The organism is Ruegeria sp. HKCCD6604, assembly GCF_013110635.1.
Taxonomy (GTDB): domain Bacteria; phylum Pseudomonadota; class Alphaproteobacteria; order Rhodobacterales; family Rhodobacteraceae; genus Ruegeria.
Map to the genome: position 1 here is coordinate 1,307,840 of NZ_WVQW01000001.1, position 57,278 is coordinate 1,365,117.

The 57,278-nt window shown below is 58.8% G+C and carries 52 protein-coding genes and 1 tRNA gene (2 of these 53 running past the window's edge); 27 read left to right on the forward strand and 26 right to left on the reverse strand.

Annotated features, from left to right (window positions below):
- The 5 genes from GS614_RS06510 to GS614_RS06530 form a co-directional block, all read left to right on the forward strand.
- A protein-coding gene (locus GS614_RS06510; RefSeq protein ID WP_171725768.1) for a DUF5906 domain-containing protein crosses the window boundary here: on the forward strand, positions 1–2,376 show its 3' portion. Its footprint begins 129 nt before the window's first position; the window shows 2,376 of its 2,505 coding nt (coding positions 130–2,505); the start codon falls outside the window, past its left edge; the stop codon is at positions 2,374–2,376.
- Between the two features lie 600 nt (positions 2,377–2,976).
- On the forward strand, positions 2,977–3,423 hold the full coding sequence (locus GS614_RS06515) for a hypothetical protein (protein ID WP_171725769.1): 447 nt from the start codon (positions 2,977–2,979) through the stop codon (positions 3,421–3,423).
- A 256-nt stretch (positions 3,424–3,679) separates the two neighbouring features.
- Positions 3,680–4,204, forward strand: coding sequence for a hypothetical protein (locus GS614_RS06520; RefSeq protein WP_171725770.1), 525 nt, complete (start codon positions 3,680–3,682; stop codon positions 4,202–4,204).
- A 283-nt stretch (positions 4,205–4,487) separates the two neighbouring features.
- Positions 4,488–4,721 (forward strand): hypothetical protein, encoded by a 234-nt coding sequence (locus GS614_RS06525; protein WP_171725771.1) that lies wholly within the window; start codon positions 4,488–4,490, stop codon positions 4,719–4,721.
- Positions 4,722–4,801: 80 nt separating this feature from the next.
- Positions 4,802–5,692 (forward strand): hypothetical protein, encoded by an 891-nt coding sequence (locus GS614_RS06530; RefSeq protein WP_171725772.1) that lies wholly within the window; start codon positions 4,802–4,804, stop codon positions 5,690–5,692.
- 376 nt (positions 5,693–6,068) lie between these two features.
- Here the strand turns inward: GS614_RS06530 and GS614_RS06535 are convergent, their stop codons facing one another.
- From GS614_RS06535 to GS614_RS06550, 4 genes are read right to left on the reverse strand one after another with little or no spacing between them, the layout of a single operon-like run.
- The gene (locus tag GS614_RS06535) at positions 6,069–6,377 is read right to left on the reverse strand and encodes a hypothetical protein (protein ID WP_171725773.1); all 309 of its coding nucleotides are present in this window, start codon (positions 6,375–6,377) and stop codon (positions 6,069–6,071) included.
- 1 nt (position 6,378) lies between these two features.
- Positions 6,379–7,770, reverse strand: coding sequence for a phage major capsid protein (locus tag GS614_RS06540; protein ID WP_171725774.1), 1,392 nt, complete (start codon positions 7,768–7,770; stop codon positions 6,379–6,381).
- Entirely contained in the window at positions 7,763–8,074 is a 312-nt protein-coding gene (locus GS614_RS06545; protein WP_171725775.1) for a hypothetical protein, read from the reverse strand. The genes GS614_RS06540 and GS614_RS06545 overlap by 8 nt, the downstream gene beginning before the upstream one ends.
- Positions 8,071–9,405 (reverse strand): phage portal protein, encoded by a 1,335-nt coding sequence (locus tag GS614_RS06550; protein ID WP_171725776.1) that lies wholly within the window; start codon positions 9,403–9,405, stop codon positions 8,071–8,073. Before GS614_RS06550 ends, GS614_RS06545 begins: the two co-directional genes overlap by 4 nt.
- Before the next feature lie 217 nt (positions 9,406–9,622).
- On the opposite strand from GS614_RS06550, the gene GS614_RS06555 reads away from it, so the two are divergent.
- The 5 genes from GS614_RS06555 to speB all read left to right on the forward strand — a co-directional run bounded on the left by GS614_RS06555 (position 9,623) and on the right by speB (position 14,231).
- Positions 9,623–9,901 carry a hypothetical protein gene (locus tag GS614_RS06555; protein ID WP_171725777.1) on the forward strand — a complete coding sequence of 93 codons (279 nt, stop codon included), beginning with the start codon at positions 9,623–9,625 and terminating at the stop codon, positions 9,899–9,901.
- Positions 9,902–10,420: 519 nt separating this feature from the next.
- Positions 10,421–10,651 (forward strand): hypothetical protein, encoded by a 231-nt coding sequence (locus GS614_RS06560; RefSeq protein WP_171725778.1) that lies wholly within the window; start codon positions 10,421–10,423, stop codon positions 10,649–10,651.
- A 239-nt stretch (positions 10,652–10,890) separates the two neighbouring features.
- On the forward strand, positions 10,891–12,114 hold the full coding sequence (locus tag GS614_RS06565) for a saccharopine dehydrogenase family protein (RefSeq protein ID WP_171725779.1): 1,224 nt from the start codon (positions 10,891–10,893) through the stop codon (positions 12,112–12,114).
- A 108-nt stretch (positions 12,115–12,222) separates the two neighbouring features.
- Entirely contained in the window at positions 12,223–13,392 is a 1,170-nt protein-coding gene (gene nspC / locus GS614_RS06570; RefSeq protein ID WP_171725780.1) for a carboxynorspermidine decarboxylase, read from the forward strand.
- The gene (gene speB, locus GS614_RS06575) at positions 13,389–14,231 is read left to right on the forward strand and encodes an agmatinase (protein WP_171725781.1); all 843 of its coding nucleotides are present in this window, start codon (positions 13,389–13,391) and stop codon (positions 14,229–14,231) included. Before nspC ends, speB begins: the two co-directional genes overlap by 4 nt.
- Before the next feature lie 39 nt (positions 14,232–14,270).
- Here the strand turns inward: speB and GS614_RS06580 are convergent, their stop codons facing one another.
- Positions 14,271–14,873, reverse strand: a complete 603-nt coding sequence (locus GS614_RS06580) for an HD domain-containing protein (protein WP_171363862.1) — start codon at positions 14,871–14,873, stop codon at positions 14,271–14,273.
- Between the two features lie 101 nt (positions 14,874–14,974).
- Here GS614_RS06580 and GS614_RS06585 point away from each other — a divergent pair, with 101 nt between their 5' ends.
- Positions 14,975–15,811, forward strand: a complete 837-nt coding sequence (locus GS614_RS06585) for a LysR family transcriptional regulator (RefSeq protein WP_171725782.1) — start codon at positions 14,975–14,977, stop codon at positions 15,809–15,811.
- Positions 15,812–15,814: 3 nt separating this feature from the next.
- Here the strand turns inward: GS614_RS06585 and lptF are convergent, their stop codons facing one another.
- On the reverse strand, positions 15,815–16,954 hold the full coding sequence (gene lptF / locus GS614_RS06590; protein ID WP_171725783.1) for an LPS export ABC transporter permease LptF: 1,140 nt from the start codon (positions 16,952–16,954) through the stop codon (positions 15,815–15,817).
- A gap of 218 nt (positions 16,955–17,172) precedes the next feature.
- Between lptF and GS614_RS06595 the strand changes: the two genes are divergently transcribed.
- Positions 17,173–18,099 (forward strand): alpha/beta fold hydrolase, encoded by a 927-nt coding sequence (locus tag GS614_RS06595; protein ID WP_152458902.1) that lies wholly within the window; start codon positions 17,173–17,175, stop codon positions 18,097–18,099.
- Positions 18,100–18,526: 427 nt separating this feature from the next.
- Here GS614_RS06595 and GS614_RS06600 read toward each other — a convergent pair.
- Positions 18,527–18,602: transfer RNA gene (locus GS614_RS06600), tRNA-Trp, on the reverse strand.
- Positions 18,603–18,743: 141 nt separating this feature from the next.
- Between GS614_RS06600 and GS614_RS06605 the strand changes: the two genes are divergently transcribed.
- Entirely contained in the window at positions 18,744–19,448 is a 705-nt protein-coding gene (locus GS614_RS06605) for a lysophospholipid acyltransferase family protein (protein ID WP_152458903.1), read from the forward strand.
- Here GS614_RS06605 and GS614_RS06610 read toward each other — a convergent pair.
- The 5 genes from GS614_RS06610 to GS614_RS06630 all read right to left on the reverse strand — a co-directional run bounded on the left by GS614_RS06610 (position 19,445) and on the right by GS614_RS06630 (position 26,618).
- Positions 19,445–19,690 (reverse strand): MoaD/ThiS family protein, encoded by a 246-nt coding sequence (locus GS614_RS06610; RefSeq protein ID WP_171725784.1) that lies wholly within the window; start codon positions 19,688–19,690, stop codon positions 19,445–19,447. The two genes, GS614_RS06605 and GS614_RS06610, sit on opposite strands and share 4 nt — an antisense overlap.
- Positions 19,683–21,938: a xanthine dehydrogenase family protein molybdopterin-binding subunit gene (locus tag GS614_RS06615; RefSeq protein WP_171725785.1), complete on the reverse strand. Its 2,256-nt coding sequence runs from the start codon at positions 21,936–21,938 to the stop codon at positions 19,683–19,685. Before GS614_RS06615 ends, GS614_RS06610 begins: the two co-directional genes overlap by 8 nt.
- The gene (locus tag GS614_RS06620; protein ID WP_152458906.1) at positions 21,938–22,417 is read right to left on the reverse strand and encodes a (2Fe-2S)-binding protein; all 480 of its coding nucleotides are present in this window, start codon (positions 22,415–22,417) and stop codon (positions 21,938–21,940) included. The genes GS614_RS06615 and GS614_RS06620 overlap by 1 nt, the downstream gene beginning before the upstream one ends.
- A complete protein-coding gene (locus GS614_RS06625) occupies positions 22,414–23,280 on the reverse strand; it encodes a xanthine dehydrogenase family protein subunit M (protein ID WP_171725786.1) in 867 nt (288 codons plus the stop codon). The genes GS614_RS06620 and GS614_RS06625 overlap by 4 nt, the downstream gene beginning before the upstream one ends.
- 125 nt (positions 23,281–23,405) lie before the next feature.
- Positions 23,406–26,618 (reverse strand): reductive dehalogenase, encoded by a 3,213-nt coding sequence (locus tag GS614_RS06630; protein ID WP_171725787.1) that lies wholly within the window; start codon positions 26,616–26,618, stop codon positions 23,406–23,408.
- A gap of 75 nt (positions 26,619–26,693) precedes the next feature.
- Here GS614_RS06630 and GS614_RS06635 point away from each other — a divergent pair, with 75 nt between their 5' ends.
- A complete protein-coding gene (locus tag GS614_RS06635) occupies positions 26,694–27,596 on the forward strand; it encodes a LysR family transcriptional regulator (RefSeq protein WP_171725788.1) in 903 nt (300 codons plus the stop codon).
- On the opposite strand, the gene GS614_RS06640 is transcribed toward GS614_RS06635, so the two are convergent.
- Complete coding sequence (locus tag GS614_RS06640) at positions 27,587–28,438, reverse strand: LysR substrate-binding domain-containing protein (protein ID WP_171725789.1); 852 nt, start codon at positions 28,436–28,438, stop codon at positions 27,587–27,589. The two genes, GS614_RS06635 and GS614_RS06640, sit on opposite strands and share 10 nt — an antisense overlap.
- 103 nt (positions 28,439–28,541) lie before the next feature.
- On the opposite strand from GS614_RS06640, the gene GS614_RS06645 reads away from it, so the two are divergent.
- The gene (locus GS614_RS06645) at positions 28,542–29,243 is read left to right on the forward strand and encodes an SDR family oxidoreductase (RefSeq protein WP_171329357.1); all 702 of its coding nucleotides are present in this window, start codon (positions 28,542–28,544) and stop codon (positions 29,241–29,243) included.
- Positions 29,244–29,245: 2 nt separating this feature from the next.
- On the opposite strand, the gene GS614_RS06650 is transcribed toward GS614_RS06645, so the two are convergent.
- The 3 genes from GS614_RS06650 to GS614_RS06660 form a co-directional block, all read right to left on the reverse strand.
- A complete protein-coding gene (locus tag GS614_RS06650) occupies positions 29,246–30,517 on the reverse strand; it encodes an FAD-dependent oxidoreductase (RefSeq protein WP_171725790.1) in 1,272 nt (423 codons plus the stop codon).
- Positions 30,518–30,708: 191 nt separating this feature from the next.
- Positions 30,709–31,866 carry an acyl-CoA dehydrogenase family protein gene (locus GS614_RS06655; protein WP_171363873.1) on the reverse strand — a complete coding sequence of 386 codons (1,158 nt, stop codon included), beginning with the start codon at positions 31,864–31,866 and terminating at the stop codon, positions 30,709–30,711.
- A 112-nt stretch (positions 31,867–31,978) separates the two neighbouring features.
- On the reverse strand, positions 31,979–32,569 hold the full coding sequence (locus GS614_RS06660) for a TetR/AcrR family transcriptional regulator (RefSeq protein ID WP_171725791.1): 591 nt from the start codon (positions 32,567–32,569) through the stop codon (positions 31,979–31,981).
- A 293-nt stretch (positions 32,570–32,862) separates the two neighbouring features.
- Between GS614_RS06660 and GS614_RS06665 the strand changes: the two genes are divergently transcribed.
- Both GS614_RS06665 and GS614_RS06670 read left to right on the forward strand, forming a co-directional pair.
- A complete protein-coding gene (locus GS614_RS06665; protein WP_171725792.1) occupies positions 32,863–33,327 on the forward strand; it encodes a nuclear transport factor 2 family protein in 465 nt (154 codons plus the stop codon).
- A 12-nt stretch (positions 33,328–33,339) separates the two neighbouring features.
- Entirely contained in the window at positions 33,340–33,960 is a 621-nt protein-coding gene (locus tag GS614_RS06670; protein ID WP_171118650.1) for a pyridoxamine 5'-phosphate oxidase family protein, read from the forward strand.
- Between the two features lie 388 nt (positions 33,961–34,348).
- On the opposite strand, the gene GS614_RS06675 is transcribed toward GS614_RS06670, so the two are convergent.
- On the reverse strand, positions 34,349–35,044 hold the full coding sequence (locus GS614_RS06675; RefSeq protein ID WP_171725793.1) for a THxN family PEP-CTERM protein: 696 nt from the start codon (positions 35,042–35,044) through the stop codon (positions 34,349–34,351).
- Between the two features lie 256 nt (positions 35,045–35,300).
- Positions 35,301–35,960 carry a TetR/AcrR family transcriptional regulator gene (locus tag GS614_RS06680; RefSeq protein ID WP_171363877.1) on the reverse strand — a complete coding sequence of 220 codons (660 nt, stop codon included), beginning with the start codon at positions 35,958–35,960 and terminating at the stop codon, positions 35,301–35,303.
- Between the two features lie 65 nt (positions 35,961–36,025).
- Between GS614_RS06680 and GS614_RS06685 the strand changes: the two genes are divergently transcribed.
- From GS614_RS06685 to GS614_RS06720, 8 genes are all read left to right on the forward strand, one after another.
- Entirely contained in the window at positions 36,026–37,342 is a 1,317-nt protein-coding gene (locus GS614_RS06685) for an NAD(P)/FAD-dependent oxidoreductase (protein WP_171725794.1), read from the forward strand.
- Positions 37,339–38,241, forward strand: a complete 903-nt coding sequence (locus GS614_RS06690; RefSeq protein WP_171725795.1) for a bile acid:sodium symporter family protein — start codon at positions 37,339–37,341, stop codon at positions 38,239–38,241. The genes GS614_RS06685 and GS614_RS06690 overlap by 4 nt, the downstream gene beginning before the upstream one ends.
- Positions 38,238–39,170, forward strand: coding sequence for an SDR family oxidoreductase (locus GS614_RS06695; RefSeq protein WP_171329342.1), 933 nt, complete (start codon positions 38,238–38,240; stop codon positions 39,168–39,170). The genes GS614_RS06690 and GS614_RS06695 overlap by 4 nt, the downstream gene beginning before the upstream one ends.
- On the forward strand, positions 39,167–39,931 hold the full coding sequence (locus GS614_RS06700; RefSeq protein ID WP_171168846.1) for an SDR family oxidoreductase: 765 nt from the start codon (positions 39,167–39,169) through the stop codon (positions 39,929–39,931). Before GS614_RS06695 ends, GS614_RS06700 begins: the two co-directional genes overlap by 4 nt.
- A gap of 78 nt (positions 39,932–40,009) precedes the next feature.
- Positions 40,010–42,478 (forward strand): heavy metal translocating P-type ATPase, encoded by a 2,469-nt coding sequence (locus GS614_RS06705; RefSeq protein ID WP_171725796.1) that lies wholly within the window; start codon positions 40,010–40,012, stop codon positions 42,476–42,478.
- Positions 42,475–42,864, forward strand: coding sequence for a Cu(I)-responsive transcriptional regulator (gene cueR, locus GS614_RS06710; RefSeq protein ID WP_171725797.1), 390 nt, complete (start codon positions 42,475–42,477; stop codon positions 42,862–42,864). Before GS614_RS06705 ends, cueR begins: the two co-directional genes overlap by 4 nt.
- 101 nt (positions 42,865–42,965) lie before the next feature.
- Positions 42,966–43,838 carry an NAD(P)-dependent oxidoreductase gene (locus GS614_RS06715; RefSeq protein ID WP_171725798.1) on the forward strand — a complete coding sequence of 291 codons (873 nt, stop codon included), beginning with the start codon at positions 42,966–42,968 and terminating at the stop codon, positions 43,836–43,838.
- A 103-nt stretch (positions 43,839–43,941) separates the two neighbouring features.
- A complete protein-coding gene (locus GS614_RS06720; protein WP_171725799.1) occupies positions 43,942–47,007 on the forward strand; it encodes an aminotransferase class III-fold pyridoxal phosphate-dependent enzyme in 3,066 nt (1,021 codons plus the stop codon).
- 50 nt (positions 47,008–47,057) lie between these two features.
- On the opposite strand, the gene GS614_RS06725 is transcribed toward GS614_RS06720, so the two are convergent.
- Both GS614_RS06725 and hemP read right to left on the reverse strand, forming a co-directional pair.
- Positions 47,058–47,534, reverse strand: coding sequence for a hypothetical protein (locus tag GS614_RS06725; RefSeq protein ID WP_171725800.1), 477 nt, complete (start codon positions 47,532–47,534; stop codon positions 47,058–47,060).
- Positions 47,531–47,698, reverse strand: coding sequence for a hemin uptake protein HemP (hemP, locus tag GS614_RS06730; protein WP_083445319.1), 168 nt, complete (start codon positions 47,696–47,698; stop codon positions 47,531–47,533). Before hemP ends, GS614_RS06725 begins: the two co-directional genes overlap by 4 nt.
- Before the next feature lie 206 nt (positions 47,699–47,904).
- Between hemP and gph the strand changes: the two genes are divergently transcribed.
- Positions 47,905–48,564, forward strand: coding sequence for a phosphoglycolate phosphatase (gph, locus tag GS614_RS06735; protein ID WP_171725801.1), 660 nt, complete (start codon positions 47,905–47,907; stop codon positions 48,562–48,564).
- Between the two features lie 754 nt (positions 48,565–49,318).
- Here gph and dld read toward each other — a convergent pair.
- The 4 genes from dld to GS614_RS06755 all read right to left on the reverse strand — a co-directional run bounded on the left by dld (position 49,319) and on the right by GS614_RS06755 (position 55,414).
- Positions 49,319–50,998, reverse strand: a complete 1,680-nt coding sequence (gene dld, locus GS614_RS06740) for a D-lactate dehydrogenase (RefSeq protein ID WP_171118674.1) — start codon at positions 50,996–50,998, stop codon at positions 49,319–49,321.
- Between the two features lie 18 nt (positions 50,999–51,016).
- Positions 51,017–52,168, reverse strand: a complete 1,152-nt coding sequence (locus tag GS614_RS06745) for an alpha-hydroxy acid oxidase (protein WP_171118676.1) — start codon at positions 52,166–52,168, stop codon at positions 51,017–51,019.
- Positions 52,169–52,180: 12 nt separating this feature from the next.
- The gene (locus GS614_RS06750) at positions 52,181–54,244 is read right to left on the reverse strand and encodes a TRAP transporter large permease subunit (RefSeq protein ID WP_171118679.1); all 2,064 of its coding nucleotides are present in this window, start codon (positions 54,242–54,244) and stop codon (positions 52,181–52,183) included.
- A 120-nt stretch (positions 54,245–54,364) separates the two neighbouring features.
- Entirely contained in the window at positions 54,365–55,414 is a 1,050-nt protein-coding gene (locus tag GS614_RS06755) for a TRAP transporter substrate-binding protein (protein ID WP_152458932.1), read from the reverse strand.
- Between the two features lie 334 nt (positions 55,415–55,748).
- Between GS614_RS06755 and GS614_RS06760 the strand changes: the two genes are divergently transcribed.
- Entirely contained in the window at positions 55,749–56,522 is a 774-nt protein-coding gene (locus GS614_RS06760) for a FadR/GntR family transcriptional regulator (protein ID WP_152458933.1), read from the forward strand.
- Between the two features lie 114 nt (positions 56,523–56,636).
- Here GS614_RS06760 and GS614_RS06765 read toward each other — a convergent pair whose 3' ends face one another.
- Both GS614_RS06765 and GS614_RS06770 read right to left on the reverse strand, forming a co-directional pair.
- Complete coding sequence (locus tag GS614_RS06765) at positions 56,637–57,149, reverse strand: hypothetical protein (RefSeq protein WP_253285294.1); 513 nt, start codon at positions 57,147–57,149, stop codon at positions 56,637–56,639.
- Between the two features lie 84 nt (positions 57,150–57,233).
- On the reverse strand, positions 57,234–57,278 hold the 3' end of the coding sequence (locus GS614_RS06770) for an Lrp/AsnC family transcriptional regulator (protein WP_152458934.1). Its footprint extends 438 nt past the window's final position; the window shows 45 of its 483 coding nt (coding positions 439–483); the start codon falls outside the window, past its right edge; the stop codon is at positions 57,234–57,236.

Genomic DNA, 57,278 nt, shown 5'->3' on the forward strand with positions numbered 1-57,278 from the left:
GCCGCTTACCCGTACACCGAGCCGGGAAACTCGCGGGTGGTGGGCTACCAGCTACGGTACAAGGACCGCGACGGCCAGAAACGGTTCGCTCCGTTTCGGGTGGTGGACGGCAAACAGACTTTCGACGTCGCGTTGCCGCACAAGGAGCTTATCTACGGGTGGGACCGGGTAAACTTCGCCGAAGGCAAGGTAATGGCCGCTGGATACAAGAAGGCCGAGTTCCCGCCGATTATCTGCGAAGGTGAGAAAGACGCCGATAGCCTGCGCACCCACCTGCCGCACGATATTATTCTAACCAACCTAAACGGAGCCAACGCAAACCTGCAAGCACCGTGGGCGATGCTGCTGCCGCTGTTTATAGAGAAGGAAGTAATACTCTGGTACGACCACGATCCGGCTGGCGATGCAGCAGGCAACCGGATGCTGGACTGGCTGGTGGAAAACGGTGTGCCGCTAAACAAGATATGGCGTGTGGAAATCCCCACAGAGGAAGAGCACTGGGCGCTGGTTAAGGACGCCACAGATTTCGTTGAAGATTGGCTTCCGCTTAAAGACGAAATGCCGCTGGCCGAACGCATAGATCTGTTTATAAACGGCTTCCGTCTCGGCGAACGATACGACCGAACCCCAGTAGACGACGAACCTGCCGTAGAATACGTGCGAGGGGCCGACGATATGCGGGCTGCTATTAATCGGGCGGGGGAAATGTCGCTTACCTGTAAGGCAAGCATCCGCGAACAGATTATTAACGAGATGGCCACCCGGTTCGGCATCGGCACCCGAGCGATAGGGTCGGACGTTAAGCAAGCCACAGACCGGATTAAACGCCAGCGCAACGAGGCCCGGCAACGTAACTCCGAACGCACCTTAGGCCAGCTGCGGCAAACCACGTCTATCTTGGTTCCCGGTGAATGGGATACAAACGCAGCGACTTTCCTGCGGGAAAACACCCAAGACGATTTCTTTCTCGTCCGCACCTACCAGCAGGAAGTTTACCACCACACCCACGCTGGCTGGTTGCCTATCGGCAAACCGGACTGGGTCGCTAAACTGCGTAAGTGGCTACAACAGGCCAAATGGGCACGGATTGCGAACGATGGCTCGCTGCTGCTGGACGATTGCCACCCCGAAAGCCTAGACGTGGAAAAGCTGGACTGGCAGTTGCGCGGCGAAACGATTGTAGATAGCGACGAGCAAATCCCGGTCTGGTCGGACGGGTCTATGCCCGAAGATTGGGCGGACCAGAAGGACCATATCGCGCTGCTTAACGACTGCGCTCTTAATATGGTTACGGGCGAAACCGTGCCCCGCAATCCCGGTCTGTTCTCGCCTTTCCAAGTAGACGCGGAGTGGGAACCCGACGCACCCGAGCCAACCGAGTTTCTTGCGTTCCTGCGGTCTGTGTTTACCGAAGATACCGAAGACCAGATAACGTTACTGCAAGAGGTAATGGGCTATGCGCTTTCCACAAATACATCGCTACAGAAAGCTGCCTATATCCGTGGCCCTGCGCGGTCTGGTAAAGGCACAATCGGCGGCATCCTGGGTCGGTTTCTGGCCAAGCGCACAACCAGCACCACTGCACGTAAACTGGCTGGCGGGTTCGGCGACCAGAACGTGCTGGATAAGCGGCTGGTGCTTATCGGCGATATGCGCATCGGCCGGAACACCCCGATGGAAGATTTGGCCGAGTTCCTGCTAACCGTTATCGGCGGCGACCACTCCAGTATTGCCCGCAAGTGGAAAGAAAACTGGGAAGGCATCCTAAAGGTGTTTTTCCTAATTCTGTCCAACCAGCGTTTTGTCGGGCGCGATACCAGCGGCGTGCTGGCCACCCGGTTCGTGTATCTCGTTACAAACCAGTCGTTCTTGGGCAAGGAAGATTTGGACCTCGAAGAACGGCTTTGGCAAAACGAGCGCAACGCGATATTCCGGTGGGCCGTGGAAGGCTATCGCCGGGTGGCTGCGCAGCGCGGCTTTACTTATTCCGAAACGCACAAGGCCGAACTGGCGCAGACAACGATGCGGATGCGTCCTGTTTCCACGTTCGTGGAACAATGCTGCGAGTTCGGGAACGACAAGAAGATTGTCGGGCAAACGCTGCTGGATGCCTACGAAATGTGGGCCGAAAACAACAGTGGGCCGGAACTGGATATTCGGACCTTTGGGCAAATCGTAACGCAGGAGTTCCCTGACACTGTAAGCAAGTCGGCAAGGCACCACGGAAAGGTTAAAAAGGTCCGTTACGGGATGGACCTAAAACCCGGCTGGACGGAAGCAGCACTGGGGTCGGTGGACGAAGATATAGAGCAGAACATCCATGAACAGGTCCAAACGAGCGAGGGTCCGAGGCAAAATAAGGACCTTCCGTTCTAAAACACCACGAAAACGAAACCGAGTAACGGACGTAACGGGGTCTACTTATCGCGTACGAGAAAACGTAAAATCCGAGACGATATGTATAATAAATTTCCGTAAAGGGAATATACGACTACCGATACGCCCGTTACTCCGTTACGCGACCGTTACGCTCTGGTTGTGCTTGCTCTTGCCGCGGGTAAGAAGCTCCGTCGCTATCCGACGAAGACCGACGGAACCAGAACGAAAGCGACGGCAACAGATTGTTGTGCCTTACAGCCAAGCCAACGCCTAAGCCCAGCGCAGTAAACCCCGCGCGGAGTTACCGGGGCGCTGAGGCCAAAACCCAAACATGTTTGCCCCTAGCGCGCCCCTACCCGCGTTTTTACTTTTCGTGCTGATTTTTAACGAATTTTACCCCACGCATCCCCATAGTCCCGCACCCACGCGCATGCGCCCGGGAGAACGCGCAGAGAGGCCGTTAAGGGGTTTCCGCGCGGCCCTACTACCCGGCACCTGTTTCGGCGCTGCTCGGGCCGTTTTAGGCGGGGTATTTTGTTGCAGCAATTTTCGGGGTTATGCTTCCGGCATTACTCAACTTAAAGGAGAGTTCCTGAGATGTCTGGTAACACACGCGCCGACAATGTTGCGCAGCCCGATTACGTCGAAGTCCCGATGGATTTGCCCCAGTCGCAGGTGGATACATGGTACACCGTGACCCGAGGCTTACCCCGAGGCCATTTTGAACCGCACCACGTGCCTTTGCTGCGTCGCTATTGCCAGTTGGTCCACATGATGAACGAACTGACCAATTGGGAAAATGAGGTGATGGCGGAACACGGTATCGACGGGATGTTTTACGTTACAGGCAGCGGCCAGCACAAGAACCGCCCACAGGTGGACCGGGCTGCTGCTGTTACCACCGAACTAATTAAGCTGGCGACCAAACTACAGATCTTGCCGAGTTACAGCCAAGCCACCGCCACCAGACGCGCCGAAGCCGCACAGGACCGAGCTTTAGACAGCGATGGTGAGGATTTGTTGTACAATAGAAAACGGCATTGACGTAGAAAAGCTGTTTTTCTTCACGCTCTGGCAGCCGGAATCTGCACAAAGCGGACAAAGGGTGTGTTCGACGAATCGCAGTTTTCGGGGAGAGGGGGCGTGCACAAGCCGTGATTTCTGCTGAGAGGAATTGCGGCGACAAATGATAAATAAAGCGCAAGTCTGTCTTATTGGTTGGATCTTTTGTAAATATTTACCTCTTGATATTAGATGTGTTGCTTGGTACGCTAATGGCGCCACAACAGAGGAGGTCGTTATGCGCAGAATAGACGTAGAAACCAGCATATTTGCCTTGATTTGGGCGCTACGTGAGAGCGGAGAAGAGTCTGAAAATGATATACTATTTAGAGTCTTATCAGAATTTAAGTCGATCAAGGACTCCGAGGCGCAAAGCTTAAGGGCAGAGTCGGAAGAAACACAACTGAGCTCGGAGTCCACCCAGCAACCAACCGGCTCTTTTGAGTCGTTAGAGGTAAAAAGCTCCAAAAAGATTCAAGGTCAAACATTTGAGAGGGAGAGGCCAATGGGAAAGATTCGCTGGGTAGATGACGTGTTTGAAGCAATCCGGAAACTCGGAGGCAGAGCGACTCTGCATTCGATCTACCGGGAAGTGGAGAATATCCGCCGGGACGCTGGGCGGTCAGTTCCTAAGACGCTGGACGCAACTATAAGGCGGACGCTCGAAGATCACTCGTCTGACTCAGCCAACTATCGTGGGACTGACCTTTTCGCTAATACTGGACGCGGTGAATGGGAGATTCGGCAGGATCGTCGCGCCTAGTGCACATGCATTGCTGCCCGCGAGGGCTTACCCCCACAGAAGCAGTAGTTAGCTACGACGCCCTTAGCGTCTCTGGAAAACACACTACGGACCTTCGCTACATGCCGCCCGACGGCTGCTTCCAGTCAGCTGGCAAAGCCAGTGGTTTTCGCCGGTTATTTTGCGCGGAATGATCGAACGATAGGAGATTGAAGTAACGCACCGCGTTGGCAGCGACGAATCCGACTTGAACCGAATCACCTTGCCATGTAGACGGGTTGGTCCGCAAAGGAGGTAATCATCTATGTTTCAAGCCGTAAAGTCCTCTGGCACCCCGTTCATCGCAATCGGAATGCGGAAATTTGACACGAACGGTCTGGATGAAGCCATCAAGCAGTCGCGCGAAGCGAGTGAGAGCTACGATCCCGTTTCTCAAACCTCAAATATCCCGCTCAGCGCTGGTACGGCACGTACTTACTCAGACACCTATAGCGGGATGTTCAAGTCGTCTGACGACGACAAAGCTTCTGACACCTAAAATTGATTCTGATTGTCACAAATCGTGTAGATTCACACGCCGATCACTTCATAAGGTATGCGAAAGGGCGGAACACCGACGTGTTCCGCCTCAACACTGAGGACTTGCTTGTTGACTACAAACTATCTGTCACTTTGGACGAACTCACCGGGTTTGGTGGTTATATTGAAAACAGCGTAGGACGTGTTCTCGATCTGAGTGTACCCATTGTCGCTTGGTACAGAAAGCCGAGCATAGATTTTCGAAGTGCTGGACATGAAGCAAAATTCGATGAACTGATCAACGCAGAAGCTAGGGCCTTTCTGGAGGTTCTATACACATCACCGAAAATTAGATGGTTCATTGATCCTCTCAAAGCACGAAATGCCAAGAGCAAGATGCAACAATTGGTGTTCGCCTCTTCTAGAGGAATTCGGATACCACGCACGAATATCACAAACCAAGAAGACTGTGCGCAAGACTTTGCCTCAGAAAATGAAAGTGGAACTATAACAAAAGCGATCTATACCGCCAACGTTGATATAGAGGGAGTAAACGCTGCGATCCCAACCCAAAGAGTTGACGAAAATGTATCTCAGCCATTTCGACAAGTTAGCCTTTGCCCAACTAAGCTGCAGGCGGAAATCAAGAAATCCTACGAGGTTAGGGTAACGGTGGTTGCGGACAGAGTTTTTGCAGCCAAGATAGATAGTCAGAATGATGAGAGAACGGAGGTTGATTGGCGGCCTTTTGCTCATCTGTGCCGGCATGAAGAAATTGTCCTACCACGTGAAATTAGTGTTTTTTGCGTCGATTTGCTCAAGAAGTTTTCTCTCAATTATGGAGCCATTGATTTTATCGTGGATAGCGATGAGAATTATGTTTTTTTGGAAATAAACCCCTTCGGTCAATACCTTTGGATCGAAAATGAAACGGGCTTACCTATCACAAGGGCGATCTTCGATCAGCTGACAAAAGTTCAGGCTACGTAGCGTCGACCCGTGATAGACTAGTTCGTGGCCCTTTTCCCACCATCCATAGAACGGTCTTTTTTGTCACTGACAAACTTTTGGCCAGAACCGTTATGAAATCTTGTGTCACAAACCTTTGGCGAACTCGATTTGGTTTTGTCATATATTTGGTTCTGGGTTCAAAACTGGACACTCGCCACGCTGCAGAAGCCTGGTACGACTTGGCTCCAGGCGATCATCTATCCTGTTTCATAGGAAAACTGCTTGGCGACCAAACCGGAAATTGAATTAACCGCCTTGGAAATAGAACAATTGGCGTTCGAGGCAGGCGCTATGACACTAATGCCTGCCCCGAACTTGCCGGTCCCACCCGGCCATCCTTCCTGAGTAAGGAAGCTCAATACCGTGACCCCCAATACGCATGAGGTGTACGTTCATAGGCTCGCTGCTCAGCCTCGCGCCGAGCCTTGGCACTGCGCTTGGCTTCGACTTCGGCCGCGATGCGCTTTGCCTTGGCGATGATTTCTGAGCGAGACTTGCGACGCTTGGGTTTGGCGACCGACTTGCCGCAACTGCGGGCATAGTCGCGTTCGGCTGCGTTGGTGACGCTGTCCTTGGCCCACTTGGGCAGGCCCAGGAATTCATCCGGCGTGAAGACCTTGTAGATAAGGTTCGTGATCGCCATGCGTTTGGTGTGCGTGTTCATCTTACCACCCCACTGCTGTGATGTACGCTGCACGCTGTACGATGTTGCCCCAGCTAATCGGCAGCACGTACCTGAGAGCTGTGGCGTTCATCTGGAACACCGACCGCACTTCGCTTGGCGGCGTTGTTCCGGCTGCGTCGCTGATATGGATGCTACCTGCGTCCGTCACACCGTCCGTTTCTACCATCGTCGGCGCTACACCGTCATCGTTTGCCATGACCAAGGTGGCCGAGGCAGAAGTGTCGGTGATAGGCATGTCGCCCGACAACACGAGCGTGTCGGCGTCGATGACGTACACAATGTCTTCCGGGCAGTTGACCGAGGCCACGAACGGGACGCCCCAAAGCTGTCCGGCTGCGATATCTTCGCGGAACACGAAGTTGTTGCCCCCGTCCTTCAGCATTTGCAGCCCCAACAACCGAACCGGGTTGACGATAAGCACAGGCGTCCGCGCCTTGGCTGTCAGCATCGAGCCGATAAGGAATTTCAGGTCTGTCAGAACATTGTCTAAGCTGCCGCCTGCCGATGCTTGGTTTGGCGCACCGTTGAAGGGCGAACCGGGTTCGATGGCCGCTACAAGCGTCTTGGCCGGGTCGAGGAAATAACGGTCCAAGAAGTCGCTTGTGTCTTCGATGACGCTTTCCCTGATAACCGTTTGGATGTTTGGCCGGGATGTTTCGGCGAGTTCATTCGTGAAAGTGCTGATGACCGCTGCTTTGTAGGCGTACAGCGTACTGGAACCGAAACTGCCGGACTTAACAGCAATTGTGTTCCCTTCGCCCACAAACCCGGCATGAATGTCGCGGGTTGGCGACTTAACCGGAATGGTGATTGAGCGGTTGCGCCCAAACTCCTGAACTCTTGCTCTTGGGGCCAGTGCGCCAATGACGGAGTTTGCGGCCATATCGACAAACAGGTCCAGCACGTCAGACTCAACCAACTCAGCTGCCCAACCCGCTGCGGTCGTGGTTGCTGGCCCGGTAGCGGATTTCTCGAGCATGCCTTTTACCGCCTTACGTGAGGCACGGTTCTCGTTACCGGGCAACAGTTCCAGCAGCGATGCGTTGTAGTCTTTGTTGGCCGCGACTCGCAGGAATTCCGCCCCAACCGACGCAACGACCAATTCCATAGGCCGCAGTTTCTTCTGCTCCTGCTTCGGCTCCGCTGGCGGTTTGATTTCCGCTTTGACGTTGACCTTTACCGGACGTTCTTCCAGAGCTTCGATGCGCCCCACAATACCGGGCAGTTGTTTAACCACCTCCGGCGCTTCCTCCAGCGTTTTCTCGGCGTCGTCCACCGCGATTTCGTAAGCACGCTTTTGCAGGTACGAGTTGCCCTGCTTTTCGAAGGCGGGATTGTGCAGTTCGCCCTCAACCAGTTTTGTCTTAGGCATCGTTGCCCTCCTTCATGAATGATGGTTGCAGAGATTTCAGTTCGTCGCGCAGCGCAGCGTTGTCGTCTCGGAGGGACGCGATTTCGTCGCGCAGTTCGGTAATTTCGAAGCTGCGCTCCTGCTGCTGTTCTTCGAGTTCGGTCATGCGCCGGGTTAATGGGGCCACGACCTTGCGCACCATTTCACCCGTGCGTTCGATTGACCGCCTCAGTTCGCCTTTGGTCGCGCTGACCTCGTCTTGCTGGGTGGGTTTGAACGGGTTCTTGGACTTTGCCCCGGTGATCAATTGGAATGGCTTTGTCATGCCGCGTCATCCCCCAATAGCGTGTCGATTTCGTCGTCGGTGACTTCGGGTGTTTCCTGTGCTGGTGGGGGTTCGCTGGCCTCGGGTGCTTCCCAGTCGAGCGGCACCATTTGCTGCTGAACCCTCGGCATGTCGCCGCCTTCCACCGCCTCTAGGCCAAACTGTCGCCGTGCCTCGTTGGGTGCGTGTATACCTTTGGTAACGCTGTCGCCCAGCGCCTTAACCATGCCTGCGAAGTCGGTGCGCATTAGGACGTCGGTATCAAACCAGATGTGGCTTTCGCCTGTGCGATCTAAGCCAAAGAACCGATTCATTGAGTTCTCTACATGCGAGATAAAGAATCCCAGCCCGGTAGAAAGCCAGAAGCCCATAAGGACCGAGACGTTGTTGAAGGTGCTGTTTTCTGCGTTGCCGATAATCTGTGGCGGAATACCAAACACCCTTGCGATATCGTCGTTGGTCGCCTTCCACGCGCCGATTAGTTCGGCGTCCACGGCTGACAGTGAGATTTGTTCCCACTTGAGGCCATTGGCAAGGATCGGGACGCCACCAGAGTTAAGACCCTTGGCCTGTTCTTCCCATGCCTCTCGCAATTGGTTCATCTGGTCTTTGGTGAGGTTGAGTTCGGTAGACAGAACACCGGACGGTCGGCTCATGTTCGTGGTGAACCCGGCGAAGTGCGACGCGATTGCGTTGTTCGCCATTACCGATTGCGCCGCTGATTGGATGGGCGATACGCCCAGCAGTGGGTCTGCTCCGGTGGCAAGCCGCGCGTGGCCTACATACCGCTGGGGTATCATTACCGACCCTTCGATGCTGGCGAGATTGGCCGCTTCGCCGCCTGTGGCGTAAAACAGTTCGACGTCGCTATCGGAACGCAATAGCCGGGGCATCGTGCTCCGTGAATCCAGCAGGTAGATGTTTTCGTGGTCGCGTTGCGTGCTGCCGTCGCCGAACCAGTATGCGTTGCCGTCGAACAGCAACTGCCGCACAAGGTTGAGTTTGAAGTCGCTGGCGGTCTGGTATGGGTTCGGTCGCCGCATTACGACTGAAGGCCCAGACCGATTAAGGATCTCCCTCGACCCGTCCGGCAGGTCACGCACGTGATACCACGGTAGAGAGGCGATAGTCCGCGCCGTGGTGCTTACACACGCCTCTACGGTCGCTCCGCCCGTGGCATTACTCGGTGCCGTGTAACCCTGCTGGAACCAATTTATGGGCCAGGTGGATGGGATACTCGGACCAGCAACCAGACCACCACTTGCCAGACCTTTGCGCAATCCGGTGTAACCAGCTTTGATGCGTTGGCCGAGTGTGGGTTGTTCGCTCATTTTGCGCCCCTTTTTAGGCTGCGTTGGTTTACGGGCATTTACGTCCGTTTCCGTCGCACCAAGGATACGCCTTATTTTACAGGTCCCAAAGCGTAAAAACGCTCCAAGTCTCTGGTTTTATTGGAAAAATTCGGCTGAAAGGGTTTTACTTTGGTAAAGTAAACCCTATCTAGAGGCTGCAACGAACAAACCGTGAACAACTTACAGGAGCACAGACATGGACGTTAGCACGACCGCACGGGTGATCTATTTGGCCCTTGCTGATTACGAGGCGATACCAGAGGCCGAGCGCCCCAGCCGTAAGGCGTTTGTTGCTGAGCGGTTCGCCGACAGTTTCCTTGGGTACGATGACGACTTTGCCGCCGCATGTTTCCTGCGCGACGAGGGTCGGTTTGAACGGTCGCGGGGTTTGTCACACACCGAGTTGCGGTGGGCCATTGACCACTGGTACCGGGAGTGGGTTGCTCTTATCGGGCCGGAGAACATGACGTTCTGACCTTGGCTTGCCCAACCTGGATGTTGGCGGTATTGTAGAATCGTAGGCCGATGTTGGGTAGTCGGGTGACTATTTGACTAAATATGGGGAACATTGTAGTATTCTGCGTAACGCAGTGATCTGTGTAACCCTTTGATTCGCTCCCTTTATGGGGGCGTTTTTCGTTTCTGGGCCTGCGTTTTAATCACACAACAAAATGAGGTTCCGCGTGGATCCAATCTTATTGATTGTGATCGACGTTGTGATCGCTTTGGCTGTCGGTATCGCTATTTCGGAATACCGTCGCTGGCGTGATCGCAACGATCGTCGCTAACCCTGATCTGAGTTGACGCCTCCGCCCGAGGCCAACTCACGCACCCTTTTGTTAAAGGCGATTCAGGGCGTGGGAGAGGTGTGCCTTGTCGAAACTTCAACCGTGTGATTGCCATGCCTTCCCAAACCCTTGGCGCTCTGATACGGTCGGCAGACTACAGGACCCACAGGATTACAGGTGAACACTTAAATCTCATGAGGTCCGTAATGGAACTAATCACTAAAATAGATACTCGCCGCGAAATCGTAACCTTCTGCTATGAGGGTGTTTCGCTTTCCGTCAACCGCAAAGCGTACGAAAGCGACCCTTACCACGTTATTCTTCATTGGGTCTGCGATAACTTTGACGAGGATGGAGAAGGCTGGTTGACGAACGTTATACAGACGACCTGCAAGCAGGTGTTTGACAACTGGGGCTATATCCTTGGTCGTTTCTAGACGCATCCATCAAAGGGCGAGCTTGCGGGTTCGCCCTTTTCGCTGGTTAGTGCAGAAATATTATTTCTGATTGGCCCATGGTTCCGGCCCTGATAAATGGGGCCAAACGACCCTAAACCCGTTATCGGCCCTAGAGCGGCCCTACAGAAAAACAAAACCCGCAAGTAATTGTTATCCAATATGGAAATAGAGCGGGAATAGTTATTACGAATAACCCCCTGTGAGAGGAGATTACCCCCATGGGTTCACTTAGTGGCAAAACACTGGTTGTCGGCGCGGGCGGCGTATCCCACGCCGCCGTGCACAAGATGGCGATGAATTCGGACATCTACACCGAAATCACACTGGCCAGCCGGACCAAGTCGAAATGCGACGCCATCGCCAAATCGGTGAAAGAGCGCGTGGGCGTTGACATCGCCACCGCCGAGCTTGACGCCTACAAGGTCGAAGACACGGTCAAGCTGATCAAGGAAACAGGCGCGGAAATCCTGGTGAACCTGGCCCTGCCCTATCAGGACCTGGTGCTGATGGACGCCTGCCTCGAGGCCGGGTGCCACTATCTCGACACTGCAAACTACGAGCCCGAGGACGAGGCCAAGTTCGAATATCACTGGCAATGGGCCTATCAGGGCAGGTTCAAACAGGCCGGCCTGACCGCGATCCTCGGCTCGGGCTTCGATCCGGGTGTTACATCCGTCTTCGCCAAGTGGCTCAAGAAACACAAGCTGGACACGATCCGCCAGATCGACGTTCTGGACGCCAATGGCGGCCAGAACGATCAGGAATTCGCCACCAATTTCAACCCGGAAATCAACCTGCGCGAAGTCCTGGCCGAAGTGCGCCACTGGGAGAACGGCGAATGGAAGCACTCTCCCGCCATGACCCACAAGGTCGAGTTCGACTTCCCCGCCATCGGCCCCAAGAACATGTACCTGATGTATCACGAGGAACTGGAATCGCTCAGCACCCATTTCCCCGAGATCGAGCGCGCCCGCTTCTGGATGACATTCGGCGATGCCTACATCACCCATGCCAAAGTGCTGGAAAACGTCGGCATGACCCGCATCGACCCGGTGATGCATGACGGCAAGGAAATCATCCCGATTCAGTTTTTGAAAACCCTGCTGCCCGATCCCGGCGATCTGGGCGCCGAAACCAAGGGCAAGGCCTGCATCGGCGACATCGCCACGGGTCAGGCCAAGGACGGCTCGGGCGAGAAAACCTATTACATCTACAACATCTGCGACCACGAAGAATGCTATCGCGAGGTCGGCAGCCAGGCCGTCAGCTACACCACCGGCGTCCCCGCGATGATCGGCGCGGCACAAGTGCTGAAAGGCAACTGGCGCGAACCGGGCGTGTGGAACATGGAACAGCTCGACCCGGACGATTTCATGGACATGCTGAACACCCACGGCCTTCCCTGGCAGGTCCACGAACTCGACGGGCCCGTCGACTTCTGATCCCTCGGGGCGGTCCGCGCGACCGCCCTGCTTCATCTGGCTGAAAATATCCCGGGGGGTCCGGGGGGCAGGCCCCCCCGGGGCTTTTCACAATCGGAGACGCCCGAAATGTCCGACATGATGACCACACAGGCCGGAGACGCCGGCGCCTTCCGCCACTTCGACCTGACACGCGTGCCGTCACCCTGCTTCGTCGTCGACGAAAAGGCGGTGGAGCGAAATCTGGCGGTTCTGGCCGATATCGGTGAGCGCTCTGGCGCGCATGTCCTGTCGGCGCTCAAGGCCTTCTCGATGTTCGCTCTGGCCCCTCTAGTGCGACAGTATCTCGGCGGCACTTGCGCAAGCGGCATCTACGAGGCCCGGCTGGGCCGCGAGGAATATGGCGGCGAGGTCGCGACCTACTGCGCGGGCTACAAGGACGCCGACATCGACGAAATCCTTGCGCTGTCGGATCACATCATCTTCAACAGCCCCGGGCAGAAAGACCACTTTCTTGCCAAGGCACAAGCCGCGGGGCGGCAGGTCGGGCTGCGCATCAACCCCGAGCATTCAGAAGGCGAGGTCGCGAAATACGACCCCTGCGCACCGTGTTCACGCCTCGGCACCCCGGTCAGCCAGCTGGACGCTAAGGCGCTGGAGGGCGTGGATGGCCTCCACATGCACACGCTCTGCGAACAGGGGTTCGAGCCTCTGGCGCGCACCTGGGCCGCTGTCGAACCAAAACTCGCCCCCTTCCTGAACGGCCTGAAATGGCTCAATTTCGGCGGCGGCCACCACATCACCCGCAGCGACTATGACCGCGACGGGCTGGTGGACTTCATCAAGGCCATTCGCGCCCAATACGGCGGCGAGGTCTATCTGGAACCCGGCGAGGCGGTGGCGCTGGATGCGGGCATCCTGGTGGGCGAAATCCTCGACCTGCCGCACAACGGCATGGATCTGGCGATCACCGATATCTCGGCCACCTGCCACATGCCCGACGTGATCGAGGCCCCCTATCGCCCCGCCCTGATGGACGAGGCCGAAACCGGCCACACCTATCGTCTGGGCGGCCCATCGTGCCTGGCGGGCGACGTGATCGGCGACTACACTTGGGCCGAGCCGCTAAAAATCGGGCAGCGCTTTGCCTTCCTCGATCAGGCGCATTACTCGATGGTCAAGACCAACACGTTCAACGGCGTGCCCCTGCCCACCATCGCCCTGTGGAACAGCGAAACCGACAACCTGAAAATCATCAGGCAATTCGGCTACGACGACTTCAAAGAGAGGCTTTCATGAGCATTTTCCTCGACAGCGAACTGACCGAGGCCGAACGCAGCGAAGACGCCCGGTTTCGTGTGATCCCGGTGCCGCTGGAACGCACCGTATCCTACGGGTCCGGAACCGCCAAAGGCCCCGAAGCGATCATCGCGGCCAGCAATGAACTCGAACGCATCACCGGCCACGCCGAACCCTGCGTCGAAGGCATCTTTACCGAAGCCCCGCTGGATTGCGACGGCCCGCTGCCGGACGTCATGGAGCGCCTCGCCCAGCGCACCGAGGCCGCCATCCGCGCCGGCAAGGTGCCGGTCACGCTGGGTGGTGAACACTCGCTCAGCTACGGTGCGGTCATGGGCGTGGCCCGCGCCCTGGGTCAGCCCGTCGGTATCGTGCAGATCGACGCCCATGCCGATCTGCGCAACGCCTATCAGGGCGAAAAACACTCGCACGCCTCGGTGATGCATCTGCTGGCCGAGGAAGGTATCCCACTGGCCCAGTTCGGCGTGCGCGCCTTTTCCACCGAGGAAGCAAAAAGCCGTCTGAGGAACCGCGTCTTCCACGTGGATGCCGAAGAGTTGGTCACCGACAACATCCATGCCGTCGACCTGCCCGAGGATTTCCCCGAACTGGTCTATGTCAGCTTTGACGTTGATGGGCTGGACCCAGCGCAGATGCCCGCGACCGGCACGCCAGTTCCGGGCGGGCTGGGATACTATCAGGCGCTTCGCCTCGTCGAACACGCCCTGAAGGGCCGCCGCTGCGTCGGCTTCGACGTGGTCGAACTGGCCCCCGACGGCAATGCCGCCTGGGATTTCACCGCGGCGCAGATCGTCTATCGCCTGATGGCAAGCTGCTGATCAGGCAGGCGGGCCGGGCTGGCCCGCCTGATCCGGTTCCTAGCCGGTTTTGCCGTCATCGGCGGTTTCGTTCAGCTCCATATGGCCTTCGCCCCTGCTCAGAACGCGGCGCAGCATAGGTTCGAAGAACTCCAGCGGTTTGGTCGGATAATTCGGGTCGAACGCCTTCTGATCGTATTCATGGCAGAAATAGCGACAATCTTCCCAATAAGGACTGTCGCGATATTTGTCGCGCGCGTTGCGGTCGCCGCCCAGATGGTGGTTGTAGTAATATCCCTGAAACACGCAATGATGCTTGAGAATCCAATACGTCTTTTCGCTGACGTAAGGCTTCATCATCGCCGCTGACAGCTCTCCGTGATTGTAGGGTGACAGGATATCGCCGGTATCGTGGATCAGCGCCGCCACCACCAGTTCCTCATCCGCACCGTCCTCGTAAGCACGTGTCGCGGCTTGCAGGCTGTGCTGGTAGCGGTTCACCGGATAGGGCGTCCATTCTTCGTCCAACGAGCGGATGGCATCGAGGATGCGGTCTGGCAGGGCCGCATTATACGCCTCTTCGTACTCCATCACGGCGTCCCAGTCGGCCTTGGTGGCTGTCTCGAAACTGGTCCAGGTGGGTTTGTGGCTTTTGTCCAGCATGGCTGATCCTTTAGCATATGTCCTGAGCGAAAGCGTAGTTCGAAACCAAGCTCCAAAAAAATGAATTGATTTTATCACAATGATCAAAAAATACTTTCAACATGCAATTCAAAGCTTTGGAAACTTTTCTCTGCGTGGCCGAAGCCGGTGGCTTTCATGCCGCCGCTCGCAAGTTGAATGTGACGCAGACTGCTGTCAGCGCGCGTATTCGCCTGATCGAGGAGGAAACCGGCAGGGCGCTGTTCACGCGCGGTGCCGGCGGAACGGCGCTGACCGAGTTCGGCCAGCAGTTCAAACCCTATGCGGAACAGATGTTGTCCCTTTGGGGCTTTGCATCGCGCGACCTGCCGGTACAGGCACAGAACCGCCCGGCACTGCGGTTGGGTGGCCAGCTCAGCATCTGGGATCCGTTGCTGGTGGACCTGGCGGTTCGGTTTGAACAGCGCTTTGGCAAATTGCTTTTGACGCTGAACTATGACCACGACCTGAACATGGTCGAAGCGGTGGCAACCCATGTGCTGGACGCGGCGATCACACATGAAAAGCCGGCGGACCGGCGTGTCACGTGGTACGCGCTTGAACCCGAGCTTTTGTCCCTGGTCCGGACGCCACAGGCTGACGGCACGAACGATGATGACATGATCTTCGTCAACCTTGAACTGGGCGAGGTCTATCAGGACCATGTCAGATCGGCTGCGCGACGGGCGTCGGGTCAGACAGTTTTTCTTGGCAATTGCATGATGGCGCTGCGATATATTCTGCACCGAGGCGGAAACGGCTATTTCCCCGATTACGTCATTTCCGAACATCTGGCCTCGGGTGCTCTGGAGCGGGTCGAGGACAGTATCAGCTTGCCGCTGCCCATGTATCTGGTCACCCGCGGTGATCGCGAGGAATTTGACGACATTCACAGCTGTTTGGTGGATCTTCGCGGCTAGAACTCAGGCCGGCGTCGGCATGATCTGCGGCGCGCGCTGCCGTTTTCGCATCAGCGGCCGACCAGCAACAAGCAGGAACAGGCCCGAGATCAGCATCCCTATGATTGCGGGAAGGTAAAGCAGAAACCAAAGCTCCGGGTCATCGATCACCATCGGGGAAACAAACCCGCGCACACCTTCAAGCAGCACAAGGATGGTGAAGGCGCCCAATATCTGCGGCCACAATCCAAACCGGGAAAAACTGCCCAGCATCAGGGTGGAATACCCGGCCAGGGCCACGGCGATGCATATCGCGATCCACGAGAACCGCTGGTGCAGCTCTTCGATCAGCTTGCCTTGGCTGAACCCTTCCGTGGCTGAAACCTCATCCCGGTTGCGGATCAGGTCCGCCGTTGGAATAGCTTCGAGGCTGCGCCGGGCCATCGGATTTGTATTCGTCAGTTCCGAGATGTCGTAGGACGCGTCCTGGAACAGGGTCGATGACAACACTTTGCCTTCCTTGTTCAGGCGCAATGCAACCCCATCAACCATCACAAGGTGGATGCCGACATCATTGTTGACCAGATAGGCGGTTACGCTTGAATAGCTGACCGCGTTTTCAGGATCGCGGCGGTCAGACACGAACACTTCGTGGAGTGTGCCGTCCAGATCAATGCTGCCTATGTAAACCGTGACACCTTCGGCGGGGTGCAGAAACTCGCCTTCGTTCAGCAGTTGAGCCGTCACATCTCCGGCCACTTCGGCTTGCCGGATTTCCAGCTGTTCCACCGAGGCCGGGCGCAGGAACACGCTGATGATCGCCATCATCACCCCGGTAATCACACCGAACAGCAGCACCGCCCGGGCAAGCCGCCAAGGGCTGGATCCGGTGGCCAGCATAACCGTCAGCTCACTTTCGCGGCTCAGGCGATTTGTGGCATAGACGGCGGCGGCAAACACGGCCATGGGCATGACCGTGCGGATCAGGGTCGGCAAAGTCAGCGCGGTGAATTCCAGAAAGACCATTGCCGACTGCCCACCGCTGATGACCCTGTCAAACAGGCTGACAGACCGGGTGATCCAGAACACACCGACAAGCACCAAGGTGAAAAAGCCAAACAGAATCAGCAATTGCCGCAGGAAATATCCATCAAAACGCGACATGGGGCCTCGTGCGTGTGTTCGTTTGCAGCGGACACTAGGGCATTAAGCCGGCAGAGGAAACAGGCATTGGACGTCAGGATGCCCCTGTATGCAACCTTGGCGCATACCGGCTTCATCGCACATCCCCGCTTTGGCACCAGAAGGGCCGGGAGATTACGCTTTGTGAAAACGGCGGCTCATGGCACATTTTACGGATTGATTAGAATGGAGTTTGAATAATGGCACTGTTTTTTTCCCGCCGCACCTATAACGCGCAGAAGAAAAAGTTCACGTTTAAGCCGGCGGCAAAGACCAGATATGTTCACATCACCCAGCAAAGCCCCGGTGGAAAAATTCGTAAGGGAAGTATTGTCAAAAAAGCCAAATGGCTGGATCTCGTGCGACAGGAGGGCGGGGATTCGGCCGTCCTGATCTATGTTCACGGGTTCAACACCAGCCAGAAGGACATGCTGGACCGGCTGGGAAAAATAGAAACCAATCTCAGGGGCAACGGGTATCAGGGCGCGGTCGTTGCCTTTGACTGGCCCAGCGACGGATCGGTGCACACCTATGACTCGGACCGCTCCGATGCCAAGGCGGTGGCACCGCATCTGGTGGGGGACGGAATCTTGCCGCTGTTGGGAATGTCGCCGCGCCCCAAGGTGCATCTGATCGCTCATTCCATGGGAGCGTTGGTGGTACTGCGCGCATTCTCTGACTTCGGGGATTCGGCCGGGCCCGGCAACAAGATATGGTCGGCGGATCAGGTCATGTTCGCGTCAGCGGACATCGATTCAGAATGGCTGGAAAAGGGCGCATGGGGCGATCTGGTCCTGAAAAAACGGTGCAAGCGATTCACCAATTACTACAGCCGGAAAGACAAGGTGCTGGCCCTGGCCGGCGGGATTGTTCACGGCGGTCGGCGTCGCGCCGGTCGTGTCGGGATGCCGAAGCTGACCTCGAAAGGTCATTGGGATATTTTCTGTGACCACCAATATCAACGAGACGTCCCCAAAGGACAGCGCAAGATGATGAAGTCGCATCGCTGGTGGTTCGACAGCGGCGGGTTTTATGAGGACCTCGCCCTGACGATCGACGGCCATTCGGTAAAAACGATGCCGACCCGGCACAAGACAAATATCGGGGATCTGGCGCTGCTGGCCTGACTGACCGGCCGCCACACGCCTTTCTTTGGTGCAAAGCCCGATTTTGCGGGTTCTGCTCAAGCACCGGCTTTGGGCAGAATCTCTGCACGTTCTGATATCGTCAGTACGCGTTGCTGACCAGAAACGGAAAGGGCGCGCTCGACCACAAGCGCGCCCCAGTCACAAGGGAGAAACTGAAAACCTGCGTTCTGTGCAGAACCTGAACGCCAACTCTTTGACATTCTCAGACAACCAGACTTTCCAACATCCGTCAGTGACGCTGTTCACACTCTGGGCCGGAATTTTTTGATGGCGTATAGGGTTTGGTTGCACTGCGGCTCACAAAGCCTGCGCGCGTTCTGATTGCCGGTTCGCCCCGGCCATAGCCGAAAGCCGCGGACGCTGTAAACGCGCCAAGCACGATTGCCGATTGGTGTTTTGATGCGGATGGCAGGGGCAGCAGGGTTCGAACCCGCGACCTACGGTTTTGGAGACCGTCGCTCTACCAACTGAGCTATACCCCTGTGGTGAGCCCCAGATATGACAGCCGCGCGGCGGACTCAAGAGGCTTTTTCGAATTCCACGCCACTATCTGAGCCGACAAACAAGTTGCGCAAAATGTGCAGTGCGCTAAGACAAGGTCCGGTCAGCAAAAGGAACCCCGTGTGAACCTCCGCAAGAAGATCGCAGACAGCGAAGCCGTGCTGAACTGGGTGGCCCGCCGGATTGCCACTTACATTCGATTGGTCAACCGAAACACACGCTGGCAGCGCATCGGATACGAAGAACTGGATCAGCTGGTCGAACAAGGTGAACCTGTCATCGTTGTGCTTTGGCACCAACGGTTGGCGCAGTCGCCCTATTTCTTCCCGCTGGACAAGGGGCGCATCTGTTCGATCACCTCCTCTGCCCGGGCGGGCAGCATGGTGGGTCGCGTACAAAAGCTGTTTGGCATGGACACGATCGCCATGGCCAGCAAGACACGCCACGTCGCCTTGTCACGTCAGGTTCTGGGCAAGATGAAGCAGGGTATCTCTATTGGGATCGCGGCAGACGGACCGCGCGGGCCGGAACGGGTTCTGTCGACGGTTCCGCTGGTATGGGCGCGCACCTCGGGCAAGCGCGTATTCGGTATCACCTTCTCCACGAAACATGGTCGCGAAGCGGGAACCTGGGATCACCTTCTGATGCCCCGCCCCTGGCGAAATGAAGGCGTGTTTCTGTGCCGGGAATGGACTGAAACGGTGCCCCGCAAGGCCAGCGAAGAGGAAATCGAGACCCTGCGCCTGAGCCTGGAGCAGCACATGAACGATATCACGGCAGAAGCTGACCGGATGGTCGGGCGCGAGCCCTGGTCACCTGACGCCTAACCGCCCCTGAGACGTTGCATCAGATAGACTTCGCTGCCATCGGGAATCGGCTCGGTAAGCCCGGTGGCTATGACGCGCCCGTCGATCGCGATGGAGACCCCCGCATCAATGGGGGCCTGCAACTGCGGGTGGGCCCGGACCAAAGCCCGTAAAAGCTCACCGGTGGTTTTGGCCTCGACCTCAACCACTTGCTGGCCCCCGGTCAGTGACCGGAGGCCGGACCAGAGGTGGACCTCAACCATTTTCCTTCAGGGCCGCCAGAATGCGCGGCGGAGACATCGGCAGTTGCTTCATCCGAACACCCGCCGCATTGGACACCGCATTGGCGATGGCGGCCAGGGGCGGCACGATGCCCGTCTCGCCCACGCCGCGCACCCCGAACGGGTGGCCCGGGTTGGGCACTTCGACGATCACCGTGTCAATCATCGGCAGGTCACTGGCAACGGGAATCCGGTAGTCAAGGAAGATCGAGTTCTGCAACCGGCCATCTTCGCCATAGATGTATTCCTCGTTCAGTGCCCAGCCGATGCCCTGTGCGGCACCACCTTGGAACTGCCCTTCCACATAGGTCGGGTGGATCGCCTTGCCGGCGTCCTGAATGACCGTGTACCGGGTGATCGATGTCTTGCCGGTTTCCGGATCGACCTCGGCCTCGACGATATGGGTGCCAAAGGATACGCCCGCGCCTTCGGGGGTTGCTTCGAAATGGCCCGAAATCGGGCCTCCGGTCGATCCCATATCCGCCGTGATATCGGCCAGAGGCAGCGGGTCGAAATCCCCTGCATTGGGCCCCGAGGGTACCGCGCAGCCGTCTTCCCATTTCACCGCATCGACCGGGATGCCCCACTTGGCCGCCGCACGTTCGCACAGTTTCTCGACCGCGTGTCTTGCGGCCTTGATCGTCGCGAGGCCCGACGCGTAGGTCACGCGCGAACCATGGCTCACGTCGTTGTAACCCAGCGTCGCCGTGTCGGCGATGGTCACGCGGATGTTTTCATACGGAATGCCCAGAACCTCGGCCGCCATCAGAGCCATGGATGCGCGCGACCCGCCGATGTCGGGTGTTCCGACCATCAACTGCGCCGAACCATCCTCGGACAGTGCCAGTGAAACGCTGGTCTCTCCCCCGTGGTTGAACCAGAAACCGCAGGAAACCCCGCGCCCCTGCCCCGGCTTCAGCGGGGCCGAGTAATGGGGATGCGATTTGGCAGCCTCAAGGGTTTCGACCAGACCGATGCGTTCGTAGGTCGGGCCATAGCTGGCCTTCGTGCCTTCATGCGCGGCATTTTTCAGACGCACATCAATAGGATCAAGGCCCAGCTTGTTGCAGAGCTCATCAATGACGGATTCAACGGCGAAGGCGCCCATGGGTGCACCCGGCGCGCGGTAGGCAGCCTGTTTCGGACGGTTCGACATCACATCGTAACCGATCTGCTTGACGTTGGGCAGGTTGTAGGGCGCAAAGGCACACATGGCCGTCATATCGCCCGGGGCGCCGGGGAAGGCCCCGCCTTGCAGGCGGAAGACACCCTGCGCCGCCGTGATCGTGCCGTCTTTCTTCATGCCGATCTTCACGTCCATCGACGCAGAAGAGGTCGGCCCGGTGGCACGGAAAACCTCGGACCTGGTCATCACGATCTTGACCGGACGGTTGGCCTTGCGGCTGAGCGCCAGCGCGACGGGTTCGATGAAGACCGTGGTCTTTCCGCCAAAACCGCCGCCGATTTCAGACGCCGTGACGCGCAGCTGAGAGGTTTCGATTCCTAGCAGCGCCGCACAGGTCTTTTGCGCGATCCAGTGACCTTGGGTTGTACACCACAACTCGCCCTTGCCGTCATTGCCCAGCATGCCCAGGCAGGCATGCGGTTCGATATACCCCTGATGGGTCGCCTCGGTGACAAAGCTGTCTTCGATAACCAGATCAGCCTCGGCAAAGCCCGCTTCGACGTCACCGTGACCGCTTTCGTGATAGCGCACGACGTTCGGGTGCATCCCTTCCGGCACCGAATAATCCGCAGCACCTTCCCGGATCACCGGCGCATCCGGGGCCATCGCTTTGTCCACATCGGTGACGTGCGGCAGCACCTCGTATTCGACCTCGATCAGTTTCAGCGCATCACGGGCCGCCAAGGCAGATGTAGCCGCCACCGCAGCAACCGCGTGCCCGTCATAGAGCACCTTTTCCCCCGCCATGACGTTTTCCAGCACATTCCAGAATTCGCCTTCGAGCCCGGACTTGAATGGGACATCGGCGAAATCGGCACGGGTCACGACGGCTTTGACATCTTTCGATGCCTCGGCTTTCGAGGTATCAATCCTGACGATCCGGGCATGGGCATGGGGTGAACGCAGAATCGCGCCGTGCAACATGCCCGGGGCCGAGATATCCGCACCGAACTTGGCCCGGCCCGTCACCTTGTCCAGACCGTCGGGGCGATCGGGGCGGGTGCCAACGAAGGTGAAATCAGTTTTGCGATCGTCCAGAGCCATTATGACGCCTCCCGCATCTCAGCGGCCGTGTCCATCACGGCGCGAATGATCTTGTCGTAGCCGGTGCAGCGGCACAGGTTGCCCGCCAGCCAATAGCGCGTTTCTTCCTCGGTCGGATTGGGGTTCTTCTCCAACAGCGACTTCGCCGCCACCAGAATGCCCGGGGTACAGATGCCGCATTGAAGCGCGGCATATTCGATCATCTTCTTCTGCAACGGGTGCAGGATGTCACCATCCGCAATCCCTTCGACGGTCTCGATCTGCTTGCCTTCGGCTTCGACACCCAGCATCAGGCACGAGCACACAAGGCGGCCATCGACGGTGACCGAACACGCGCCGCAATCACCGGTGCCGCAGCCCTCTTTGGCGCCGGTCAGGTTCAGCTTGTCGCGCAGACAGTCCAGCAGGGTTTCCCGCGGGTCGCACAGGTATTCGACTGCGTCCCCGTTCACGGTGGTGGATACGTGGAGCTTGCTCATGCGTTTTCTCCCTTCGCGCGGGCATAGGCGATCTTTGCGGCACGTTTGGCCAGAACGCCAGCGACTTCGGTACGGAACGCGATCGTACCTCGTTTGTCATCGATCGGATTGCAGGCGGCCGACGCGGCCGCGGCCAGTGCGTCAAGGGCGGCATCGTCCAAAGTGCTGCCGATGATCGCTTTGGCACAGTCTTCAACCAACAGAACGGTCGGTGCCACGGCACCCAGCGACACGCGCGCCTCGGTGATGACGTCACCATCCAGGCGGAGGTTCACACCAACGCCCACCACCGCAATGTCCATTTCGGTACGGGGGATGAAACGCAGATAGGCGTCGCCCCCATTCGCACCACGGGCAGGGATGTTGATGGCCGAGATCAACTCGCCCTTCGCCAGCGAGGTCCTGCCGGGCCCGGTCGGGATGTCCTCGACCGCAACGTCACGCGTGCCATCGGGGCCGGTTACGGTGACGGTCACGCCTGCGGCCACCATGGCGGGCACGGAATCAGCCGCAGGTGAGCCATTGCACAGATTGCCCGTCAGCGTCGCGCGGCCCTGAACCTGAGTTGAACCGATCAGGTCCATCGCCTCGACCACACCGGGCCAGTCGCGGCCAAGCTCGGGGTGCTCGCTCATCTCGGCGCCGGTAACGGCCACGCCGATCGTCCAACTGCCGTCGTCGTTGCGGGTAATGTTGTGTACACCGTTGATTTTCTTGATGTCGATCAGCGTATCGGGCGTCACCAGCTCCGAGCGCAGTTGCACAAGTACATCCGTACCGCCCGCCAGAAAACGTGTGATGCCCGTCGCGTTCGCGGCCAGAGCCGAAGCTTCGGCAAAGCTGGCGGGGCTGTGATAATCCATGAAGCTACCTCGTACCTGTTGGTCAGGAATATCTGGGTTCGCGGCGACGTTAATTCACCCCTCGTCCGGCGTCCATGGGCCGAGCGACCAAAATTCAACTTCCAAATGTCGCTTTTGGACAGGGTTCAGAGATCGATTTCGATCACCCCATCAGGTTCCGCCGCGCGGCTTTGGCACAGGATCATGGCGCCTTCGCGCTGTTTGCGGGACAAAACGAAATCCCGATGCTCGACCTCGCCCGAAATGACACCGCATTTACAGACGCCGCAGATGCCGTCTGCGCATTTCACATCCACATGAAAACCGGCTTCGTTCAGAACTTGCGCCGCGTCCTTGTCTGCGGGCACGGGCAGTGTCCGGTCCGAACGCGCAAGCTTGAGCTCAAACGCGTGGTTTTCATATTCAGGCGTTTCAGGAACCGAGAAGTATTCCAGATGACGTGCCTCTTCGGGAAAGCCCTGCTGCTCGGCCGCCTGAATCACGCCGTCCATGTAACGATCCGGCCCGCAGGTATAGACATGCCATCCATCCCGGTAGCCGGACAGAATCACATTCAGATCAGCGCGGGTGCCTTCATCCGAGAAATGGTAATGAACGCGATCCGCCCAGGGCATGGCGGCCAGGTCATCCAGATACCCCGCCCCGCCCCGTGTGCTGGCCGAATAGTGCAATTCGAACTTGCGGCCCAGCGCATGCAGGCGATGGGCAAATGCGATCATCGGGGTGATTCCGATGCCGCCGCCCATGAGGAATGTTCTGGTTGCCGTTTCATCCAATTCAAAGTGGTTGATCGGTTTGGACACGAAAACCTTTCGGCCCTCGGTGAAGATGCGATGCAACAGCGCTGACCCGCCACGCCCGTCATCCTCGCGCAGCACGCCGATCTGATATTTCGTACGATCCGACGGGTCGCCCGACATGGAATATTGCCGCAGAAATTCCGGCGCGACCAGGACGTCCAGATGTGCGCCCGCTGTCCATCCCGGCAGGGGCGCACCGTCCAGCGATGCAAATTCGTATTTCGTGACATCCGTCGTCATCTTTTCAACCTTGGTCACGGCGACCCGCATCACAGGTGCATCACCGGCGATCTGATAGCGATGGATGATCGACATGTCCCCGCTTGCCTTGCGGGCCTTGTACTCGTCGGCCGTCACCATGGCCTCATAGGCTGCAATCCCGGCTTCTCGGTCCATTGCAAAGGGATAGGGCCAGGGGTGCGGAGCCAGATAAGCGGGATAGACGGCCAGGGTCTGATCTTCATATTTCAGGTCCAGATCCTTTTGCAGATCGCGCCGGTTCAACGGGTGCGTCGTGGGGCGATAGGCGCCGTCGGGCTGCAACTCGATATCCCACCACCATTTCTTGATGTCGTTCAGCCCGCCATTGCCGACCGCATCGTCCAGCCTGGCCAGCGCGGGCGCGGCGGCGGGGATGTTCGTCGCAGCCCACCGGAAGGGGCGCTCGGCGAAGAGACCTTCGAGGTTCCACGGGCAGGTCTTCATGCAGCGCCCGCACATCGCACCGCCCGGGGTCGTCACACGGTACGTGGCGCATTTCTGGCTGTCGGATTTCCAGATTTCATAACCGTTGAACATCAGCTTCGGTCCAGCGGTGATCGCGCCCGAGGGACATTCGCGGGCGCATTTGTTGCAGGACTCGCAAAAGGTTTGCAGGCCGAAATCGATGGGTTTGTCATGCGTCATCGGCATGTCGGTCGTCACCACGCCTGATTTCAGGCGCGGGCCCAGATAGGGGTTCAGGATAACTTCTCCGATCCGGCTGACCTCACCCAACCCCGAGAGCAGCAACAGCGGCGGTTGCAGCACCTCGCCATCCATCACCGTATGCGCCTTGGCCTTGTAGCCCAGGTTGCGGATCTGCTGTGCTATCACGCCGCCCAGCAGCGAAAAGCGCAGATAGGCGCGCATGGATTGGGCGACGCTGATCCAGTCGTCACCGCTGGCACCTTCCATCGTTTCATAGCCCTGATCGATGATCATGCTGATGGCCTGATCATGCGGCGGCACGATTTCTTCGCCCGTGGCGTCATGAGAATACCACGCCCATTCCGGGCAGCGGCTGAGGCCCACCGCATCGACCCCCAGGAAATAGGTCGCCGCCTTGATGTTCGCCGCATTGCGCTCGGCATCGGTGGGTCCGGCGACCTCGGCGCTTTCACCATCCTGCAACAGAACGAATGCACCCAGCGCGCGACGCTGGGCAAAGCTGGGCGCGGCCTTGCGCACGTAGTACCCGCCTTTCGCGGCGTCCTGCAATGACTTGCCCATGTCGCCGAACTGGGCGCGGGCGAACATGTCGGCGCGCTTGGGAACGCGGGCAACATTCTCTTCGTCGATATAGGTTGTCGGAGCCTCGACCCGTTTGAGCTTTTCGAAGGGATGGGCCCCGTCCACAAAGCGTCGTTTGGCATATGGGTCACGGTTGAGGGCGTTCTTGGCAAATCCCGTGCCCAGCCACCATGCCGGACCTTGGGTTCGAAACCACGGCTGTTGCGCCATGGGCCTCAGCGGCCGGTCATGCGCGATGGGCATCTCGGTCGTCACGGCTGCAAGGCCAAACCGGGTGCCCAGCCAAGGCGCAACCAGCTGGTCGCCCTCGACCGAGACCAGACCGGCGGCCACGGCCAGCTTGCCCAGATCAACTTCGGACGACATCACGCTGTGCGCGCGGGCGTCAAAACCCAGTAGTCGGATATAGTTGGCGACGACCACGGCATTCTCGGTTGCCAGCAGGCAGGAACGATGATCCTGCGCGTCGATGATCCACTCCGCACCGGGTTCGGAAGGGTCAGGGTCGCGGTTGTGTTCATAAAGAAAGACGATGGCGTGACGGTGGTCGTCAATCGGCTTGGGCGCGGCCTCCATACTGTCTTTCAGATCGGCCATGATGAGATCGATCCCAGAGGCCAGCGTTTTGGTCTGGCGCGTGCGCAGCGCGTGGGCAAGCCGGTCGATATCGGGATTGCGACGTGGTTCGTCCAGCAGTGCATCCGACGGCAACGGCCCGCAGCCCATCATCGATGCGTCGTTGAAATACCCAAATGCCTTCAGATGGTTTGCGCGCTCCTGCGGGTCTGAGGGGATCTCGGATGCAATCGGGTTCACCAACCCGTCGCGGATCGCGTCCAGCATCGCCTGAAACTCACCCATGGCGTTGACGATGCTGTCGGGCCGTTCCGGCCGGTGGAAACTCAGTTCGCCCATGGTGGGCACGCGCGACAAATCCGGCATGGTATCTTGTCGGGTCAAACGCTCCAACGGGTATCGCCCCATGTGAACGGGCCGGTTCTTGTCCGAGAAAAAGCGGATTCCCATTGTACGCCTCCTGTTGCCATCCATCCCCTACCCCGTCATGGACAGCGAAACCATTCATGCATAATCATAAGCGGTATGAAGAAAATCGATTTCACTGATCTCGACGGCAAGGTTCTGCGCACCTTTCTGACCATTCTCGAGGAAAGCTCGGTTTCGAAAGCTGCGGATCGGCTGGGCGTCACGCAATCGGCCATCAGCCACACGCTGGCCAAGCTCCGGCTGGTGCTGGGCGACCCGTTGTTTGTCCGGTCCGGTCAGGGCCTGACCCCGACCGAGCGCGCCTTGTCCCTGAAGGAGCCCGCGCAAAAGGTGCTGGACGGAATGCGGGCGCTGACCGAAGGGCGGCCGTTCGACCCGCAGTCCGAACAGATCAGGATCCGCATCGCCACCAATGACATGCCGCGCGAGTTGATCTTTCCGCACCTGCTTCGAGAAACACGTGCCGAAGACGCAGGTCTGCGGCTGGAATTCATTCCTTCAGGCGTGCCCGACCCCGAGCTGCTGCGCAGTGACAGATGCCAGTTGATGCTGACCCCGTTGCCGCCGGACGGGCCGGATATCTTTCAAAAACGTCTGATGACCAGCCCGCTGATGCTGTTCTATGACGCCACACAGCGCACGCCCCCGGACAGTTGGGACGCCTATTGCAACTGCGATCATGTCGAGGTTCGCTTTGCCGATGGCCGCAATGCCCGCGCCGTCATGCGTGGCGTCGATCAAAGCCAGATCAGGCCAGCGGTGGTGACCCTGCCTCATTTCAACGCCATCCCGGCCTTCATACTGGGCAGCGACCTGATCTCGACCGACACGGCGCTGATGAAACAGGGCCCGCTGGCCATGCTGGATTGCGCGCCACTGCCGTTCGAATGCGCGTCGGTGTCGATCTACATGGTCTGGCACCAGAGGTCGGCCAATGACCCGGCACATCGCTGGTTGCGGGCCCGGATCGAGGCGATCGCCGCGTCTCTTCAGACCTGAGACAACAGCCAGTCGCGCATGATCCTGACCAGTTGCGGCTGGCGCGGCTTGCGGGGCGCAACCACGTAAAACCCCAGATCTGCAAGCAGGACATCCGCAAGCGGCTGAACAAGACGGCCCGAGGCCACCTCGGGCGCGACAAGAGGCGCATTGGCCAGTGCTATCCCCTGCCCCGAAACTGCGGCATCGATAGCAAGGCTGGTCTGGCTGAAGCTCATCATTCTGGGCTTTCCGCTTGCACCCACCCGTTCAAGGAACAAGGGCCACAATCCGTGGGTATCGTTCAGCAATACCTGCTTCATCAAGTCAGAAGGGGTACTGATTCCGCCCGCAACAGAAGGGCTGCATACCGGGATGAATTCGGTCGAGAACAAAGGCACCGCTTCCAGTTCCGGCGCAAACGGCGCCCGACCCTGCCTGACTGCAAGATCGACGCCATCCGAACTGAAATCCGCCAGACGCTCGCGCGCATCCACCTGAACCGAGATGTCCGGATACAGGTCCGTGAAGCCCGACAAACGCGGCACCAACCATTTCGAGGCAAAGCTGGGCGTGACCGACAACGTGACCCGGCGGTCCGGAGACAGGTCTTCGACGGCCTCTTCGATCAATCTGAAAGCACGCCGCAGCGGCGCGTGAAACCGCCGCCCGGATTCGGTCAGTCGCAACCCACGCGGCAGGCGATCGAACAGAACCTCGTCCAATCGTGCTTCAAGCCCGCGCACCTGCTGCGCGACGGCACCTTGTGTAACGCCGAGTTCGTCGGCGGCCAGTCGAAAGTTCAAGTGACGGGCAGAAGCCTCGAAAGCGCGCAAGGCGTTTAGGGGTGGAAGGGCGGTCATGCTGTTATCCTGTAGATTTTCTACAGAATAGAGGCAGCAGAACTGATTGGTCAAACCACTGTCCGACGGCCATCTTGGAATCAACTGAAAACGGAGATGTCAGATGGAAAAAGTAGCACTTATCACGGCGGGCGGCAGCGGCATGGGGGCGGATTCCGCCCGGAGGCTGGCGGCGGACGGTTTCAAGGTCGGCATTCTGTCCTCCTCGGGCAAAGGGGAAGCTTTGGCAAAAGAGCTGGGCGGCGTCGGCATTACCGGCTCGAACCAGTCCACCGAGGATTTGCAGAAACTTGTCGATACCGCCATGGCCCATTGGGGGCGTATTGACGTTCTGGTCAATTCTGCCGGTCACGGTCCCCGCGCCCCGATCCTCGAGCTGACGGATGAGGATTGGCACACCGGCATGGATGTCTATTTCCTGAACGCGGTGCGCCCAACCCGGCTTGTGACCCCGATCATGCAGGCGCAGGGGGGAGGCTCGATCATCAACATCTCGACCTTTGCCGCGTTCGAGCCGGATCCGGTTTTCCCGACGTCGGGCGTGTTCCGCGCCGGGTTGGCCGCCTTCACCAAGCTGTACTCGGACAAATATGCCGCCGCGAATATCCGCATGAACAACATTCTTCCGGGCTTCATTGACAGCCTGCCCGAGAAAGAAGAATTCCGCAGCCGCATTCCGATGGGTCGTTATGGGCGCAGCTATGACGAGATCGCCTCGGTCGTCGCTCTGCTCGCCTCGGAGGGCGGCGGTTACATCACCGGACAGAATATCCGGGTGGACGGCGGTATCACCCGGTCTGTCTGAACTTAGAACCGCGCCTTTACAAGATGCGTCAGCGCCGCGCCGGATTCAAAAAAGGCGCGGCGCACGCGCGTCCAGTTTTCGCGGTGTTCCGACACTGCGGGAACCGGCAGAAGCGAGGGATCACCGGCCAGAAGGCTTTCGGCCATCATGCGGCCGAACACCGTGCCCGGGCCGATGCCGCGACCGGAATACCCGTGTGCGGCCAAAGCGTTGGGGCCGATCTGCGTGATCTTTGGAATATGATCCGATGTCATTGCGATCCGCCCGTGCCACCCGTGTTCCAACGGCTGGTCGGCCAATTGCGGATAGAGCTCGGCCAGCTTGCGCCGGACCCAACCGGAATGTGCAACCCGGCCGACATGTCCCAGATCCCCCATGCCGCCAACGATCATCCGACCCGCCTGATCCAGCCGGAATGACGTCATGATCAGCCCGGTATCCCAGCACCCTTCTTTCCTTGGCAGGATACTGGCGCGCAAATTGTCGGTCAGCGGGGCCGTGGCATACTGGAAATAGTAGACCGGCACATAGGCAGGCGCGGTATCCGGCAGCGCAAGATGATAGGCATTCGTCGCCTGAATGACCGATCTTGCCCGAACCGTCCCGCCCGGTGTCATCAGAACCCAGTGCCCGCCCTCATATGTCATGGTCTGCACGGGGCTTTGCGTGTGTATCCGCGCCCCGGCCTGTGACGCCGCGCGCGCCAAACCCACCGCATAGGCCAAAGGCTGAATGGTTCCTGCCCGTGGATCGAACAAGGCGCCTTGAAAGGCCTGGCTGCCGGTGCGTTCACCCGCCTGGTCCGCCGACAACAGCTCAACCGGCGCTCCGGTTTCGCTCAACTGCGCATGACGCGTATGCAGGTCCTTCAAACCCGACGCGGAATGAGCGCAATGCAGGGTTCCGTTGCGCACGGGCTCACACGCAATGCCATATTCATCGATCCAGGCAAACACATCCGACGGCGCCTTGGCCAGCAAGTCGATCAAACGATTCCCCGGTTCAGTACCGAGATGCGTGCGGATGTCGTCCGGCGGCAGCCACAGCCCCGCATTGACCAGACCGACATTGCGCCCCGAACCGCCAAACCCGATTTCCTGCGCCTCGAGCAGGCAGACCGACGCGCCGGCGCGGGCTGCGGTCAAAGCCGCTGAACAACCGGTGTAGCCACCTCCGAAGACAGCCAGATCAACCGCTGCGTCAGCGGTCAGGGGCGGTGCGGTGACTGTCTCGGTGCAAGTGGTCTGCCAAAGTGATTGTTCGGGATCGTTCACGTCGGACCTCTGAGTCTTGTCGGCGGATCATCATACCGACACCCCCCCTTTTGCAAGCGGCCTTTTGACCCGTGCTGCGACAACGAAACAGGCACGGCAGGCACGGGCTTTGCCCAAGCCTGCCGTGCCCAACCGGAGGAGTCATTCCGTCAGGAATGAAGACGACGGGCGGGAGAGCCCGCGTGGTGGGCTCAGACGTCGAGCGATCGCGCGATCAGCTCTTTCATGACCTCGTTGGTGCCGCCATAGATCATCTGCACCCTGGCATCCGCGTAAAGACGCGCAATCGGGTATTCCATCATGAACCCGTAGCCGCCGAACAGTTGCAGGCATTCATGCATGATCTCGTTCTGCACCTCGGATCCCCAGTATTTGGCCATCGAAGCAGTTGCCGCGTCCAACTCGCCTGCTTCCAGTTTCCCGATACAATCATTGATGAAACTGCGCAGAACCTCGGCCTTGGTCTTGCATTCCGCCAGTTTGAACCGGGTATTCTGAAAATCCATCACCCGCTTCCCGAAGGCTTTGCGTTCCTGCACGTATTTCACGGTTTCGCCGATGGCGAAATCGATCGCGCCCAGCGCCATGATCGCGATATTCAGCCGTTCCCACGGCAGCTGTTTCATCAGCTGATAGAAACCCTGCCCTTCCTCGGGTCCCAACAGGTTTGTCATCGGCACTTTGACATCTTCGAAAAACAGCTCAGCAGTGTCATTGCCCTTCATGCCCAGTTTCTTGAGGTTCCGCCCCCGGCGAAAACCTTCACACCCGTCGGTTTCCACCACGATCAACGAAACGCCGCGTGCACCAGCGGTCTTGTCGGTCTTGGCGGCCACGATGATCAGATCCGCAGTCTGTCCGTTCGTGATGAAGATTTTGGACCCGTTCAACCGGTAGGAGTTGCCGTCCTTCTCGGCCGTCGTCCGCACCGCCTGTACGTCCGAACCGGTACTGGGTTCGGTCATTGCCAGCGCGCCGACCAATTCACCCGACGCCAGTTTGGGCAACCACTTCTTCTTCTGATCTTCGCTGCCATAAGCGGTGAGATAGTGGGTCACGATCGACTGAATACCATAGCCCCAACCCGCATCACCCCGCGCGCCCTGTTCGTAGGCCGTGATGGCGTCAAAGCCCATGCCGCCGCCGACGCCGCCATATTCTTCAGGGATCGCACCCGCCATCAGCCCGGTTTCGCCGGCCTTTCGCCAGAAATCGCGATCCACAACGCCGTTTTCAACCCAGGTTTCGATATTGGGCGACAGTTCGTCATCCATGAACCGACCCGCCATATCCGCGAACATGCGGTGTTCATCAGTGACCCATGCCGCAGTCGAAGTGAAAAGTGACATTGAACGCCCTCCAATCGGTCTTTCCGAAAAGGCTAGCGCCGTGTTCGGTTCACGCCAATCCTTGTGACGCCGCGTCCCTTTGAGGAACAACGCAACGTCTCGGCCTGCGATGTCAGAGAACACCTTTTGGCTGGCGGGGTTCAGCCAGTGCTTTGGCCAAAAGGTGCTTGGCCGCATCCTTGGCGTCTTCCGCCGGATCGCAGTTCTTGAGCAGGACGGCGGAAACGATGGCTCCTTCCTGCAACAACACGATCTGACTCGCGAGCTTCCGAGGATCATGCGCGCCGGCCTGCCGGGCTATGGCCGTGAAGTGTTCCAGCAAAAGCTGTTTGTGTTCGGCGGCCTGCACATGGATGGGGTGATCCTTGTCCTGATACTCGGCCCCGGCCTTGATGAACATGCAGCCCCGGAACCCGTCCTCTTCGAACCACTCTTTCAGGGCATCGAAACTGACGATGATCTGATCGGCCGGTGTTTCCGCCATCTCGTCGATGCGCTGAAAGAACCAGTTGCGAAAGTTCTCATCCCGCAAGCGCAGCGCGGCGACGATCAGGTCTTCCTTGGTGCTGAAATGTTTGTACATCGACGTCTTGGACACGCCCGTTTCCACAACCAGCTTGTCCATGCCGGTTGCGTGAAACCCGTCGCGGTAAAAGACCTTCAGGGCCTTGCTGACCAACTCATCCCGTTTGTTTGGGCGCATGATTCGGCTCCATGGTGTACCGTTCTGTACATATTATCATGGAACGTGAAGTACAATGACCTCAGTCCAAAGCATTGTTTTGAAATAGTTTTACCAGGCGCCTTGTCTCACCATGAAATTTCCACTTGCAAAAGTTTACAGATCGGTACACTTTGCTTGTAAGTTAACCGATCTGTACACCCGAGGATTTGACCGATGAAACGTCGCGCCAGCATTTTTCCACCTCAGTACGTCCCCTTCCTTCTGACCATGGCTCTTCTTGCCGCCTCCCTCACCTGAAAGCCTTTTGCGAAATGTCCAGACCCCCCTTGCCCCCCTTCACGTTGGAAACTGCCGCTCAAAAAGTGCGCGCGGCGGAAGATGCCTGGAACAGTCGCGATCCCGACCGCGTGACGCCCGCCTATACGGATGACAGTCAATGGCGGAATCGGGCTGAATTCCTGTCCGGCCACGCCGACATCCACGCCTTTCTGACCCGCAAATGGCGGAAGGAACTGGATTATAGTCTGATCAAGGAACTGTGGGCCTTTGCCGGAAATCGCATTGCCGTACGCTATGCCTATGAATGGCGCGACGACAGCGGTCAGTGGTTCCGATCCTATGGCAATGAAAACTGGGAATTCGCCGATGACGGGCGCATGTCACATCGCCATGCCTCGCTCAACGATCTTCCGATAGCCGAAGATGACAGGCTGTTCCATTGGCCCTTGGGCGAACGCCCTCATGACCACCCCGGGTTGTCCGAACTGGGTCTTTGAAAGGATTTTCCAATGCCCCGCGCTTTTTCCGAACTGACCTTCACACCCGCTGTCCGCGCCCATCAAGAAAGGATGGGATCGGCCAGAACCTATGCCAAGTTCATTGCAGGTGGCCCGCGGCAAGGCCATCTGATCGGAGACCCCGAGAAAGAGTTCATTCAGGCGCGGGACGGGTTCTATCAATCCACCGTGTCCGAGACCGGCTGGCCCTATGTGCAGTATCGGGGCGGGCCGACAGGGTTTCTGAAGGTACTTGGCCCTCAGACCATCGGATATGCGGATTTTTCGGGCAATAAACAGTATATCTCGCGCGGGAATCTGGACGGCAATGATCGTATTGCAATGATCCTGATGGATTACGCCAACCGACGCCGTCTCAAGATCCTTGGGCGCGTAGAGTTCACGGAAGGCGAAACAGCGGCCGCCACCCTTTACCCGGAAGAGGCCGAGGGACCGGCCGAACGGGCCGTGATCATCCGCGTCGAGGCATTGGACTGGAACTGCCCAAGCCACATCACGCCGCGCTTCACCGAAGCAGAGTTGCGCCCTCATCTGAACAGGCTGGGGCAGCAGTTGGCAGAGTTGCAGGCGGAAAACCAAAGGCTGAAACAGCAATTGGCAAAGTCAGGTTGACGTTTCAGCCCTCACAGAATTTCCGGATTTCAAGAATAGGGAGTGTCGCAATGGTTCGCTCGGTCTTTCACCTTTCGGCGGCTTGCCTTGCCGGTACTGCCCTGATCATTCTGATCATCATGTTCGGTTTTTTCGCTTCACCCAGTGCGGTACGAACATCGCCGCCATCGGTATTCAGCAAGATTTTGTTCGAACATTTGCAGCAAGAATGATGACCGAGCGTCACTGCGGCAGGAACCCGGCAAGCGCGCTTGTCGTTTCAAGCCAATGCCATCAACTCGGGCTCACGGGGCGCATAGGCTTAAAGACTGAAGAACCTGGCCTAAGAGCGGCCCGGTTCCAGGTCTGCTCTCACCACCAAGAATGGTGAGAGCATAAATAAGCCGGATCAGGCCGTGCTGCGCTTTTTCCGCCGCCCCATCACAAACAGACCGCTGATGCCGCCAAGAAGCAGCCAGCCAGCTGCGGGCAGCGGCACGGGGGCTACCGTGTATTCCCCATACAGCGTTGCGACGTTTTGCATGTTTTCCGTTGTGCTGAAGCCGTTCGAAATGGTGCCGCCGCCGTCCTGAGAGAACCCGAGGACCGAGAACACATAATTCTGCCCACGAAAATTAAAGCTCTGAGAGCCCAAATTGTTGGTAATGGTCACGATGTCATCACAAGGGGTAGAATCCGCCGGACAGTTCGCTGGACGATTCAATGTCTCGTTATGCGTCAGGGCAAACGACGAAGACACCAAAGGGCCACCGCTGATCAGTATATCGACAAGGAGGTCGACAGAGCTTAGGGTTGTTCCCGTGATCGGGAAATTCAGATGCGAGAACTGACCCAGAGCAAAAGCAGTTCCAGGCATCAGACCTGAAATTGGCGTGCCAGTTGGCGTGAAATCGTAACCACTCGAGCTGCTGCCACTTCCCCAGCGAAGAGAAATCGTAGAACCAGAGGTGCTTTCAGTAACGCCGGAACTTGGATTTACGTTTTGCCAAGAGGGCGAGATGCTGGAAATGGTCAGCGCCGACGCACCGCTTGCAGTCATCACACCTGCAACAGCGATCGCAGCTATGTTTCGTATGAATGTCATGTGCCCACCTTACGTATGAATACTCGTTACAAACCACTCCGAGAAAGAGTAGCACAACAGGATCATATTTCTAGCTCACGCGCCACATTGACGCCACGTTTTCACCTCAATCAAGGCGAATGACGCCCCAAAGAGCGTCGAAAAGGACACAATCATCTGGCCTGCGCCAATTGTCCAACTTTTGGAAACAGATACTTCGGATACAAGGCGCCAGCTCAACAATTGAACACACAAGTGGGCGCCGCGTGATGGCTCATCAACGGTCGGATCGTACCATTGCTTCGATACCGGCGGCGCAAAAGTCCACCAGACGGTCCATGCCTGATACGTCACCGCCCTGCGACAGGGCTTTGACCCGCCATCCACTGTTGAGATGGGCCAGCATCGCCGAGACCGAATAAACTTGGCCACTTGCCAAAACCGCAGGATCGACATCCGGGTAAAGCGTGGCGATCTCGGTGATGAACAGCTGGGCGGTAGGGTCGAAACATTCCGCTGCGATATCGCGCCACCTGGGGTCAACCGATACGTGGGCCACCAACCGCCCATATGCCATCCATCCGGGCCCACCCGTTTCTGCCAGGTCCACATAGGGTCGGATAAAGCTGTCCAGAATGCTGTGAAGCGTCAGCGGAGCGGCGGCCTTGGCTCTGTTCAACGCGTCGATCCGAAGCTGCGCCAGCGCGTCCGCGCGCCGCGCCACGGTTTTGTAAAACAACTCCTCCTTGCCACCACCATGATGGTGCACAAGACCAATCTGAACCCCCGCCAAGGCCGCGATATCCCGGATCGACGCACCCTCGAATCCCCGTTCGGCAAAGACGGTTTCAGCCGCATCCATGATCCGCGCCTTGGTTTCAAGCGATCGCTTGGACGGTGCTCTTTGCCTTGGTTTTTCTATGTTTTTTGGACTCATAAATTTCATCTTGCCTTATTTTGGTCGTTCGTTCAAGTTAAGCATCACGAACTTCGGGAGGGTTCATGACACAGACGCGCAACGCATTCGCCCTGATCGGGGCGGGGCCGATGGGTTTGGCCGCAGCCAAGGTGCTCAAGGAACAGGGCGTCGCCTTTCAGGGGTTCGAATTACATTCGGATGTGGGCGGTCTGTGGGATATCGATGCCCCCAGATCAACCATGTATGAATCGGCGCATCTGATCTCTTCAAAGCGCATGACCGAATTCGAGGATTTCCCGATGGATGAGGCTGTGGCCGAGTACCCCTCGCACCGGGCGATGCGCGACTATTTCCGGTCCTTTGCCGATCGTTTCGGCCTGCGTGAAAGCTACAGGTTCAATGCAGAAGTCACCCGGATCACTCCGCTGGGCAAATCCGGTGACGGTTGGCGTGTTGGCTGGCGGGACGCCGAAGGTGAGCATCAGGCCGAATTCGCAGGGGTTCTGATTGCAAACGGCACCTTGTCGGAACCGAATATGCCCAGCTTTCGCGGCACGTTTGACGGCGAGTTAATCCATGCCTCGCAATATCGGTACCCCAGTCAGTTCGACGGCAAGCGCGTGTTGGTCGTGGGCGCGGGCAATTCCGGCTGTGACATTGCGGTTGACGCAATCCATCACGCAGAACGCTGCGATCTGTCCATGCGGCGCGGCTATTACTTCGTGCCGAAATACGTTTTCGGCAAACCGGCCGACACGATGGGCGGCAAGATCCGCCTGCCGATGTGGTTGAAGCGCAAGCTGGACAGCCTCATCCTCAGTTGGTTTGTCGGTGATCCGCAGAAATACGGCTTTCCCAAGCCCGATTACCAGCTGTACGAAAGCCACCCGGTGGTCAATTCGCTGGTCCTGTATCACGCGGGCCATGGCGACCTGCGCATTCGCCCCGATATCGACCGCCTGGAAGGCAAAACCGTGCATTTCAAGGACGGCACGCGCAAAGAATATGACATGATTCTCGCCGCGACCGGATACAAGCTGCACTATCCGTTCATCGACCGAGCCCTGCTGAACTGGCAGGGCGATGCCCCACATCTGTACCTGAACGCGATGCACCCCGAACGGGACGATCTTTTTGTGCTGGGTATGGTCGAGGCCACGGGTCTGGGCTGGCAGGGCAGGCACGAGCAGGCCGAAATGGTGGCGCGCTATATCAAAGGCCTTCAAAAGGGCTGCCCGGTGGCGACCGATCTGAAGGCTGCAAAACAAAAAGACTATAAGCGCGCCACCGGAGGCATGAGCTATATCGATCTGCCGCGAATGGCTTACTACGTCGACAAGGCCACCTACAGAAAGGCTGTCACCGGGTGGATCGAACGGCTGCGGAAAGCCACGGTATGAGTGGTATCGACGAAATTACGCTGAATTTCAGCCCGGCCTCTCTGACGCTGTTGAATGCGATACTGGCGATCGTGATGTTCTCGATTGCGATCGATCTGACACCAAGGGATTTTGATCGCCTCAGACGCGCGCCGAAACCAGTGATCGTCGGGCTGGTATCCCAATTTCTGGTCCTGCCGGCGCTGACTTTTGCGCTTGTGTGGGTGACGGCCCCGCGACCGTCAATTGCGCTTGGGCTGATCCTTGTCGCAGCCTGTCCGGGCGGCAATATCTCGAACTTCATTACGCACCGCGCCGGTGGCAATGCGGCGCTGTCGGTGTCGATGACCGCCTTTGCCACGATCGGCGCAATTTTCATGACGCCCTTCAACATTGCGCTTTGGGGCGGGCTGTATCCACCGACACGCGCGATCCTGCAACAGACCCAGATTGACCCGGTTCAAATCGCAATCCTTGTCGGGTTGATGCTGATCCTGCCTCTGGTTCTGGGCATCGCACTGAACCAGCGCCGCCCGGCCCTGACCGCACGGTTGCGTGCGCCGCTGCAATACCTGTCGATGGGTATTTTTGCGGCTTTCATCTTACTTGCCCTGGGCGCGAACTGGGGGTTATTCCTCAGCTTTGCCGGGGCTGTTGCCGGGCTTGTGATCCTTCACAACGCCCTGGCGCTGGGGGGCGGTTGGGTTGTGGCCACTCTGACCCGGCTGTCCCCTTTCGATCGCCGCGCCATCACCATCGAAACCGGCATTCAGAATTCCGGCCTTGGGCTGGTTCTGATCTTTGCCTTTTTCCACGGGCTGGGCGGCATGGCCGTCGTGGCGGCGTTCTGGGGCATCTGGCACGCGATCTCGGGGATTGCCCTGGCGTCGCTCATGGCCCGAACCGAGGCCGCGCGATGAGCCGTATCCTGATCACAGGCGCCGCCGGTATGGTCGGGCAGGCACTGTTGCCCGAACTTAAGGGGCACGATGTTTTTGCAACGGATATCAAACGCCCCGACAGCATGCCGGAAAACGTCCACTATCTGCCCATGGATGTGACGACCGACGCGCCCGCGCGCGTGATCTCCAACGTGAAGCCTGAAGTCATTGTGCATCTGGCCTCCATCGTGACGCCTCCGCCAAAAATGGAACGGGCGGCGGCATATGCGGTTGATGTCGAGGGCACCCGCAAGGTGGTGAACGCGGCCCTTGCCAACGGAGTACGAAGATTGGTGGTCACATCCTCGGGTGCGGCCTACGGCTATCACCCAGACAACCCCGTGCCCCTGCGCGAGGGTGATCCGTTGCGCGGCAACCCAGAGTTCCCGTATTCCGATCACAAAAGGCAGGTCGAAGAGATGCTGGCCGACGTTCGCAAAACCGCCCCCGATCTGGAACAGGTCGTGCTGCGCGTGGGCACGGTTCTGGGGGCCGGGTCCGAAAACCAGATCACCGCCCTGTTTCACAAACCCCGCCTGCTGGCCGTGGTCGGCAGCGAAAGCCCGTTTGTGTTTATTTGGACGCATGATCTGGCACGCATCCTGAAGCGCGCGGCAACCGACGGGCCAGTTGGCGTTTACAACGTCGCCGGGGACGGCGCGATGGGCGTGACCGATCTGGCCCGCGCCATGGGGAAACCGGTTCTGCGCCTGCCCGCTTGGGCGCTGAAATCGGCTTTGGCCGCTGCGCGTCCGCTGGGTCTGTCCCGCTATGGGCCGGAACAGGTGCGATTTCTGCAATATCGACCGGTTCTGGACAACACCGCCCTGAAATCCGACTTCGGTTACACTCCGGAAAAAACCAGTGCGCAGGTATTCTCGCTCTGGCAAAAACAGGCGGGGCTATGAAGACGGCTGTCATATCCGGCGGGGCGGGCGGTTTGGGGCGGGCCCTCAGCCATGCTCTGCAAAGTCGCGGGTGGCGAGTGGTGCTGCTGGATCTCGATGTTTCAGGTCTGGACACCGGGCCGAACCAGTTGCCTGTTGGCTGCGACCTGACGGATCCCGACCAGCTTGCCAGAGCAACCCAAAAGGTGATCGCGACAAGCGACAGTATCGATCTGGTCATCTACAACGCCGGTGTCACGCAAATCCGGGGCTTTGAAAAGTCCGACGCGGCCAGCCACCGAACTCTGTTTGACATCAACTATTTTGCGGCCGTTGAAATGGCCCGCGTGTTCTTGCACCCGGTTCGGGCGTCAAAGGGGACACATCTGGCCATCTCATCGGTGGCCGGGTTTGCACCGCTTTACCATCGGACGGCCTATGCTGCCTCGAAACACGCGCTGGAGGGGTTCTTCAAATCGCTGCGCTCGGAAGAAGCCCCTCATGGCGTTGAGGTTCTGATCGCTGCGCCGTCCTTTGTGGCCACCAACCCCGGCAACGCACAAGAGCAGGCGGATGGCACAGCGCGGCCCGGATCGGCGAAGGACGGGATGGACGAGATGAGCCCCGAGGCCGCCGCCGAAACGATCCTGCGCGGGTTGGACAAATCGCAGCCCATGATCCCGGTTGGCCGCGTGGCGCGCCTGTCCTGGTGGCTCAACCGTCTGTCACCGCGCCTCTATCAGCGCATGATGGAACGAAACGTGCGCGGCTCGGGGCACTAAAAAACTGCCCCAGGCCCTTGACCTTCCCGTCACTGGAACCCCCATCTGGTGGGCAAGGAAACTTCATGGGCGAGTCGCATGGCGCAAAAAGCACTGACAGAGCTGAAAATCACGGGCATGGGATGCGCATCCTGCGTGGGACGCGTTGAAGAGGCGCTGCGTGATGTGCCCGGGGTTGAAACGGCCTCGGTCAACTTTGCAACCAAGTCCGCACAGGTGGCTTTTAACGGGCCGGTTTCGGCGCTGACCAAGGCATTGGACGCGGCAGGGTATCCGGCCGAGACCAGCCGGGCGGATCTGATCATTGAAGGTATGAACTGCGCCTCGTGCGTGGCCAAGATCGAGCGCGCGCTGAAGCCCAGCCCCGGTGTGATCGAAGCGCAGGTCAATCTGGCGACACAAACTGCCGCGGTGACTTACGCTGCTGGGACAACGACGCCACAGGCGCTGGCACAGGTGGTCACCGACACCGGATACCCGGCGCGGCCTCAAGCCGCTGCGACACCCGAAGACCGCGCAGACACTGAAACAGCAGGGCTGACCCGGGCCACTCTGCTGGCGGCCGCTCTTGCCCTGCCCGTGTTCATACTTGAGATGGGCGGGCACATGATCCCCGCCTTCCACCATTGGGTACACGCCACCATCGGCACGCAGACTAGCCAGTTGATTCAGTTCGCCCTGACAACGGCCCTGCTGCTGGGACCCGGTCGCGTGTTCTATCGCAAGGGCATCCCGTCGTTGCTGAGGGGCACGCCGGATATGAACGCGCTGGTCGCGCTGGGAACCGGGGCGGCCTATCTGTATTCGGTGGTGGCCACATTCGCCCCCGGCGCATTACCGATCGGAACTGCCAACGTCTATTACGAGGCGGCGGCTGTGATTGTCGTTCTGATCCTTCTGGGCCGGCTGATGGAGGCGCGCGCCAAGGGCAAAACCGGGGCCGCGATTCGTAAACTGGCGGGCCTTCAGCCCAAAAGCGCGCGGGTCGAAATCGATGGCCGGATAGAAGACCGCCCTATCGGCGAGATTGCGTTGGGCGACATCCTGCACATCCGCCCGGGCGAACGTGTGCCGGTGGATGCCGAAGTGCTCGAGGGCACCTCTTACGTCGATGAAAGCATGATCACGGGCGAGCCGATACCCGTTGGAAAATCAGCCGGCGCGGCTGTTGTCGGAGGAACCGTAAATGGCACCGGCGCCTTGCGGGTTCGGGCGACGCGCGTGGGAGGCGACACGGTGCTGGCTCAGGTCGTTCGCATGGTGCAGCAGGCGCAGGGGGCCAAGCTGCCGATCCAGGGCCTGGTCGATCGGATCACATATCGCTTTGTCCCGGCGGTCATCCTGGTCGCCGTGATCACCGTCGCAGCTTGGCTGATCTTCGGCCCAAGCCCCGCCCTGCCGCTGGCTCTTGTCGCCGGGGTTTCCGTGCTGATCATAGCCTGCCCCTGCGCCATGGGTCTGGCCACTCCGACCTCGATCATGGTCGGCACCGGGCGCGCGGCCGAACTGGGGGTGCTGTTCCGCAAAGGTGATGCCTTGCAGCAGCTTCAGCAGGCACGCGTCATCGCGCTGGACAAGACCGGGACCCTGACACTGGGCCGTCCAGAACTGGACAATGTTCTGACGGCGAACGGGTTTGACAGGGATGAGGTCGTGCGGCTGGCCGCCGCCCTCGAGGCGCGGTCGGAGCACCCGATAGCTTCGGCGATCACCCGGGCCGGGCCTGCGGCGCTGCCACAGGCGACGGACGTCCTGTCGCTTACCGGGCTTGGCATGCAGGGGCTGGTTGAAGGCCGCAACGTGTTGATCGGGTCGCACCGGCTTATGCAACAACGCGGGATCGACCTTGGCCCCCTGGCAAGCGAGGCAGAGGCCCGCGCCGCCGAAGGGGCTACACCATTGTTCGTCGCATTGGATGGGCAGGCCGCAGCCACGTTGTCTGTGTCCGACCCGGTCAAACCCGGCACGGAAGAGGCGCTGGAGCGGCTCCACCAAATGGGTCTGACCGTTGCCATGGTCACCGGAGACAACGCGCGCACCGCGCAGGCCTTGGCTGATCGGCTGGGGATTGATCACGTCACCGCCGAAGTGCTGCCCGACGGCAAGGTGGATGCGATCACCGCCTTGCGGGACCAGTTCGGTACGCTGGCTTTCGTCGGCGACGGCATAAATGACGCCCCGGCGCTGGCAACGTCTGACATCGGCATCGCCATCGGGACGGGCACCGATGTGGCCATCGAAACGGCTGATGTCGTTCTGATGTCCGGCGATCTGCGCGGGGTTGCAAATGCAACCGAGATCAGCCGCAGAACGATGCGGAACATACGCCAGAACCTGGGATGGGCATTCGGTTACAATGTCCTGCTGATCCCGGTCGCCGCTGGTGCGCTGTACCCGTTCGGAGACCATCTGTTGTCTCCGGCGCTGGCCGCAGGTGCGATGGCGCTTTCGAGCGTCTTTGTCGTCTCGAACGCGCTGCGTCTGCGTCGCGTTCAAGCCAGCGTGCCGGAAACCCCGATCCCGCCCGCCAAGGAGGTGCACGCATGAATATCGGAGATGTGTCCGCCCGCACTGGCCTGCCTGCAAAGACGATCCGGTACTATGAAGACATCGACCTGATCAAACCGCTGCGCGACGACAACGGCTATCGCCGATTTCGCAATCAGGATGTGCACAAGCTGAACTTTCTGGGCCGTGCCCGGGCTCTGGGATTCACCATCGATGATTGCCGGACATTGCTGGCGCTTTACGAAGATGAAACCCGCGCCAGCGCGGATGTGAAACAGGTCGCGCGGGATCATCTGGCGCAGATCGAAGCCAAGATCGCCGACCTGAACGCGATGCGCGAGACGCTGAGCCACCTGATCGACGCCTGCGCCGGGGATGACAGGCCGGATTGCCCGATCCTGCAGGATCTGGGCGGGAAGGGCTGACTTGGGGTTGCCCTTTGGGCGCAGCTTTGCTTTGTCTTCGCCAAACATTTCGGCCAGGCACGCACCGCTGAAGCCGACCGAACAGCGGAGAGGATCTCAAAATGGCAAAAGTCGCGTTCCTTGGCTTGGGCGTCATGGGCTATCCCATGGCTGGGCATCTTCACGCCGCAGGTCATGACGTCACCGTCTACAACCGCACGGCCGCCAAGGCCGAAGCCTGGGTAAAGCAGCATGGCGGATCGATGGCGGCCACCCCGAAAGACGCGGCTGAAGGCGCCGAATTTGTGATGGCCTGCGTCGGCAATGACGACGATCTGCGCATGGTTTGCACGGGCGAGGACGGCGCATTTCGCGGCATGTCCAACGGGGCTGTTTTCGTCGACCACACCACGGTTTCTGCAAAGGTCACACGGGAATTGTACGCTGCCGGCCAATCACTGGGTATCGCCTTCGTGGACGCGCCGATCTCGGGCGGCCAGGCAGGCGCCGAAAACGGTGTTCTGTCAATCATGTGCGGCGGAGATCAGGCGGCGTATGATGCGGCTGAACCGGTGATGCAGGTCTATGCGAAGATCTGCCGCCGCATCGGGGACAGCGGCGCGGGCCAGATGACCAAGATGTGCAACCAGATCGCCATCGCAGGGTTGGTTCAGGGCCTGAGCGAAGCATTGCACTTCGCCGAGAAGGCCGGGCTGGACGGAAAGGCCGTGGTCGAGGTGATCAGCCAGGGCGCGGCGGGCAGTTGGCAGATGGCAAACCGGTATGAGACCATGCTGGATGATCAGTTCGAACATGGCTTTGCCGTCGACTGGATGCGCAAGGATCTGGGTATCTGTCTGGATACTGCCAATGAAACCGGTGCGTCCCTGCCCGTCACCGCTCTGGTCGATCAGTTTTACAAGGATGTGCAGAAACTGGGCGGTGGCCGCTGGGACACCTCGTCGTTGATCAAGCGCCTGCGGGCCCTGGGGTAACGCGGGGGGCTGTCTGCCCCCCATCGCGCCAGGGCGCGATTCCCCCCGAGGATATTTTTGGCCAGATGAAGAGGGCTCCGGCGCGATCGGAGCGGAGACGGGAATGGACGATTTGAGTGCTTTTTGGACGGCCGCGCTGCGGCAGCTCTGGGGGTTGGACGCCCGTTTGACGCGGTTGGATGGTGAATATGATCTGAACTTTCTGGTGCACGCCACCAATGGTCAGGATTATGTGCTGAAGGCCATGCGGGCCGGATGCGAAGCGGATCTGGTTGATCTGCAAATCAAGGCGCTGGCGCATATCGCTTCTGAGGCACCGGGGTTGCCGTTTCCCAAGGTATTCCCTGATCTGACCGGCGCAATGCTGCCCGAGATTGCCGATTCTGAAGGACAGCGCAGGCTGGTTTGGCTGTTGGAGTGCCTGCCGGGCCAATGTTACGCGAAGGCCGCCCCAAAATCCGAAGAGCTGATCCTGAAACTGGGCCGCGTATTGGGGGCAACCGACCGGGCCCTGGAAGGGTTTGAGCATGAAGGGTTGCACCGGACCGGTTTCAAATGGGACCTGATGCAGGCGGGCTGGATTGCTGACAAGTTAAACGCGATCTCTGACCCCGCGCGGCGGGCGCTGCTGACGGAAATCTGTGAGGGGTTCGCTGCAATCGCGGATGTCCTTGCGGATCTTCCGAAACAGGCCATCCACAATGACGCCAATGACTACAACATTCTGGTCGAAGGGGAACTGAGCGAGCGGCGGCGGATCTCGGGCCTGATCGATCTGGGCGACATGTGCGCCGCGCCGCGCATCTGCGATCTGGCGATTGCCGGCGCGTATGTCGTGCTGGATCACCCCAAACCGGAACGGGCACTGGCTGCGTTGGTAAAGGGCTATCACGCGGCCAATCGGCTGCGGGCGGATGAGGTTGACCTGATCTGGCCGTTGCTGAGGATGCGGCTGGCCGTGTCGGTCGTCAACTCGACCCTGATGGCGGCCGAGAATCCGGATGATCCCTATGTGACGATCTCTCAGGCGCCCGCTTGGCGGTTCCTTGAGAACACATCCGTCAATGGCGGGCTGATGTCGGCGCGGTTGCGGGCGGCTTGCGGCTTGCCCGTGGTTGATGGGGCTGAACGCATCCACGCCTATCTTCAGGAACACCGGGGACATTTTGCCGACATGTTTGGCCAGGACCTGGGCGGTGTGCCCATGGGCTCGCTTTCGGTCGAAAACTGCGTCTGGCCGCAAGACCCATTCCACATGCCTTTGGCCGAGGCCGCGCGCGTTGGCGAGGAATACGGGCAGGACCTGTGGCTGGGTTACTACAACGAGCCCCGCCTGATCTATGCCGAGCCGGGGTTTCGCAAGGGCCCGTGGAAAGCCTCGGACAGACGGACGGTTCATCTGGCCGTGGATGTGTTTGCACCTGCCGGGACGGTTCTGCATGCACCGATGAGCGGCCGGGTCGAAGTGGTCGAAAACCGCGACCAGCACCTTGATTACGGCGGGGTGATCATCCTGCATCACGAAACGCACGAAGGCGACCCGTTCTATACGCTCTATGGCCATCTGGATCCGGAATGCTGTGACCGGCTGAAACCCGGCGACCCGGTGGCACAGGGGGCCGCGTTTGCGCGGTTGGGCGATGCCGGCCAGAATGGCGGATGGGCCCCGCATGTGCATTTCCAGCTGGCCCTGACCACCGATGGCATGGAAGCGAATTGGCCCGGTGTCGGAGACCCGGACGAACTGGAGCTGTGGCACGCGGTCTGCCCGAACCCGGCGGCGTTGCTGAACCTACCGGATGACAAGGTGTTCTATCACCCCACTGACAAAGCGGACATCCTGCACAAACGGCGGGCGCTTTTCGGGGGCAACCTGTCCCTGACCTATGACGACCCGGTCATGCTGGTGCGCGGCTGGAAGCATCACCTGTTCGACGAATGGGGACGCCCCTATCTGGATGCCTACAACAACGTGCCGCATGTGGGCCATGCCCATCCGCGCATTCAGGCCGTGGCTGCGGACCAGTTGAAGCGGATGAACTCGAACACCCGCTATCTGCATCCGGCACAGGTGGAATTTGCCGACAAGATCCTGTCGAAGATGCCGGATTACCTACAGGTCTGCTTTTTCGTCAATTCGGGAACCGAGGCAAACGAACTGGCCCTGCGGCTGGCCCGCGCCCATACCGGCGCGAAGGGGATCGTGACGCCGGATCACGGCTATCACGGGAACACGAACGCTGCGGTGGCGATCTCGGCCTACAAATTCAACAAACCGGGCGGCATTGGGAAAGCCGACTGGGTTGAACTGGTCGAGGTTGCCGATGACTATCGCGGGTCATTCAGGCGTGACGATGCGGACCGGGCGCAAAGATTTGCTAATCTTGTCGATCCGGCGATTGCGGCCCTTCGGGACCGGGGGCAGGGCGTGGCCGGTTTCATCGCGGAAACCTTCCCGTCGGTCGGCGGCCAGATCATTCCGCCCAAGGGCTATCTGCCTGCGGTTTACGAAAAAATCCGTGCTGCCGGCGGCGTTTGCATCGCCGATGAGGTGCAGACAGGTCTGGGACGACTGGGCGAATACTATTTTGGCTTCGAACACCAGGGCGCGGTTCCGGATATCGTGGTGATGGGCAAGCCAATCGGCAACGGGCACCCGCTGGGCGTGCTGGTGACGACCAAAGAGATCGCGGACAGCTTCAACAACGGGATCGAGTTCTTTTCGACCTTTGGCGGCTCGACCCTGTCCTGCCGGATCGGCAAAGGGGTGCTGGATATCGTCGATGACGAAGGGTTGCAGGACAATGCCCGCCGGATGGGGGATCGTCTGATGGCGGGGCTGCGCCAGATCGAAGCCGACTTTGGTTGCGTTGGCGACGTGCGGGGTATGGGGCTGTTTCTTGGCGTGGAACTGATCAACCCCGATGGAAGCGAAGGCACCGAGATTTGCAGATATGTCAAAAACCGGATGCGCGATCACCGCATCCTGATCGGCAGCGAAGGGCCCAGGGACAACACCCTGAAAATCCGCCCGCCCCTGACCATCGAGGCCGAGGATGTTGACATGATCCTGTGGGCGCTGCGGGATGTGTTGTCCGAGGTGGGCGACTTTACCCCTGCCCCTGTTTGCGATCATGATCATCACCATGCCGGATGCGGGTGCTGCTGAACGAAAAAACCCCGGCGCATCGCCGGGGTTCAACCGTTTCACACTCAGGGTCAGTGGAGCACGGCCGAGGGGGTCTGGTGGCCGGTGGTCGGCATTTTGGAACCTGCGGTCATACGTCTGAGAGTCAGCCCCAGTTCTTCCGACAGGGATGCCAGCGCGGGGGCAAAATCCGGACGTACGATCAAAGACGCCAGCATCATCGCATCTTCACGCTCCCCTTCGGACGCTGCCGCGATCATCTGTGCAAAGCAATTCTCATCCGCGCCAAGGCACGCACATCCAAGACCATGCCGGATCAGGGGGCGGCGGCCATGGGTGGCGCATAGCGAGCACAAGCGATCCAAAGTCAGCATTGCCGCACGCCCGCAATCCGCGCCCAGCGCGACTTGGAAATCGCTGGCAGCGTCGGCACGACCGCCCTCGCCTTCGCTCCACATCCGCAGATACATCACGGCACCCGCTTCGATGGGATCGAGATCGGCAAGGCGGCCAACCGCTGCGCCGCCGCGCTTGAAAGGCGCGCTCATTTCGTCAGGATCAGTTTGCCTGCACGGGTGATGCGCAGGGTATAGAGTTGATCGCCAAGTTCTATATGGGCTAGGTTGCCGCCCTTGGTCAGATCCTCGGCCTTGTGCGCGGGAAGCATCGAGACAGCGTAACCTTGGGTTGGGGTCGGGTTCTGTACGTTCATCGGGACATCTCCAGAGCGTTTCGGCATGGTGCCATATCTATCGCGTTTCAATTGATTTGGCTGACCCCGAAAGGGCTGGCTTTCTGTTCCTGTTGCTTAATCTGATTATTTTAGTAAGGATTGTCAAGCATCGTTTTGAAACAGGCGATTGCCCCCCGGTACAGGGCGGGTTAGGTCTTGGGTCGGGCGATGAAGGGCAAGCAAACATGACCGCAGCAGTTGTATTCGATCTGGACGGAACGCTGGTGGACAGCCTGGGCGATCTGGCGGCGGCGGCCAACCGCACGCTGAGCGACGTTGGGCATGATCCATTGGCAACGGACATCATCAAAGGATTCGTCGGCAACGGTTTACCCAAGCTGGTCGAACGCATGATCCGGCATTGCGGGCTGCCGCTGGATCGCCACGCGGAACTGACCCAACTGACCCTCAATCACTACAATTCCGCGGCCAGCGAAACGACCGTTCCCTACCCCGGCATCCCGGAGGCATTAGCCAAATTGCAGCAAATGGGATGCGTTCTGGGCGTCTGCACCAACAAACCCGAAACACCGGCGCGGCATGTGCTGGAGGCACTGAACCTGTCCCGGTATTTCGGCGCGGTTCTGGGTGGCGACAGCCTTTCGACGCGAAAACCGGATCCCAACCATCTGTTCGCAAGCTTCGATGCGCTTCAGACGTCCGGCCCGCGTCTGTTCGTCGGCGACAGCGAAGTTGACGCGGAAACGGCTGCGCGTGCGAAGATCCCGTTTTTGCTGTTTACAGAAGGATACCGGAAAACACCGGTCGCCGAAATTCCACACACCCTGGCCTATGGTGCATCACAAGATTTGCCCGCCCTCGTCGCCAAATTGATCAAAAGCTGACGCCGGTCGCGAAGATCATCGCGCCCTTCGACGCCCGTAGCGATCCGCATGGCCACCGACCCCGACTGCCATGACCCCCAAAAGTTAAGAGGGGCCGGCCGAGGGGGTGTGGCCAGCCCCTCATCGGGGAAAGTTAATACCGTGTGTGTTTGTGTGGTAAGTACGGTAAGTTATGTTTACCCCTGTTTGTCGCGGCGCGAAATTGGGGGTTTCCCGTAGTTCCCCAAAAAATGCGAAAAATAAGGGAAAAATGGCGTTTTTCCGGCCCCGGTCATCTGCAAATTTTCGCATGCAAGACGGGCTTCTGGGCCGCAGCTTCGCAGGGATGATCTGCAAGCCGATTGCAAGCCAAGGGTAACCCTAGGAAAACCTGTCAGAAATCACGCGACCCTGAAATTACCTGAACAGAAAGGTGCTCTGCCAATTGACCGCATGAAACCGCCGGTTCAGATCCCGGACAGCCTGACAATTGCGTGTGTGTGATACTCAAAACCAAACGATCTGCGCCAAACGCGGCTGAATTCCGCGCCTCAACGCGAGATTCCTTGCCGACTCCGTCGACCCCGACTGCGCTTTCCGAATCTTCCCTACACCTGGCACGCGACGTTCAATCGGTTCTAGCAGTTTTCTGCGCGGCAGATGCGTGCCGGGTTGCGCTCAGGATATCAGGCTGTCGGGCACCAACACCCTGTTCATCACAACCCGACGAATCTGTCGGCCGTTTTCACAGCACCCTGCCGCGCAGGAAAACCGGCTATTGGTAATTCTTCGCCTTGGACATTTTGCCGATACCCGGATTGAACGCGTTGGTCGGGTCACAGCATTTGTAATGTGCCGCCAGGTCCGGCTTGGCCTTGTAAAGGTGCCCCACGTTATGTTCAGCAGGGTATTCCGCGCCGCGTTCGTCAAACAGTTTCAACATTGCGGCCTTCAGAGCTTTTGGGTCAGCCCCTTTTTTGACTATGTAGTCCTGATGCATCACGTGGCACATGAAGTGCCCGTAATAGAGTTTGTGAACCAACTGGTCTTCGATCTCAGGCGGCAGCTTCTCCAGCCAGTCCTGGTCGTTGCGGCGCAGTGCGACGTCAAGTGCGATGATATCTTCGACGTCGTCCGAATGGATCGCCATGTAACGTACCGCCGCGCCTGCCGCCGCAAAACGATGAAGGCCTGCGATCCTGGCCTCGCGCGCATCACATTCGAAAAATCCGCCATCCCGCCCACTCAGAAATCGCGGCAACCACTCAGCGGCCTCGGACACACCTTCATCCTTCATTTTCAGGATCAGGTGATGTTCGTACTTGTCGCGGAAGTCCGTCATCCGTTTGGGCAGGACACGGGGCCACAAAGCTATTGCTGCCTGCATGAAACGATCAGTGAAATTTCGCAAAAACGGAATGCGCCGCAGGCGTGCATCCACGGCGCCTTTCATCGCAAAGAACATCGGCAGACGGTCCGTGCCAAGCTTGTCGATCATCACGACCGTGTCCTTGCCATAGCGTGCTGCAATATCGAACGCTTCGCGATGCATGTATTCGGCCGAAACCGGCAGCGATTTGAACTCTGACAATATGTGGCGCCGCAGGTCCGCCAGATCGTCGGGATTGTTGGTGCCCACATAGAACACCTTCTCGACCTCGTTCTTGGGAAAGGTGTCAAGGCGCACGGCAAAAACGGCCAGCTTCCCGGCCGAGCCCGAAGATTCGAAAAGCTTGGCCTTGTCCGCATTGAACCGCGCAGGCGTTTCCGCATTCACATCCCGCACGATCTGTGCGTAGTCGCTGGCCGATGCACGTTTGTTGGTTGCCCCGGGATTGCGTTCGAACCTGCCTGCATCGAGGTTTGCAAGGATCTCTTCCGGCGTGCTGCCCAGATCGATGCCCAGATGGTTGACCAGTTCCAATTCACCCTGTTCGGTGATTTGCGCATAGACGGAAAGTTCCGTGTAAACCGGACCGCGCTCTACCAGAGAACCGCCGGAATTGTTGCATACCCCACCCACGATCGACGCGCCGATGCAGGACGAACCGATGACCGAATGCGGCTCGCGTCCGAACGGGGCCAACAGTTTTTCCAACGCAAAAAGCGTGGCGCCCGGAAAGCTGACGATCTGCTCTGCGTCGTTCAAGGGCACCAGAGTATCCATCCGGCGCGTGTTGATCAGAACTACGTCACGGTCATAGGTGCCGGACGGCGTAGACCCTTCGGTCAGGCCAGTATTGGCCGCCTGCATGATGACGATCTTGTCGGCTGCAACGCAGGCTTGCAGGATCTTCCATTGCTCCAGCAGGGTCCCCGGCTGAACGACGCACAGCGCCTCACCCTCGCCCGAGCGGAAACCGCGCCGAAAGCGCTCTGTCGCGCGCTCTCCAATCAGCACGTGACGCGTACCGACGATAGAGCGGAAATGTTTGATCAACGCGTCATTGGTCATATCGGCCCCCGTTTCGGGTTAGGGATTGCGGAAACGAATATTTTCGCGGCTGAGCTGGCCAACACTGGTGACACCCATCAGCTTCATGTCGCGCTCGATCTCGGCACGCATCAGCCCAAGGGCCCGTTCGACCCCAGCCTGCCCCGCGGCAGCCAGAGGATACAGGTAGTGCCGCCCGATACCCACGGCTTTGGCCCCGATCGACAGCGCCTTAAGCACATGGGTGCCACGCTGAATGCCGCTGTCCATCATCACGTCCAACTTGTCGCCGACGGCATCGACAATCTCGGCCAGTTGATCGAACGGCGTGCGCGATCCGTCCAGTTGGCGGCCACCGTGGTTCGACAGGATGATGCCGGTGCAACCGATCTCAGCCGCTCGTTTGGCATCCTCGACGGTCATGATCCCCTTCAGGCAGAACTGACCATCCCAGTCGCGCACCATCTGCGCCACGTCATCCCAGTTCATCGACGGATCGAGCATATCGGTGAAATACCCGCCGATCGAGCTGGCCCCACCGCCCATATCCACATGTTCTTCAAGCTGAGGCAGCCGGAACTTTTCATGGGTGACATAGTTGATGCCCCACATCGGCTTGATCGCAAACTGTATCATGCCGCCCAGCGTCAAGCGGAACGGGATCGAGAACCCCGTGCGCAGATCACGCTCGCGGTTGCCGCCAGTGATGCTGTCGACGGTCAGCATCATGACCTCGACGCCCGCCTCTTTGGCGCGCTGCATCATGGCGGCGTTCAACCCGCGATCCTTGTGAAAGTAGAATTGATAGACCTGCGGGTTCTTGTGTTTTTGGCGCAGCTCCTCCAGCGAGACGGTTCCCAGAGAGGAAACTCCGAACATGGTGCCGTATTTCTCGGCCGCCGCCGCGACGGCGCGCTCACCCTGATGGTGGAACAGGCGTTGCAACGCGGTGGGTGAGCAATAGACCGGCATGTCCAGTTTCTGCCCCATCACAGTGACGGACATGTCCACGTCCGAAACCCCACGCAGGACCGAAGGCAACAGATCGCAGCGGTCGAACGCCTTGGTGTTTTCCCGGTACGTCACCTCATCATCCGCGCCACCGTCGATGTAATTGAAGATCGGCCCCGGCAGTCGTTGCTTGGCCAGCCGCCGGAAGTCGTGGAAGTTATGACATTGGCTCAGGCGCATCCGATAAGCTCCTTAGTAGGCGACCGACGGCAACCAGGTGGCAAGGGTCGGCCACAGAAACACTAGCGCCAATCCGGTCAATTGCAGCAGGACAAATGGGATGATGCCCTTGTAGATATGCGTCAGCTTGATCTCTGGTGGGCAAACACCTTTGAGATAGAACAAGGCAAAGCCAACGGGCGGCGTCAGGAAGCTGGTTTGCAGCGTCACCGCAACCAGGATCACGAACCACACCAACGCCGGTTCATCCAGAACGCCAAAGCCGGGGATGTCGATGCCCAGACCGTTCACGATGGGGCGCATCAGGGGCAGCACGATCAGCGTGATCTCGATCCAGTCCAGTACGAAGCCCAGCAGGAAGACGATGAACAGGATGAACAGAATTGTCCCGTTGGCGCCAAAGCCGGTGGATTGCACCACGTGTTCGATCAGCTCATCCCCGCCCAACTCGCGCAGCACGTATGAGAACACGGTCGCACCGAGGAAGATCGCAAAAATGTAGGCGGTGGTGTTGAAGGTCGACACCAGCACGTTCCACAGCTTGGCAAAGGTCAGCTTGCGATAGCCCAGCGCCAGCAGGGTCGCACCCAAGGCACCGATGCCGGACGCTTCGGTTGGCGTGGTCAGACCGGCAAAGATCGACCCCAACACGGCAAGGATCAGCATCAGCGTCGGGATGACTGCGATCAGCACGTCCTTCACGGCTGCCCAGTCGGGGGCTTTCGCGCCTTCGGGTACGGGGGCCGCGTCGCGTTTCACCAGAGCCAGAATGAAGATGTAGGTCAGATACAAGGCGCCGATGATCACGCCCGGGAAAACCGCGGCCATGAACAGGTCACCGACTGACAGGGCCATTTGATCGGCCATGATCACCAGCATGATCGAGGGCGGGATCAGAATGCCCAATGTCCCCGAGGCCGAAACCACGCCCGCCGCCAGCGTCGGCTGGTACTTCTGCTGCATCATCGACGGCAGCGACAGCACGCCCAGCAGAACAACCGAGGCACCAATGATGCCGGTCGAGGCCGCCAGAATGATCCCGATCAGGGTCACGGTGATGGCCAGTCCTCCGCGCACCGTCCCGAACAGGCGCTGCATCGAGGACATCAGACGCTCGGCCACTCCGGATTCGTCCAGCATCAGCCCCATGAAGATGAACATCGGGAGCGCAACCAGAACTGCGTTAGACATGGTGGCATAAACGCGGTTCACCACAGCACCCAGGGTCAGGTAATCGAGCCCGGTAAAGGTGCTCTCAAGACCCGTCCACAGCATAAGATCGTTGTCGAACAGGTAAGCCAGACCGCAATAAGCCACACCGACACCCGCCAGCACCCATGCCACCGGATAGCCAGTAAACAGCAGCGCAATGAAGGTCAGGAACATCGCGATGACCAGCTTTTCCTCGGTCGTTTCGACCAGGAAGGTCAAGCCGACGCAGACGGCTGCGAATACCGCCAGCACCAGAAGAATACGGCGCAGCGGGGCGCCTTCACGTTCCGAGGCCGGCCCGTAGAGCAGCGCGTGCCCGTCATGGATCAGCCGCGCCAACGCCGCCAGAGCCAACAGCACAAAGCTGATCGGGATAACCGCCTTGAAAGCCCAGCGTGCAGGCAGGCCAGTTGGGCTGTCCGAGCGTTCGTTGACGCGGAAGCTTTCGTAGAAATAATCATAGCCCTGATCGACCATCAGATAGATGAACGGGGTCAGCAGGGTCAGGATGCCGATCACCTCGATGATCCGCTGCGCGCGGCGCGAAAGCTGCATATGCAGGACGTCCACACGCACATGGCTGTCGGTGATCAGGGCATACGAGATGCCGATCATCGTGACGATTCCATAGAAATGCCACTGGATCTCATCCAGTTTCGGGTAGTTCTGGCTGAACAGGTAGCGCAACGAGACCTGTGCGAAGATCGCGCCCATCAGCAGGACATTGGCCCACATGACGACATGACCCACAGCCTTGACCCCGGCGTCGATCGCGACGGCGATTTTCTGGCGGTCGGAATCGGGGTGTTCCAGGATGCCTTCATAGGCTTCGACCGGATCGTTGAGGTTCTTTTGGGTGGTCATGGTCATTCCTCGCTCAGCAACCCGGAATACGGGTAGTGAAAGGTTAGAAAGTCCGAAGATCGAAAAGCAGGAACCGGAGCGGCGGATCGGGCCGCCCCGGCAACGTCAGTGAGGGAGAGATTACTGACGTGGGAGGAAGGCGTTCGTCTTCCAGAGGTTATAGCCGTCACGGAATTCGTTCATGTCGGCCAGAACCTTAGCAAAGAAGGCATCATTGGCGGCTTCTTCTGCGGCAACCTCTTCCCAGGTCGCGCGGAAGGTATCCAGCATCTCGGGCGACCACTGCTTGATGGTGACGCCGTTGTTTTCAACGTTGTCGATCAGGGCCGCGTGCTGGATGGCTTCGCCTTCGGCAAAGCTGTCCGCCATCGAAGCCTTGCAGGCGCTTTCGATGATTGCCTTGTGCTGATCGCTGGTTTCGTTCCAGACGTCCTTGTTGATCAGCAGTTCAAACACGGTCGCCTGCTGATGCCAGCCAGGGAAATAGTTGAACTTGACCAGCTTGTGGAAGCCCAGGCGCGCGTCGATGGCAGGCATTGAAAACTCGGTCGCGTCAATCGCGCCTTTTTCCAATGCGGGGAATATCTCGCCACCTGGCAGCAGCGAGGTCGCCACACCCAGTTTCTGCATCACCTTGCCGCCCAGACCAAAGAAACGCATCTTCAGCCCGTTCAGGTCTTCGGGCGAATTGATCTCGGACGCGAACCAGCCCGAGGTTTCCGGCGCGATAATGGCGCAGGGCAGTACTTTGACGTTGTAACCGGCCTGATCATACATCTCCTGATACAGGGTCATGCCGTTGCCATAATACAGCCAAGCCATGTATTCGCCCGCCTCGGGGCCGAACGGAACGGCCGAGAACAGCGGCGCAGCCGGGATTTTACCGGCCCAGTAACCAGCCGTGGTGTAACCCGAGTTGATCTTGCCGGTGGACACAGCGTCCAGAATTTCAAAGGGCGGCACCAGTTTTCCCGGCTCGTACACCTTCATCTTCAACGTGCCACCGGACATCAGTTCCAGCTGATCAGCCACACGTGGAATAGGCGAACCCAGGCCCGGCAGTTCGGTCGAAAAGGCAATCGGTGTTTTCAGCAGCAGCTTGTCCGCCGCAACTGCGGGTGCCGCCAGCAGGCTGGCGGCCACGGCCAGGCTTGTCAGGGTCTTCTTCATGAAATCTCCTCCAGGGTTGGTCGGGTTTTCTCCGATCAGTGGCGCAGGCTCTTCCAGCGCCGCTCCGGTGGTAAACTAACTTTACCAGCTTAAACCAGTCAATAACTTTGTTTACCACTGGCGCTAACCGAAACTGGAATCTCGCCTTCTACAAGCCCTGCAAAATCCCGATATGACTGCATCAAAAACTAACAGATTCTCCAAAAATCATTCAGAAACAGACACGTAATTCACGTTCGGGAAGAACAGCCTCGCGCTTGAAATCTGAACGGATATGGTTATCTTTGTTTACCAGTTATTCTGGTTATTTCAGCGTCACACGGGGCAATATCTCATGAACACCACGGCGATTTTTGAACCGGTTGGACACGAATCGCTGGCTGATGCGGTGGTTTCACAGGTCGAGGACCTGATCGCTTCGGGCATCCTGAAGCAGGGCCGAAAACTGCCTTCCGAGCGCGATCTGGCCGAGATGTTGCGCGTGTCGCGCCCGAAGCTGCGCGAGGCCCTTCAGGTGCTGGAAGAACGCGGGCTGGTCACAACGCAACACGGTGAGGGAACATTCGTCGCGGCCCTGACCGGACAAGCCATGATGCCCGCGCTTCTTGCTTTGTACGAACGTCACGAGCCGGCTTTCTTCGACTATCTGGAGTATCGCCGCGAGCAGGAAGGTTTCGCGGCCCGGCTTGCCGCACGTCGCGCCACCAAGGCAGACAAGGAACGGATTTCCGAGATCCTTGATGAAAACGAGCGTGCCTGGCAGGAGCAGGACGCCAAGGCTTCGCAAGAGGCGGACTTTGCGCTGCATTCCGCGATTGTGGATGCCAGCCAGAACGCGACCCTGATCCACATGATGGCGTCGATCTACGAACTCACCCGCAAGGGCGTTTTCTACAATCGCGACTTCCTGCGCACGATTGACGGGACCGGCGAAAAGTTGCTGCAACAACATCTCGAACTTGGACGCGCGGTGATCGAAGGGGATGAGAAGCGGGCCGAAAAAGCGGCAAAGGATCACATCGACTTTGTTGAAGAATCTTTCAAACTCGGGATCGAGCAGCGGCGACGCGAAGCCATGGCCGAAAAGCGCCGGATACTGTCACGCTGACGGCTTTGCCACCCATTTGCCCTTCTGATTGCGGGGCCCCAGTCCCCGAGGTGGCCGCGAAAGGCACCTGTTTGGCGATTTGCGACCGGTTTCCAAACTTGCCCGATCCGGCTGTCAGATATCTTCTCCGGGCGGTTCCAGAAAGCCGCCTGGCTCCAACAAGGCCCGCTCGGACAGCCACGGGTTGAGCTCAAGTGCCTCGGACAGTGCTGCACGCGCGTCTTCCAGGCGTCTCAACCCCATCAGGGACAAAGCCCGCCCACTCAGCGCACCGATATGGTTTGGCGACATTTCGATCGTGACATTCAGGTCGCGCAATGCCGCGTCAAAATCCTGCCTCAGGTAGTTTACGAAAGCACGCTGATTGTAGCCTTCGGCGTAATCCGGGCAATATTCGACAAGTTGGTTGAAATCGTCCAATGCGCCCGACAAATCCCACGCCTCTCGTCGCGCCATTCCTCGATCCAGCAGGGTCTGCGACCGGGCATCCGGCGCGTCTGTCCAAAGTTCCCACATTTTATTCGAGATGACCCGGGCGTCGCTTTGCGATTGCGCCTTTTGGACCTGCTTGATCAGCGCATCCACCCCTTCGATATGATCCGGAGCCGTGGGGCATGTCTCGGCCATGGCCGAGCATGAACACGCGATCAAAAAAAACGTTGCGGCATAGGTTCGCATCACTAAACAAGGGTGGGCCATAATTCCACCGCGTCAAGGCTGATGTTCAAAACCGCCCAGCATACCGGTTTCCTTCAC

Coding starts and splice junctions, on each gene's coding strand:
- GS614_RS06515 (WP_171725769.1), top strand. CDS start 2,977: ATGTCTGGTAACACACGCGCCGACAATGTTGCGCAGCCCGATTACGTC.
- GS614_RS06520 (WP_171725770.1), top strand. CDS start 3,680: ATGCGCAGAATAGACGTAGAAACCAGCATATTTGCCTTGATTTGGGCG.
- GS614_RS06525 (WP_171725771.1), top strand. CDS start 4,488: ATGTTTCAAGCCGTAAAGTCCTCTGGCACCCCGTTCATCGCAATCGGA.
- GS614_RS06535 (WP_171725773.1), bottom strand. CDS start 6,377: ATGAACACGCACACCAAACGCATGGCGATCACGAACCTTATCTACAAG.
- GS614_RS06540 (WP_171725774.1), bottom strand. CDS start 7,770: ATGCCTAAGACAAAACTGGTTGAGGGCGAACTGCACAATCCCGCCTTC.
- GS614_RS06545 (WP_171725775.1), bottom strand. CDS start 8,074: ATGACAAAGCCATTCCAATTGATCACCGGGGCAAAGTCCAAGAACCCG.
- GS614_RS06550 (WP_171725776.1), bottom strand. CDS start 9,405: ATGAGCGAACAACCCACACTCGGCCAACGCATCAAAGCTGGTTACACC.
- GS614_RS06555 (WP_171725777.1), top strand. CDS start 9,623: ATGGACGTTAGCACGACCGCACGGGTGATCTATTTGGCCCTTGCTGAT.
- GS614_RS06560 (WP_171725778.1), top strand. CDS start 10,421: ATGGAACTAATCACTAAAATAGATACTCGCCGCGAAATCGTAACCTTC.
- GS614_RS06565 (WP_171725779.1), top strand. CDS start 10,891: ATGGGTTCACTTAGTGGCAAAACACTGGTTGTCGGCGCGGGCGGCGTA.
- nspC (WP_171725780.1), top strand. CDS start 12,223: ATGTCCGACATGATGACCACACAGGCCGGAGACGCCGGCGCCTTCCGC.
- speB (WP_171725781.1), top strand. CDS start 13,389: ATGAGCATTTTCCTCGACAGCGAACTGACCGAGGCCGAACGCAGCGAA.
- GS614_RS06580 (WP_171363862.1), bottom strand. CDS start 14,873: ATGCTGGACAAAAGCCACAAACCCACCTGGACCAGTTTCGAGACAGCC.
- GS614_RS06585 (WP_171725782.1), top strand. CDS start 14,975: ATGCAATTCAAAGCTTTGGAAACTTTTCTCTGCGTGGCCGAAGCCGGT.
- lptF (WP_171725783.1), bottom strand. CDS start 16,954: ATGTCGCGTTTTGATGGATATTTCCTGCGGCAATTGCTGATTCTGTTT.
- GS614_RS06595 (WP_152458902.1), top strand. CDS start 17,173: ATGGCACTGTTTTTTTCCCGCCGCACCTATAACGCGCAGAAGAAAAAG.
- GS614_RS06610 (WP_171725784.1), bottom strand. CDS start 19,690: ATGGTTGAGGTCCACCTCTGGTCCGGCCTCCGGTCACTGACCGGGGGC.
- GS614_RS06615 (WP_171725785.1), bottom strand. CDS start 21,938: ATGGCTCTGGACGATCGCAAAACTGATTTCACCTTCGTTGGCACCCGC.
- GS614_RS06620 (WP_152458906.1), bottom strand. CDS start 22,417: ATGAGCAAGCTCCACGTATCCACCACCGTGAACGGGGACGCAGTCGAA.
- GS614_RS06625 (WP_171725786.1), bottom strand. CDS start 23,280: ATGGATTATCACAGCCCCGCCAGCTTTGCCGAAGCTTCGGCTCTGGCC.
- GS614_RS06630 (WP_171725787.1), bottom strand. CDS start 26,618: ATGGGAATCCGCTTTTTCTCGGACAAGAACCGGCCCGTTCACATGGGG.
- GS614_RS06635 (WP_171725788.1), top strand. CDS start 26,694: ATGAAGAAAATCGATTTCACTGATCTCGACGGCAAGGTTCTGCGCACC.
- GS614_RS06640 (WP_171725789.1), bottom strand. CDS start 28,438: ATGACCGCCCTTCCACCCCTAAACGCCTTGCGCGCTTTCGAGGCTTCT.
- GS614_RS06645 (WP_171329357.1), top strand. CDS start 28,542: ATGGAAAAAGTAGCACTTATCACGGCGGGCGGCAGCGGCATGGGGGCG.
- GS614_RS06655 (WP_171363873.1), bottom strand. CDS start 31,866: ATGTCACTTTTCACTTCGACTGCGGCATGGGTCACTGATGAACACCGC.
- GS614_RS06660 (WP_171725791.1), bottom strand. CDS start 32,569: ATGCGCCCAAACAAACGGGATGAGTTGGTCAGCAAGGCCCTGAAGGTC.
- GS614_RS06665 (WP_171725792.1), top strand. CDS start 32,863: ATGTCCAGACCCCCCTTGCCCCCCTTCACGTTGGAAACTGCCGCTCAA.
- GS614_RS06670 (WP_171118650.1), top strand. CDS start 33,340: ATGCCCCGCGCTTTTTCCGAACTGACCTTCACACCCGCTGTCCGCGCC.
- GS614_RS06675 (WP_171725793.1), bottom strand. CDS start 35,044: ATGACATTCATACGAAACATAGCTGCGATCGCTGTTGCAGGTGTGATG.
- GS614_RS06680 (WP_171363877.1), bottom strand. CDS start 35,960: ATGAGTCCAAAAAACATAGAAAAACCAAGGCAAAGAGCACCGTCCAAG.
- GS614_RS06685 (WP_171725794.1), top strand. CDS start 36,026: ATGACACAGACGCGCAACGCATTCGCCCTGATCGGGGCGGGGCCGATG.
- GS614_RS06690 (WP_171725795.1), top strand. CDS start 37,339: ATGAGTGGTATCGACGAAATTACGCTGAATTTCAGCCCGGCCTCTCTG.
- GS614_RS06695 (WP_171329342.1), top strand. CDS start 38,238: ATGAGCCGTATCCTGATCACAGGCGCCGCCGGTATGGTCGGGCAGGCA.
- GS614_RS06700 (WP_171168846.1), top strand. CDS start 39,167: ATGAAGACGGCTGTCATATCCGGCGGGGCGGGCGGTTTGGGGCGGGCC.
- GS614_RS06705 (WP_171725796.1), top strand. CDS start 40,010: ATGGCGCAAAAAGCACTGACAGAGCTGAAAATCACGGGCATGGGATGC.
- cueR (WP_171725797.1), top strand. CDS start 42,475: ATGAATATCGGAGATGTGTCCGCCCGCACTGGCCTGCCTGCAAAGACG.
- GS614_RS06715 (WP_171725798.1), top strand. CDS start 42,966: ATGGCAAAAGTCGCGTTCCTTGGCTTGGGCGTCATGGGCTATCCCATG.
- GS614_RS06720 (WP_171725799.1), top strand. CDS start 43,942: ATGGACGATTTGAGTGCTTTTTGGACGGCCGCGCTGCGGCAGCTCTGG.
- GS614_RS06725 (WP_171725800.1), bottom strand. CDS start 47,534: ATGAGCGCGCCTTTCAAGCGCGGCGGCGCAGCGGTTGGCCGCCTTGCC.
- hemP (WP_083445319.1), bottom strand. CDS start 47,698: ATGAACGTACAGAACCCGACCCCAACCCAAGGTTACGCTGTCTCGATG.
- gph (WP_171725801.1), top strand. CDS start 47,905: ATGACCGCAGCAGTTGTATTCGATCTGGACGGAACGCTGGTGGACAGC.
- dld (WP_171118674.1), bottom strand. CDS start 50,998: ATGACCAATGACGCGTTGATCAAACATTTCCGCTCTATCGTCGGTACG.
- GS614_RS06745 (WP_171118676.1), bottom strand. CDS start 52,168: ATGCGCCTGAGCCAATGTCATAACTTCCACGACTTCCGGCGGCTGGCC.
- GS614_RS06750 (WP_171118679.1), bottom strand. CDS start 54,244: ATGACCACCCAAAAGAACCTCAACGATCCGGTCGAAGCCTATGAAGGC.
- GS614_RS06755 (WP_152458932.1), bottom strand. CDS start 55,414: ATGAAGAAGACCCTGACAAGCCTGGCCGTGGCCGCCAGCCTGCTGGCG.
- GS614_RS06760 (WP_152458933.1), top strand. CDS start 55,749: ATGAACACCACGGCGATTTTTGAACCGGTTGGACACGAATCGCTGGCT.
- GS614_RS06765 (WP_253285294.1), bottom strand. CDS start 57,149: ATGGCCGAGACATGCCCCACGGCTCCGGATCATATCGAAGGGGTGGAT.